Here is a 57,671-nt window from a genome sequence, read left to right on the forward strand (position 1 = left end):
GCGCCCTTGCGACAGCCCCATCGCGAGCGCCTTATGGCGGGCGACGGCTCCGCCGCCCGTTGAACGACGTTTGTCGTGTTCCTTCGCTGCGAACGCTCGCGTCTCCCATTTCCCCCCCCCCCGATCCCCCTTCCATTTCCGCGAGGAGAAACCTCATGAAGCACCGTCTGACTGCCGCCTTTGTGTTGACGCTTGCGCTTGCCGGGACCGGCTGGGCGCAGTTGGCGCCCTCGGCCCAAGGGGCTGCGCCGGCCCCAGCGGCGCAGGAACAAAAGGCTGTCACTGTCGCGCTGACGCAACAAAAGGTCGTCAAGGACGAGAAGGGTCGCGACAAGCTGGTCGAGGCCGAAACGGTCAAGCCCAACGACGTGCTGGAGTACCGCGCGGTCTACAAGAACGTGAGTACGCGGCCGGTCAAGCAACTGGCCGCCACCATCCCGCTGCCCGAGGGGCTGGAATACCTGCCCACCTCGGCCCAGCCACGCAAGGGCGTGCAGTTCGCACCCGCCTCGGGCGCCTACGCCGCCGAGCCGCTCATGCGCAAGCTGCCCAATGGCCGTAGCGAGCCGCTGGCCTACAGCGACTACCGCAGCGTGCGCTGGTCCATCGACGAGCTCGCGCCGGGCGCCGAAGTCACGGTCGTTGCCCGCGCCAAGGTCGAAGCGGTCGAGCCGCCTGCGGCCACCGCCTCGGCGACCGCAGCCCCCAAACCCGCCGCCACGTCCCCCGCGGCCACCCCCGCCAAACCTTGATGCGTCCGGGGCGACCGACCGGGCGGACCCGGCGTCGTCACCCCTGTCGCGCCCCCAGTGCTGATCGGCAGACGCCCGTGGCCGTCCTGGCTGCTGGCGCCTGCTGATCTCACGGCCATGCACGAGTTCGGGCCCCGGGCTCGGCAGGGCAGCCCTTCGTCATTCCGACTTGCAAGTCAGCTCAGAGAGGAGAAATCACGTGAAATACAACAATCCACGAACCCCGGGGGCCTTCGGGCGCCCGGCGGCGTGGGGCAGCGCGCTGGCGCTGGCAGCCGTCTTCCTGATGGGAAGTTCGTCCGCTCTCGCAGCCGCCCCCGCCGCCAACTCGTCCATATCGAACCAGGCCTCGGCCTCGTACCTGGACACCAACGGCAATGCCCAGGTGGCCGCCTCCAACGTCGTGGTGACGACGGTGCAGCAGGTGGGCTCCTTCACCCTGGACGCCAAGGCGACCACGGGCGGACCGCTGGACATCGTCAACACCAAGAGCGGCGCGGCCGGTGCGGTCATCTACGCCCCGCACGTGCTGATCAACACCGGCAATGGCGCGGACAGCTTCAACATCTCGGTGGCCGGCTCGACCAAGTTCAACAAGGTCGAGATCTACAGCGACACCAACTCCGACGGCCTGCCCGACAGCGCGACGCCGCTGTGCTCGGGCACGACGGGCTGTACCGTTTCGACGGCACAGACGGTCGCAGGCAGCAACGGCAAGCTCAGCTTCGTCGTGGCCTACTCCATTCCGGCGACCGCCACCGGCAGCGGTGCCTATGACGTCGGCGACGTCACGGTCACGCCGATCACGGCCAGCACCTCCATGTACGCGACCTCGAACCAGAGCGTCAGCGTGCAGGACACCGTCTCGTTGACCACGACGGCGGCATTCAACGTGTCCAATGCCATCGGTCAGCCCGGCAGCGGGATCAACCCGCCCTCCGGCGCCTGGCCCACAGCCATCAACAACGGCAAGCGCTCCTCGTCCACATCGTGCGCGACGACCTGGAGCAGCACGCTCGCGTCGTCGGCCACCTGCACGTACACGACCTACACCATCACCTATAGCAACACGGGTGGTGCGGCAGGTCGCTTCAACATGCAGGACGTGATCGGCACCGGTGCCACGGCAGGCTTCACGTACGTGACGGGCTCGGCAGTCTGGAGCAACAACTCCGGCGCGGCGCTGGCCGAGACGGCGGGCTCCAACGGGGCCAACATCGACTTCGCCTACGACAGTGCCACCAAGAAGCTCACCTTCGTGGACAACGCGCTGCCGGTCAACACGACCCGTACGCTGAGCTTCGTGGTCTTGGTCAACAGCACGGCTGCGGTGAAGGACAGCACCACGACCAGCACGGTGACCTATAACCCGGCCGATGCTGGCGTCACCGCCACCGCTAGCGCGCCGATCGGCGTGGCGATCTCCTCGTCCAACCAGGCAGCCTTCACGGTCGCCGGCACCTACAGCATCGTGGTCGGTACGGCCGCTTCGGTCTCCGCCTCCGACGCGCTGGATAGCCCGGCCGGCACGCCCCGGTCTGATCCGACCGACACCCAGACCCTGGCCAAGGTGGCCGCCGGCAAGCCCGCGGTGTTCACGCACACGGTCTACAACCTGGGTAACGACACGGACACGGTCGAACTGACGTTGGCGACGGGCAACACCTTCGAGAGCGGCACGATCTTCCGTTACTACAAGGCGGATGGCACGACACAGCTGTCGGACACCAATGCCGATGGAACGATCGACACCGGTCCGATTCCTGCGGGTTCGTCGGTCAAGATCATCGTGACGGCCACCGTGCCCACCACGACGGCGGCCAACGCCTCGGCCAACTACAACGTTGTGATCGTGGGTACCTCCAAGGGTGATAGCACGGTCAAGGATGCTTCGTCCGACAAGCTGACGGCTGTCACGGGCCCGTTCGTCGACCTGACCAACAACAGCGCCGCGGGCGTCAGCTCCTCTGGCAGCAATGCCGACGTGGGCACGGGCCCGAGCGCTTTGCCGACCGTCTCCAACGCGAGCGTTCCGGCCGGCTCCTGGACCAAGTTCGACCTGTGGCTGACCAACAACGACAGCGCGGCCAACAGCTATGCGCTGTCGGCCAGCAGCACCACCGGCTTCCCCGGAACCCTGCCCTCGGGCTGGACGGTGAAGTTCGCCGCGGGTGCTGTTCCTGCCGACCAATGTAAGGATGCAACTGCCATCACCAGCACCGCTTCGGTCGCCGTTGGCGGCAACACCGAGGTCACAGCCTGCGTCTACGTGCCCGTCACGCAAGTGAAGGTCACCCAGGCCGTGTACTTCCAGGCCAAGGCGAACTCGGCTGCCTCCGATGGTTCCACGCCCGTGGACATCATCTACGACCAGGTGATCGTGACGTCCGCTGCCGACACCTTCGGCGCCTCGCTCACGCCCAACGGCGAGGGCCAAGTCGCTCCGGGCGGCTCGGTGGTCTATGCCCACCTGGTGCAGGCCACTGGTACGGCGACCTGCAAAGCTGGCGGCAAGGTCAGCGTCACTCTGGACCCGGCGGACGTGACTGCCGGCTGGACCTATGCGGTCTACATCGATACGAACGGCAACGGCCAACTGGACGCCGCCGACACGCTGGTCACCAGCGCCACGACGCTGCCGGACGTGGTACCTGGCACGCCGCAGTACCTGCTGGTCAAGGTGTTTGCACCCGGTGGTGCCGTTGCCGGCGCGACCGACATCGCCACCGTGAAGGTCGACTTCAGCGCAACCACCACCCCTGGCTGCGGCGCACCGACGGCAACTGACACGTCCAAGGTAGTGACTGGCCAGGTTCGTCTGTACGCCAGCCAGGCCAAGAACCCGAACGCCACCTGCGACAAGGCCGGCATCAACACCGCCCTGAACAGCCTGACCGCCAACGCGATCTCGGCCAAGCCCGGCGAGTGCATCGTCTATCAGCTCAAGGCGGTCAATGAAGGCACCTCGGTGCTGACCAACCTGAACCTGACGGACGTCGTGCCCGCGTACACGACGCTCACGACGGTGCAGCCGGACACGACCTGTGCGTCCACCAGCATCGCACCGCAGTTCACCAGCCCCACGGGCTGGACCTCGGCGACCACCTCGGTCACCTGCGGCAACGGCACCACGGCCACCACCGTGAACCCCGGCGGCACGGCGACGCTGACCTTCCAGGTTCAGATCAACAACCAGTAAGCAAGCCTGAGCGCGAACAGCTGCTGCCCGCCTGCCCTGCCGTGAAGCAGGGCAGGGCAGGGCGGCAGCCCGCCTCCAACGAAGGCTAAGCCGCCGGCCCGTCCGGCCGGCTTAGCCCTTCTCTGCGTGCTTTGGCAGCTCTGCCAGAGCCCGCAGAAAAGAAGCAAAACGCCCACCAGAACAAGACCGTGACCACCTCTCGCATGCCCAACGCCAGGATCCAGGACTGCCAGGCCCGTCCCGACAGCCATGCCCGACCCGACCGGCCCCGCCCTGGCTCGCCACGCCTTGCCGCGCTGGCGCTGATGTGGCTGCTGGCCCTCGGGGCCGGCCTGCTGTCGCTGGCACCCGGGTCCGCGCACGCCGCACAGCCCGCCGGCGGCACCGTGCTGCGGGTGATCGCCACGGCCACCTACATCCCCACAGGCCTCACGCAGACCGAGACCGTCTCCTCCAACCTGCTCACCGTGAGCGTCGCCTCGGTCGAATCGCTCACGCTCACGCAGGACCAGGCGCTCACCATGCCGCCCGGCGCGCAGCTCACCCTGAGTCACCAGCTCACCAACACCGGCAACGTCAGCTCCAGCTACAAGCTCGCCTGGGGCAACGGCGGCGGCACCTGCCCGAGCTCGGCCGCGCTGGCCCTGTCGGGCCTGAAGCTGGTGCGCGACACCAACGCCAACGGCGTGGCCGACGGCAGCGAGCCCGTGCTCGCCCTCAACACGGCCAACGCGCTGACCCTCGCCCCTGGTGAATCCGTCACCCTGCTGGCCGTGGGCACCGTGCCCATGACCGCCACGGGCAGCCTGTGCGCCACCCTCACCGCCACCACCGCCACGCAGGGCGTGAGCGCGAGCAACCGCGACAGCATCGACATCGGCAACGTGGCCGTGCTGGCCATCAACAAGTCGGCCGTCTACACCTCGCCGCTGCAGGCCGGGCTCTCGCGCATCGACTACACCGTGCGCGGCAGCAACATCGGTTCGCAGACCGCGCAGCCCACGGCCAGCACCGCCGCCACCGGCGGCACCGCCATCACGATCGACGGCGCCGCCACCAGCGTGCTGCTGCTGCGCGACGTCATCCCCACCGGCACCCGGTACGTCGCCGGCAGCCTGCAGTCGAGCCTGCCGGGCGCCTTGAGGCTGTTCCGCCTGCCGGGCGACGCCCCTTTCGCCTACCGCAGCAACGCCGACGACGCCGCGGCCATCGAGGTCGCCGTGGCACTGCCCGCCGGGCAGAGCATCGGCGTCAACGTCTCCTTCCAGATGCAGTTCGGCGTCACCGTCACCAGCAGCGCGACGGCCGCCAACATCGCCAACACCGCGCAGGCCTACTTCAACAACGGCACGCAGATCGCCAGCAGCGACTCCAACACGGTGGCCATCCCGCTGCCGTCCACGCGCATCGGCGTGGCCGAAGCCGCCAGCATCCCCCTGGCCAACGGCGACGGCACCAGCGACGTCACGCTCACCGTGCGCGTCAAGAACTACGGCAACGCGCCGTTGTACGACGTGCAGCTGAGCAACGTGCTCGAAGGCGCCGCGGCCAGCACCCTGGGCACCTACACCAGCGCCGCCTCGCCCGCCACCGGCCAGTACACCGTGCGTGCCGGCACCCTCAAGATCTACCAGCCCAACGGCAGCGTGGGCGGGCAGGTGGCCAGCGTCAACAGCGCCTTCACCGGCACCGCCGCGCAGTCCGGCCTGCTCGCCGCGGGCGCCGTGCTGCCTGTGGGCGGCGACCTCACGCTGCAGTTCACCGTGCGCTTCAACACCAGCGGGCGCACCGGCACCCTCTACACCAGCACCACCGCCACGGCGGCCACCGTGCCGGGTGCCACCGCCACCGTCAGCGACGCTTCCGTCGACGGCAGCGACCCCGACCCCGACCGCGACGGCGACCCCGGCAACAACAGCGCGCCCACGCCCATCGGCAGCACGCAGCCGCTGCTGTCCCTGGTCAAGACCGTCTCGCTGCCGCGCGTGGTCTCCACGGGTGTCTACGACGTCGACTTCAACTTCAAGATCACCAACAACGGCACGGCCGCGGCGCCCAATGTGCGCATCGTGGACAACCTCAACTGCGCCTTCTCCATGGACAAGGCCGACACGCCCGTGGCCAGCTGGGCGCTGCAGGGCGGCGTGCACACCGGCAGCGGCATCCTGGCGCCTTCCAGGAGCTTCACCGGCAACGCCATCTGCGACCGCACCAAGTGGGACGGCACCGACCCCACGCAGTTTCCGACCGAGTTCGCGCTCAGCGTGGTCGACGGCTCGCGCGCCCTGGGCGCCGGCCAGAGCGAGCAGGCCGGCTTCACCGTGCGCGTGACCCTCAAGAGCGCCGCCGTGGGCAACCGCGTGAGCTTCACCAACAAGGCCTGGGCCGTCGCGCTGTCGGACAACACCATCAACGTCACCGGCGCCATGGTGGCCGGCGCCTCCACCACCACCGCCCAGGGCGTGCTGATCGACCCGCAGGGCACCGTGTACGACGCCGTCAACCGCAACCCCATTGCCGGCGCGGTGGTCACCGTGCGGCGCCAGTCGTGCGACGGCGGCACCTCCGGCGCCATCACGGCCGACCAGGTGCTCGGCGGCAACTCCGGTGTCTACACCTACAACGCCGACGGCACCCTGTCCATGACCACCGGCGCGGACGGCACCTGGCAGTTCTACTGGGTCTCGCCGCCCATCTCGGGCAAGTGCACCTACACCGTCTCCGTCACCCCGCCGGCCACCGGTGGCTACCTCTATCCCTCGCAGCGCATTCCGGCACAGAGCGGCAGCTTCACCAGCTGCGGCGCCATCGGCCCCGCCAGCACGCCTCCCCAGGAAGGGCAGAGCACCACCTGGTACACCAGCTTCGCCAGCGGCTTCAACAGCGACGGCAGCGCCTGCGACGTCGTGCACGACCACATCCCGCTGGACCCGGGCCTGGCCAACGGCCTGCTGCTGCGCAAGAGTGCGAGCAAGCAGCAGGTGGAGTTCGGCGATTTCCTCGACTACGCGCTCACCGTCACCAACAAGACCGGTGCCAGCGTCACGGGCCTGAACTTCAGCGACGTGCTGCCCGCCGGCTTTGCCTACGTGGCCGGCAGCAGCAAGTTCAACGGTGCAGCCGTGGCCAACCCCACCGGCGGCGCCGGCCCCACGCTGGTATGGCAGTTCCCCAGCTTCGTGCTGGCGCCCGACCAGGTCGCCCTGGTGCGCTACCGCGTACGCGTCGGTGTCGGCGCGCGCATCGCCGGCGACGCCACCAACCGCGCCCAGGCCACCAGCAAGGGCTACACCTCCAACGAGGCCAGCCAGACCGTGCGCGTCAACGGGGGCGTGTTCTCCGACGAGGCCTTCGCCTTCGGCAAGGTCTACATGGACTGCAAGCGCGACAGCCAGCAGCAGGGCGAGGACGAGCCCGGCGTGCCCGGCGTGCGCCTGTGGCTGGAAGACGGCACCAACGTCGTCACCGACGGCGAGGGCCGCTGGAGCCTGTACGGCCTCAAACCCGTCACCCACGTGCTGCGCCTGGACGAGACCACGCTGCCTGCGGGCGCCAAGGTGCTCATCCAGGACAACCGCAACGCCGGCACCCCCAGCAGCCGCTTCCTCGACCTCAAGAAGGGCGAGTTCCAGAAGGGCAACTTCCCGCTCGAAGGCTGCGACAACGCCGACACCCAGAAGGACGTCGAAGCGCGCCGCAAGGCCGCCGCCAAGAACCTCGACGCCGAGATGGCTGCCGCACTGCGCACCCGGCTGGACCCCAAGGGCACCGTCACCACCAGCTCGGACACGCGCGGCATGCCCGCCTCGGGCCAGATCAACGGCGGCGGTGGCAATGGCGCCGGCAGCCTCTCGGCCAACAGCGGCCCGCTGATCGCCATGCCCTCGGGCCCCGGTGCGGCCGGCGGCTCCGCCAGCCTGGGCGGCGGCAGCTTCCTCGATGGCTCCGGCTCCGTGGGCGGCACCGGCACCCTCAGCGCCGCCCAGCAGGCGGCCAAGGGCTCGGGCCAGGTGCCCATGGCCGGCACCGCCACCCAGCCGGCCAGCGCCGCCACCGGCGGCCCCACCGCCGGCCTGGTGCCCCAGCCCGTCGCCCCCAGCGGCATCGACCTCGAAAAACTCCTGCCCACCCTGGAGCGTGGCGCCGGCTTCGTGGAGCTGCGCGACAAGGACACCGTGCCCGGCCAGGTCGTGAACGTGCGCGTCAAGGGCCCCGCCGGTGCCCAACTGCAGCTGGCCGTCAACGGCGAGGTGCTCGATGGCCGCCGCGTCGGCAAGAAGGCCACGCTGCCCTCGACCAACATGACCGCCTGGGAATACATCGGCGTGCAGCTCCAGCCAGGGGCCAACGCGCTGCGCCTGCAGGTGCTCGACGACGCCGGCATCCCGCGCGAGGCGCCGGTGCAGATCACCGTCACCGCGCCCGACAAGCTGGGCATCGTTCGCATCGTGCTGCCCAAGGACGCCCGCGCCGACCTGCGCACGCCCGTGCCGGTCGAAGTGCTGCTGACCGACGCCGCCGGCGTGCCCGTCACCGCCCGCAGCCAGATCACCCTGGAGAGCGACGCCGGCCGCTGGCAGGAGGAAGACCTCAACCCGCAGGAGCCCGGCCTGCAGGCCTTCATCGAAGGCGGCAAGGCCACCTTCCACCTCATTCCCCCGGGCACCCCGGGCGAGCTGCGCATCCGTGCCACCGTCAACGCCCTGGTGCAGGAGGCGCGCCTGACCTTGCTGCCCGACCTGCGCCCCATGATCGCCCTGGGCATCGTGGAAGGCACGCTCGACCTGACCAAGCGCGGCAAGCTGGGCGTGGACCAACTGCCCGCCGGCGCCGCCTTCGAGCAGGAACTGTCCTCGCTCGGCAGCAACGGCGACAGCGGCAACGCCCGCGCGGGTGGCCGCGCCGCGTTCTTCCTCAAGGGCGCCATCAAGGGCGACTACCTGCTCACCGCCGCGCTCGACACCGGCAAGTCCAGCAAGGACCGCCTCTTCCGCGACATCCGCCCCGACGAGTTCTACCCCGTCTACGGCGACAGCTCCGAGCGCGGCTACGACGCGCAGAGCTCGCAGAAGCTGTACGTGCGCATCGACAAGAACCGCTCCTACCTGCTCTACGGCGACTTCACCACCGCCAGCAGCACCGAGGTGCGCAAGCTCAGCCAGACCAGCCGCACCCTCACCGGCATGAAGGGCGTGTACGACGACAACGGCATGCGCGTCACCGCCTATGCCTCGCGCACCTCGCAGACGCAGCAGATCGAGGAATTCGCCGGCCGCGGCATCTCCGGCCCCTACTACCTGGCCGGCAACCTGGGCGAGATGGTGGAGAACAGCGAAACGGTGGAAATCGTCTCGCGCGACCGCAACCAGGCCAACGTGATCGTGAAGGCCACCACGCTGCAGCGCTACGTGGACTACACCCTGGAGCCCACCACGCGCCGGCTGATGTTCGTGAGCCCGGTCTCGGCCGTGGACGGCAGCCTCAACCCGCAGTCCATCCGCGTCACCTACGAAGTGGACGCAGGTGGCCCCAAGTACACCGTGGCCGGTGTGGACGCGCAGGTCAAGCTGGGCGAGCGCGTGCAGGCCGGCGTGGTCGCCCATGTGGACGACAACCCCGAGAACCGCCGGCGCATGACCGCGCTCACCGGCCTGGCCCGCCTGGACGAGAACACCAGCATGGCCACCGAGGCCGTGCGCACCCACAGCGACGACAAGGGCGCGGGCTCGGCCGGGCGCATCGAGCTGCGCCACCAGACCGAGAACCTGGGCGTGTCGGTGCAGGCCGCGCGCGCCTCCACCGGCTTCGACAACCCGGCCGCCGGCTTCGGCGCCGGCAACACCGAGGCCAGCGCCCGCGCCGAGTACCGCATCGACTCCACGATGGCCGCGCGCGCCGAGGCCATCTACAGCAAGAGCGCCACCAGCGACACCGACGCCGCCCGCGGCCAGGCCGTGTCGCTGCTCAAGCGCTTCAACAACTACTTCGCCGGTGAAGTGGGCCTGCGCCACGGCGCCACGGCCAGCAGCAGCTCGTCGATGTTCAGCTATGACCAGGTCTCCAGCTTCGGCAGCAGCAACGGCGCCAGCTCGGTCACCAGCCTGGGCAGCCTGGCCAGCACCGCCAGCAGCAGCGCTCTGGCGGCCAGCCAGAACGACCTGACCACCGTGCGCGGCCGCCTCACCGCCACCGTGCCCGGCCTGCCCCAGGCCCAGGTCTTTGTCGAAGCCGAGCAGGCCACCAACGACAGCGGCAAGCGCATGGCCGCCGTCGGCGGCAACTACGCCATCACCGACAAGACCCGCGTCTACGGCCGCTACGAACTGACCTCCACCCTCTACGAGGACAGCAGCACCACCAGCACCAGCCGCAACGTTGGCATCCTGGGCGTCGAGAGCGCCTACATGGAAGGCGGGCGCGTCTACAACGAGTACCGCCTGGCCGATGCGGACAGCACCCGCACCGCGCAGATCGCCAACGGCATCCGCAACACCATCAAGCTGGGCGAGCACTGGTCCGTCACCGGCGGCATCGAGCGCGCGCGCGCCCTGGGCACCGTCTCCAGCGACAGCCTGGCCTCGGGCCTGGGCAGCTCCACCGCCGTGACCAGCGGTGTGGAATACACCAACGGCCGCTTCCGTGCCAGCGGCATCCTCGAAGGGCGCCGCGCCTCCGACGCCAACACCGCACTCAGCAGCATCGGCTTCGGCTACCGCCTGAGCGACGAATGGAGCCTGCTCGCACGCAGCGTCTACAACAGCAGCAAGGGCGTGGGCAGCAACGAAGGCAACGAGCGCACCCTGTCGCGCCAGCAGGTGGGTGTGGCCTACCGCCCCACCAACGACGACACCTGGAACGCCCTGGCCCGCTACGAGCACAAGAGCGAGCGCATCCGGGGCAGCGACACCACCACCGCCACCATGAGCGGCAACGCCTTCGGCTCGGACAACAGCCTGCCGGGCGACTACGACGCGCACATCGTGTCGATGCACGTCAACTACAACCCCTCGGCCGGCAACACCGTCACCGGCCGCCTGGCGGCCAAGTACTCCACCTACGACGACCTCAGCCTCAAGAGCAGCTACACGGCCCAGTTGCTGTACGCGCGCTACACCCGCGACCTCAACGCCAAGTGGGACCTGAGCGTGCAGGGTGGCCTGCTGCACGGCTCGGGCGGCGCGCTGCAGAAGTCGCTGGGCCTGGAGCTGGGCTACCAGGTCATGAAGGACCTGTGGTTCTCGGTGGGCTACAACGCCATCGGCCTCTCGGACCGCGACCTCACGGCGGGCGAGTACACGAGCAAGGGCGCGTACTTCCGGCTGCGCTTCAAGTTCGACGAGACCGGCCTGGGCTTCGAGCGCACGGGCAGCAAGGGCGGTTCCGCGCCCGCTGGCAGCGTGGGCATGGCGTCCTCGGGCCCGGGCAGCGCGCCCAGCAACCCCATCGAAGCGCCGCCGCGCATCGCCGCCGATGCCGCTGCACCGGCAGACGCGCCATCGACATCGGCATCGGTGCCGGCTGCAGCTCCGGGCTTGGCACCGGCTGCCGGCGCAACGTCTTCTTCTTCAACGAGCAACAACGGCCAGCGCGCCAGCGCGAGCCCAGCCAGCGGAGGGCAGTGACATGACAGCTTCGGTGCTGATGGCCTGGGTGGGTGGGCTGCTGGTGGGCGGGGCCTTCGGGGCTCTGGTGATGGCGCTGTGCGTGGTCGCGGGACGGGCAGACCGCGAGGAGCCGCGCGCGGTGGATTGGCCCGAGGCCGAGGGATCGTTGCGGTCTTAGATCAGCAGTTCGATACGTCCCCTCGGCGAGAGACGGCCGCGATGGGTTTCGAGTCGTTGCCCATTCCCGCAGGGCTACGTGCATGGCATCGCTCCGAAGGTGGCGGTCAATCTAACGAAGCGAATAGCACGAGATGCAGTACCGCATTAGCTACGAGAACGCGACGCCCACGAGCACAAGCTTCGGGAGCGCAGGGGTGAAGGTCACGCCGAAACGGCTAGGCGCGTGCACGAAAAAAGCACCGGCGAATGCGTTGCCAGCAGCAGGTGCGGACTGCGCGACGGTGCAGGCGGCTGGGGGAACCGGAGCGATGAGTTGGGGGGTAGCTGCCTGCTGCCGGGCGGCACCTCGGGGGGCGGTGAATTATCGGGTGAAGGTGGATTGATGCCGGCGGAGAAAAGCAAAAAACGCAGTCAATCCGTTTAATCTTAAAAATTAAATCCCAATGCTTTATATTTTATTCGAATTAGCTCAAAAAATTCAAAGGATTTATTCCGTCTGTGGCAGGTTGTGCATCAGGAATTTTTTAGCCGTGAAGCTAAATCTATTCCGTGTGGTATTCGCATCAGCTACCTGCCTTGCGTTCAGCGCGGGTGCTCAAACTGCCTATTGGAACGGACCAAACACCAGTCCGGTAGGCTCTCCGGCAGGCGGAACAGGAAACTGGAATTCGACCCGTCTTAACTGGACCAATTCTTCCGGGTCCAGCAGCTTCGCATGGCCGACGGGATCCACCGCCATTTTCTCTGGTTCATTGGGTACAGCCACGCTGCAAGAGGTTTTATCGGTTGGGGGCTTCGAATTTCAGACTTCTGGTTATCTGCTTTCTAGCGACGATTATGTGAATCATTATTTGAATCTATCCAAGGATGCAAATCTCATCACGCCATTGGGAGGAACGGCGACAATCGAGTTGAGAATTTTTGGCAGCTACGGACTGACGTTCTCAGGTGGCACCGCAATTTTGACCAGGGGCAACGGATACACAGGTCCAACCTATATATCGTCTGGAAAATTGCAATTGGGTAACGGGGGCGGGACCGGAAATCTGGATTCTACTTCCAGCATCACGGTCGATTCTGGCGCCGTATTCTCGTTCAATCACAACAACGACACTGAAAACTACGCCATGCCCATCAAAGGGCAGGGCGAAGTGAGAAACGAAGGAAATTCCAACATCACGCTGAGCGGGCAAAACCTCTATACCGGGCCGACAAATGTTCTGGCAGGAACTTTTACCGCCGGATCCAGCAATGGTGCCTTCGGTGTCAATTCCGCAGTCAATATCGCAGGCAGCGCGATACTCGCCCTGAATGGCTACAACGCGGCAGTCGGCTCGTTGACGGGCACAGGCAGCGTAACCGGACCGGGGACGTTCACCGTGGGCGGCGACGGCACATCCAAGGTGTTCGGTGGCGTCATCGGAGGCGCCACCGCAGTGGTCAAGACGGGTGCAGGGACACAAACCCTGTCGGGGAGCAACACCTATACCGGCGCCACCACCATCAGCGCCGGCACGCTGTTGGCGGCGAGTGCCAATGCCCTGGGGGGTACGGGCACGGGTACCACCGTACAGACCAACGGCAGCCTCGGCCTGTCGGGTGGCATCACGCTGGCAGCTGAGCCGCTCAATCTCAGTGGCACAGGCAACAGTGGCGCCGGGGCGCTCTACAACGCCAGCGGAAACAACACCGTCACCGGCGCGATCACACTCGGCGCGGCCAGCACCATCGCCAACAACACGGGGGGGAGTGCGCTGACACTGACCTCCGGCGCCACCATCGCCACCGGCTCGCCCACGGGCTACACGCTCACGCTCGACGGCACCGATGCCCTGACGCTCAACGGCGTGATCAGCGGGGCGGGTGGCCTCACCAAGACCGGCAGCGGCACCGCCACCCTGGGCGCCACCAACACCTTCACCGGCGCCGTGTCGGTCACCGCCGGCACGCTGCGCTACGGCGCGGCCAGCGGCGTCCCGTCGGGTGCGAGCATCACCGTCACCGGCGGCACGCTCGACCTGGGCGGGCAGTCGGTCGCGCGCTCGGCCAACACCGATGTGTCGGCCGGCACGCTCACGCTGGGCGGCAGCAGCGTCACGCTCAGCGGCGGCAACTTCTCGGTCAGTGCGCTCTCGTCGAGCGGGGGCACCATCACCGTCAACACCGGTGCCACGCTCACCCTCAGCGGCACGATCAGCAACAACCTGCTCAACATCACACTGGCCGGCGGCACGCTGCAACTGGCCAGCGGCGCCAACGTGAGCATGGGCACGCTGACGCAGACGGCCAGCAGCGCCATCGACTTCGGCGGCACCGGCGCCGCCACGCTGAGCGTGAGCACCATGACGCTGAGCGCGGGCACCTTGACTGCCTCGAATTGGGACGCGACCGGGCAGAGCGACCACTTCTACGTCAACAACATCTCGCCCACTTCGCCCAACAAGAACCGGACGAACGTCACGCCGCTGAACCAGGTGGTGCTCGGCACCAACGACAAGACGCAGACCTACTGGGCCAGCTCTACCGAATTACTGGCTGGTCCAGTGACTTCGGCGTTCACCTACTGGGATGGCGGCAACCAGACGGCCAACAACAACGCGGATGGCGGGGCGGGCACGTGGGACAGCACGACGCCCAATTGGACGACCTCGAATGGCTCGTTCAATGGGCCGTGGGCCGGCGGCACAGCGATCGCTGTATTTCAAGGCTCCGGGGGTGCGGTCAACGTCAGTGGTACCCAGAACATCGGTGGACTAACCTTCTCGGCACCCAATTACACGGTCAGCGGGGGCGTTGCCCTTAATTTGATGCAGGACAGCACGATCACTGCACCGTCTGGTGGAAGCGTCACCATTTCCACACCCATTCAAGGCTCGTTCAAACTGAAGACCGAGGGCGGCACCACCATCCTATCGAATGCCACATACACGGGTGCAACTACCGTCAACAGCGGCGTATTGCAGTACAACAGTGCCAGCTCGGAGCCGTCCATAACGACGTCGGCTATTTCCGTGGCACTGGGTTCGACCTTTGTTATCAACCCATTGAACACATTGAGCTATTCAGGCCCCATCACAGGCGCCGGTGGCTTTTCGCTGATCGGCACCGCAGCGCCCAACAGGACCGTGTTGCTTAACGCGACGAGCGGCTATACCGGACCAACGTTGATTTCAGGTGGAACACTACAGGCCAAGGCGGTTGATGCGCTGGGTAGCAATTCCGCAACCACGATCCAGTCGCCCGGCACGCTCTACCTTTTCAGTAACGTGGGAATCGGCTCACTTTCGGGCAGCGGCAATGTAGCTGCAGGTGGAGCTTTCACGCTGACAACCGGGGGCGACAACACCTCCACCGAATTTACGGGTGTAATCGACGGAGTCATTCTGTCTAAAGTAGGTATCGGGGTTCAAATTCTCTCCGGCGCAAATACCTATAACAGGGCCACCAGCATCACCGGCGGAACTCTGCAAGTAGGAAATGGTGGAACCAGTGGAGACATCTCAACCACCTCCGGCGTAACAGTCAGCACAGGCGCCAAGCTGTCCTTCAACCGCAGCAATGCCTATGCCTTCAGTCCCGCGATCAGCGGCGCAGGCGTCGTCAGCCAAGACGGCACCGGCACCACCACCCTCAGCGGCAGCAACAGCTTCACCGGCGACACGCTCCTGAACGCCGGCACGCTCGTCTACGGCAGCAACACCGGCATTCCCGCCGCCAGCAAGATCACGGGCCAGACCGGCACGCAGCTCAGCCTGGGTGGCATGACCGGCATCACCCGCTCGGCCGACACCTCCCTGGCTGGCGGCACGCTGGTCATGGCCGGCGGCACCATCGAGCTGACTGCGGGCTCGCACAGCTTCGGCAACATCACCGGCACCGGCACCATCAAGGTCACGGACGGCACGTTGACGCTGCCCAACGGCTTCACCAACACCGGCCTGACCATCACGCTCAACGGCGGCACGTTGGCCCTGGGCGCGGGCCAGAGCGTGACCATCGGCACGCTCAACAGCACGGCCGCGAACAGCACTCTCAGCTTCGACGTTGCGGCCGGCGGCACGCTGAGCGTGAGCACGTTGACGCTGTCGGCCAGCACCATGCTGAACGCGCTGAACTGGGCGCAGCCCAATGCCCACCTCAAGGCTGCCCTGGTCACCGGCTCGACGCAGACCAATGTGGCCAACGTGTCGCCGTTCAACCTGCTCAAGCTGGGCACGAACGCGGCAGCGCAGACGTACTGGGCGACGTCCACCGAACTGCTGGTGGCGCCGACCACGGCCAGCTACACCTACTGGGACGGCAGCAATACCGCGGGCAACGGCACGGTCGACGGCGGCAACGGCACGTGGGGCACGACCACCAACTGGACGACCATCGACGGCTCGCTCAACGGCAGTTGGCCCGGCTCAACCAACACGGCGGTCTTCTCTGGCACGCTGGGCACGGTCACCGTCAGCGGTACGCAGAGCATCGGTGGGTTGTGGTTCAAGACCACGGGCTATCAGATCACCGGCGGCATGGCGTTGAGCCTGACGCAGGCCAGCACGATCACAAATGACTCCGGCGTGACGTCGACCATCGCGACGCCGATCAGCGGTAGCTACGGCCTCACCCTCTCCGGGGGAACCACCATTCTCAGCGGCGCCAGCAGCAGCTTCACGGGGCCGATCACGATCAACAGCGGAAGCACTCTGGTCTCCAGCAGCAGTGGGTCCGCGCTCGGGACGGCCGCTGGCGCCATTACGGTGAACGACGGCGGAAGCCTTGGGCTATCTACCACTACCTCTTCGTTGCCTGGGAAGCCACTCACTCTGAACGGCACAGGTGCGAACTCGGCAGGCGCGCTTTACAACTATTCGGGCAACACTGGCTATACCGGGGCGATCACGCTTCACTCGCCCTCGACCATTGCCAACAATGTCGCCAACACCCAGCTCTATCTTTCTTCAACTGTCGCAAATTCCGGATACACGCTTACCGTCGACTCGACGAGCGGCACCCAACTCATGCTCGCCGGCGTCATAAGCGGTAGCGGCGGGGTAACCAAGACGGGCACCGGCAGCATTGATTCGATCGCAGCCCATTCATACACCGGGCCCACCAACATCAACGGTGGTACTTGGCAGGTCGGAGGTCCAACGTACGCCCTGGGCCAGAACTCTGCGGTCACCGTGGCCAGCAACGCCAGGCTCCACATGCCCAGTGGCTGGAGCGAAACGATTGGGTCGCTGGCAGGTGCGGGCAGCATCACCTCTGACTTAAGCGACAGCGTACTGACCACCGGTACCGACGGCACGTCCACCACCTTCAGCGGCGTGATCAGCGGACCAGTCAAGCTCACCAAGACCGGCGCGGGCACGCAGACGCTCTCCGGCGGCAACACCTACACGGGCGCCACCACCATCAGCGCCGGCACGCTGCAGATCGGCGGCAGCGGCTCGCTGGGCACCAGCGGCGGCAGCGGCAGCTATGCGGGGGCGATCACCAACAACGGCATCTTCCAGTACAGCAGCAGCGCCAATCAGACGCTGTCGGGTGGCATCTCCGGTACGGGGTCATTGCTCAAGGACACGGCCGCGTCGACGCTGACACTGAGCAATTCCAGCTCCTACGGCGGATCGACGACCGTCAAGGCAGGAACCTTGCAGTACGGTGTGGCGGGTGCTGTGCCCTCGACCAGCAGCGTCACGGTGGACCCGGGTGCCAAGCTCGACCTGAACGGCTTCAGCCTTTCGCGTACCGCTGACGCCACCGTCAACGGCACCCTTGCAATGGGCTCGGCAGGCGGCAATGCGCTGACCCTGACGAACAACACCACGCAGGTGGCCGCCGTGACCGGCAAGGGCACCATCATCGTCTCCACCGGCGCGACGCTGGTGCTCACCGGCACCTTCACCAACACGGATCTGAACATCCGCATGAACGGGGGCTCCCTGAAGGTCACTGCAGGCGCTGCGCCTTCGGTGGGAGAGCTGTCACTGACAGGCAACGCAGCCACTCTGGACATGGATGTGCTGGGCGCAGCCCAACTCACTGTTGCGTACCTGACGCTCAACGGCAACACGCTCACGGTAAGTAACTGGACCAGCGGCAGCGACCATCTGTATGTCTCCGGCTTCATCAGTTCGCCGCCTGCCCGCAACACACCCAACGTCTCGCCGCTCAATCTGGTCAAGCTGGGCAGCAACGCGGCCAGCCAGACTTACTGGAGCAATGCTGCTACCACCAACAATGAACTGCTCGCTGGACCCACCGGCGGCAGCTACACCTACTGGGACGGCACCAATGCCGCTGGCTTCGGCACCATCGACGGTGGCAACGGTACCTGGGACGTGTCCACCACGGCCAACTGGACGACTTCGGACGGCAGCTTCAACAGCACCTGGGCGGGCGGCACGGCCATCGCCAACTTCGGGGGCACGCTGGGCACGGTCACGGTCAGCGGCAGCCCGAGCATCGGCGGGCTGAACTTCACCACCTCGGGCTACCAGATCACGGGCGGCACTTCGCTGACGCTGGCGCAGTCCACCGGCAATCCGATCACCACGCCGAGCGGCGGCAACGCCACCATCGCCACGCCGATTAGCGGCTCCTACCCCATGAGCTTCTCGGGTGGGACTTCGACCTTGAGCGGATCGAGCACCGGCTACACCGGTGCAATCACCGTCAACGCGGGGGCGACGTTGATCACGGCCCACGCCAATGCTCTGGGGACGAACTCGGGTTCGGTGACGGTCAGTAGCGGCTCCAGCCTGGGTTTGTCGGGCGGCATCGCGACAGCGGCCAAACCTCTCACGCTCAGCGGCACCGGCGCAGGCTCGGCCGGAGCGCTGTACAACGCGGCGGGCAGCAACAACTACGCTGGGCCGATCACGCTGAACGCGGCCTCGACTATCACCAACAACGTGGCCAGCACCACGTTGACTGTGAGCGCGAACGTGACCAACGGCGGAAGCGACCTTACGCTGGATGGCAGCTCGGCGATCATCGTGTCGGGCGCGGTCACTGGCACGGGCGGACTCGCCAAGACTGGTTCGGGCATTGCCAAGCTGACGAGTACCAGCAATGGCTACGCAGGAGACACAAAGGTTAGTGGCGGCACGCTGCAGTACGGCAGCAACAGCGCCATCCCCGCAGCGAGCGCCGTTTCCGTCTCTGCCGGGGCTACGCTCGACCTGAATGCCACTGTTGTGGGTAGCCCGCGCACCGCAAATACCTTGATCGACGGGACATTGGCACTAGGTGCCAATGGAAGCATCTATTTGGGAGCGGGCACGCAGAACAGGATCGCCAACATCACAGGCAGCGGCACTATCAGCATTGGCTCGGGTGCGACCCTGACCTTGACTGGGAGCATCTCCAATCAGGGTGTCAACTTCGTTCCCAATGGCGGAACGCTGGTAATCGCGCCCGGCACCATCAGCAGCGTTGGCTACATCTCGCTGACATCGGCGAGCACCATCGATTTCGTGGGCGGCAATGGTCAATTGACGACCACGTCGCTGGGTCTGAATTCGAACGCGTTGAACGTCGCCAACTGGACCAGCGGGACTTCTCGCTTCTTCGCCACCGCCGTGGCGGGCCCACCGGCCAAGAACACGCCCAACATCGCGCCGCTGAACAAGATAACGATGGGTGCGAACGCCCCGAGCCAGACCTACTGGGCCACCAGCACCGAACTGCTGGCCGGTCCTGCAACTGGCAACTACACCTACTGGGACGGCCCCAACACCACGGCCAACAACAACCCCGACGGCGGCAACGGCACCTGGGACGCGTCCAGCACCACCAACTGGACGACCTCGGACGGCAGCTTCAACAGTACCTGGGCGGGCGGCACGGCCATTGCCAACTTCGGGGGCACGCTGGGCACGGTCACGGTCAGCGGCAGCCCGAGCATCGGCGGGCTGAACTTCACCACCAGCGGCTACAGGCTCAGCGGCGGCGGGCTGACGCTGGCCCAGCTGGGCGCCATCACCACGCCCACGAGCGGCACGGCCACCGTCGGCTCACCCCTGTCCGGCGGCTTCGGCATCAAGACCGACGGCGGCACGCTGGTGCTGACGGCCACGCCCACCTACACCGGCACCACCGCCGTCAACACCGGCACGCTGCAGGTCGGCGACGGCAGCACGGCGCCCAACCTCAATGCGTCCAGCGACATCGTGGTCAACACCGGTGCCAAGCTGGCGTTCAACGTCAACGCCAACGTGGCGGTCAACAACGTCATCAGTGGCGCAGGCGGGCTGCAGCACACCAGTGCGAACGGCTCGTCGCTCACGCTGAACAAGGCCAACCTCTACACCGGCGCCACCACCGTCTCCAGCGGTCAGATCACCGCGGGCATCGTCAACGCACTGGGCACCAACTCGGCCGTGACGGTGTCGGGCACGCTGGCATTGGGCAGCTACAGCCAGGCCATCGGTTCGCTGGCCGGCGGGGGCAGCCTCACCGCCACGGCGTCCGTCGTGCTCACCACCGGCGGCGACAACACCAGCACGACGTTCAGCGGCGCCATCGGCAATGCCATCGCGCTGGTCAAGAACGGCACCGGCACGCAGACCCTCTCAGGCGCCAACACCTACAGCGGCGGCACCACCATCAACGCCGGCACGCTGGCCGTGGGCGCGAACAACGCGCTGCCCGCAGCCGGGGGCGTCACCGTCAAGACCGGCGGCACGCTCAGCCTGGGCACCTATAGCCAGACGCTCTCGGGCGGCCTCACGGTCGAGTCGGGCGGCACGCTGGACCTGGGCACAGGCGGCAGCCTCACGCTCAGTGGCGGAGCGAGCAGCATCGACGCCATCACCGGCAGCGGCACCATCACCCTCAGCGGCGGCGCGTCTCTGTCGTTGCCCACCAGCTTCAGCAACAACGGTGTCAATATCACCCTGAGCACGGGCACCGTGATGTACGTGCGTGCCGGTGCGACCGTCACCATGGGCACGCTGACCATCGGCGCGCCCGCGCAGACAGGCGTCGTCGTGGTCGACCTCGCCAGCAGCGGCACGGCCGTGCTCACCGCCACCAAACTCACGGTCACCGCCGGCAACCTGGTGGTGAGCAGCTGGACGGCCGGCACGGACCACTTCTACGCGCTGGACATCACCGGAAGCCCGGCGCGCAACAGCGCCAACGTGGTGCCGCTGAGCAGCATCACGCTCAACCCGAACCCGGCCATCCGCACCTACTGGACGAGCGCGGCCAGCGGCAGCGAACTGCTGGCCGGCGGCACGCCGGGCGCCAGCTACACCTACTGGGACACGGTGCCCGGCAATGGACAGGTCGACGGCGGCAACGGCACCTGGGACACCAGCAGCGTGTTCTGGACCAACAGCGCCGCGGGCAGCGCCAATGCCACCTGGGCGGCGGGCAACATCGCACGCTTTGCCGGCACGGCCGGCACCGTCACGGTCATCGGCACGCAGTACATCACGGGCCTGAGCTTCGAGACCGACGGCTACCTGATCACGGGCGGCACGCAGCTGTCCATGAACGCGGACAGCACCTTCGGCGTGACCTCCAGCACCGCCAAGGCCACCATCGCCACGCCGATCGAGGGCCTGTACGGCATGAGCTTCTCGACCGGCACCATCATCATCACCGGCACCACCAAGGCCACCGGCACGGCCACCGTCATGAGCGGCGGAACGCTGCAGGTGGGCAACGGCGGCACCGAGGGCGACATCGGCACCGTGCAGAAGGTCACGCTCAACAGCGGCACGACGCTGCGCTTCAACCGCAGCGACACGTACACCTTCAGCAAGCAGATCGCGCAGGGCACGTCCGGCGCCAACACGGTGGCGCAGGACGGCAGCGGCACCACCGTGCTGAGCAACGCCACCAACGGCTACACCGGCCCGACGCTGGTCAACGCCGGCACGCTGCGCTACGGTGTGGACGCGGCCATCCCGGCCACCAGCGTCGTGACGGGCCAGAGTGGCGCCAGGCTGGACGTGGCCAACCAGAACGTCACGCGCAGCGCCACCACCACGCTGGCCGGCACCCTCAACCTGGGCGACGGCGTGGGCGGCTCGGGCAGCCTGACCCTGTCGGCCAGCAGCGGCACCCACAGCATCGCTGCCATCACCGGCAAGGGCACCATCATGGTCAACACGGGCGCCATCCTGTCGCTGCCGGCGAGCTTCAGCGCCCCCAACGTCACCATCGTGCTGGCGGGCGGGCAACTGAGCATCGGCGCCGGGGCCAGCGTCAGCATCGGCACGCTGCAGCAGAGCAGCAGCAGCACCGTGGACTTCGGCGGCAGCGGCAACGCCACGCTGACGGTGGGCACCCTTACCGTGAGCAGCGGCACCCTGAGTGCCAGCAACTGGACGTCGGGCAGCGACCACTTCTACGCCAGCGCCGTCACCGGCAGCCCCACGCCGGCACGCAACACCACCGGCGTGGCGCCGCTGAGCAGCATCAGCCTGGGTGGCAACCCAGTGAGCCAGACCTACTGGGCCAGCGGCACCGACGAACTGCTGGTGGGCGCGGCCGGCAGCTACACGTACTGGGACACCACCGCCGGCAATAGCCAGGTGGACGGCGGCGCCGGCACCTGGAACACCAGCAACACCAACTGGACCACCAGCACCGGCAGCTTCAACGGCGCCTGGGCGGGTGGGAGCAACACGGCCGTCTTTGCGGGCACGGCCGGCACTGTGACGGTGGACACCACTGGTGGCGTCCCCAGCATCGGTGGGCTGAACTTCAGCACCACCAACTACGTCGTCAGCGGTGGGGCCTTGAGCCTGGCGCAGTCGGCCACCGTCACCACGCCCAGTGGTGGCACCGCCACCGTCAACACCCCGATCAGCGGCACTGGCTACGGCCTGAGCGTCACTGGGGGCGGCACGCTCGTTCTGGGCGGGACCAACACCTACAGCGGCAGCACCGCCATCAACGCCGGCACGCTGGTGGTCAACGGCAGCACTGCCGCTGGCTCGGCCGTCAGCGTGGGCAACACGACCACCCTGGGTGGCAGCGGCACCGTGAGTGGACCGGTCAACGTCGTGGGCACCCTGAGCCCCGGCGCCAGCGCAGCGGCAGGCACGGCCGGCACCCTGAGCACCGGCGCACTGACCTTCACCAGCAACGCCACGCTGGCGATGGACCTGGGCGCCAGCGGCACCACCGGAGGCGGCGTCAACGACCTGGTGCAAGTCAACGGCGACCTCAACCTCAGCGGTGCCAGCCTGAGCATCAACAAGCTCAGCGGCTTCAACACCGCCGGCGGCTACGTGCTCATGACCTACACCGGCACGCTCACGGGCACCTTCAGCAGCAACAACCTGGCGGCCATCGGCTACCTGGGCCTGATCCAGTACGACACGGTCAACAAGCAGATCAAGCTGGTGTCCATCCCGCGGGTGCGCATCGCGCAGACCAGCAACGGCGGCATCGGCACCTTCGGTTTCGTCATGAGCGGGCTGGACACCACGAGCGTGCAGTTGACCACCGCCAGCACCGGCACGCCCGTGACCAGCGCGACCTACTCAGGCAGCATCGGCACGGCGGTGAGCATCGCGCAGACGCCGCCGTTGGGCTGGCCGGCCACGCCGGTGAGCATCAGCTGCGTGGACGCCAGCGGCGCGAGCAACGGCAACGGCACGGGCAGCCTGGGCACCGTCTCGGGCAGTACGGTGAGCCTGACGTCCGCGCAGATGCGTGCGGGCGCGGACATCACCTGTACGTTCACCAACGCCAACAACGGCATCAGTGGCGTGGTGTTCAATGACGGCGGCGCGCCGAGCGGCGGCAGCAACACGGGCACGCCCAACGACGGCATCCGCAACGGAGCAGAGCAGGGCATCAGCGGCGCCACGGTGAGCCTGACCAATTGCGCAGGCACCACCTACGCGAGCAGCACCACGGACGGCGGCGGGGCCTACAGCCTGGCCGTGCCCACGGCGCAGAACGGGCAGGGCGTGTGCGTGGTGCTGAGCATGCCCAGCAGCGGCAATACCGGCAGCAGCAACTACATCGCCACCGGCGCCAACGTGGGCGGCACGGTGCTGACCGATGGCAGCAGCACCAGCACGGGAGGCACCAGCTACAGCTACAGCCGAGCCAGCCGGCAGGTGAGCTTCACCGCGGCCACCAATGGCCAGGCGGCCATCAACTTCGGGGAAGTGCCGGCCAGCACTCTGACGCCCACCACCAGCAGCCGCAGCGCGGGGGCAGGGGTGAACGCCGTTCACGCGCACAGCTTCACCGCCGGCACCGGCGGCAGCCTGAACGTAACGATAGGCGCGGGCACCGCCACCCCCAGCACGGTGACTGGCTGGAGCGAGATCGCTTACCTGGACCCGGGTTGCACGGGCACGGTGCAGCAAAGCGCCACCCGCCTGTACCCCACGGGCACGGCGCAGGTGGTGACGCAAGGGCAGGTGCTGTGCTTCGTGGTGCAGGAGCGGGTGCCGGCGATTGCGGGCAGCGGCAACAGCAACGCCGTGCCGGTGACGGCCACGCTGACGCTGACGAACGCCACACCTGCCCTGAGCGCCACCTACACGGCCACGGACACCACCACGGCCAGTTCGACGGCGGTGGTGCTGAACAAGACCGTGCGCAACGTGACGCAGGGCGTGAGCAGCTTCACCACGGCCAACCAGGCCAAGCCGGGGGACGTACTGGAGTACCGCATCAGCTACGAGAACACGACGCCCTCGCCGGTGAACACGCTGGTGATCAACGACGCCACGCCCACGAGCACGACGTTCGTGAGCGCGGGGGTGGAGACGACCCCCACGCCGCTGGGCACGTGCCAGAAGAACACGCCAGCGAATGCGGCGCCCGCCGCAGGAGTGGACTGCGCTACGGCGCAGACAACAGGCGGCACGGGGGCGGTGAGCTGGAAGTTCAGCGGATCGTTGCCCGGCGGCACCTCGGGGGCGGTGATCTATCGGGTGCAGGTGGATTGATGCCCAGAGAGAGAAGCCAGGAAGACGAAATGAGTGAGCAAATGAACAAGGACATCGAAGCTGGTCTCCGCGAGGCGCTGCGCCGCGCCATCGGGCTTGTCGTGCTGATCCTTGCGATCTTCGGCACCAATGCGGCATGGGCGACGGGGCAGACCTGTAGCTCCAGTTCGGTGAGCTTCAGTCCGGCGTTGCCAGCCACGTTTGTGGGCAATACGGTGGGCACACCTGCCGGGACAGTGCTCTGGAGCGGCAACATGATCGTGGCCGCTTCAGGTTGCCAAAATGCCCCTACCTCGTCGCCATGGTTCATGGTGCCTTTCACTTCGACGGGCAGTTCCATCGTTACAACGACCGGTACCGCCACAGGGTTGCAGATCAAGACCAACGGCACGCCAAGCCTAACGTCCTCCGGGGGATCCTGCGGCTCCGCCGGATCGGCAGGCACCTGGGGCAGCTGGACGTATTTCCCGCCATGCACGAGCATGGGCACCAACTTCTCGGCGACCGTGTCATTCCCGGCGCAGATCGTCGTCTCGGACTCTTCTGCGGGGAGTTCGTCACTATCGTCCACAAGGCTGACGGCAGCCAGCTCGACGACATCAAGTACGACCGGTTGGGCAGCGATCTGGATGTCCGTCACCTTCAGTGATGTGGACATCACCTACGGCTCTGCGCCGACTGTTCAATTAACGGCGGCAGGCACCTACTGGGATGGGCCCGCCAGCGACACGACAGCGGTGGAAGGCGGATCCGGCAACTGGACGGCGTCCGGTACCAACTGGGCTACCAGTAGCGCAGGCACGACCAACGGGGTGTGGGCCGGAGGTCCGTCCATCGCCTATTTCCCGGTTGGTACGGGCACGGTTACGCTGGACTCCGGCTACACCGCCAGCATCGGCGGCCTCAACTTCAGCACCTCGGGCTACACCATCGCTGCAAACAGCGGCGGCGCATTGAGTCTTGCGCAGGACTCGACCATCACCACGCCGACGAGTGGCAATGCCAGCATCAGTGCTCCGTTGACCGGCGGCTTTGGCATTACCGCGGCGGGGGGCACCACCATCCTGACCGGCACCAACACCTATAGCGGAAGCACGACCATCAGCAACGGCAGCACGCTGCAGATCGGTGGCAGCGGTTCGCTGGGCAGCGGCAGTTACAGCGGCGCCATCAGCAACGGCGGGACCCTGCAACACAGCAGTAGCGCGGCGCAGACGCTGTCGGGTGTCATTAGCGGGGCAGGGGCATTGACGAAGAACACGGGCACCGCGGCCCTGACCCTCTCTGGCAATAACAGCTACACCGGCACCACCACGGTCAGCGCTGGCACGCTGGTGGCGGCCAGTGCCAACGCCCTTGGAGCGACGACCACCGGCACCACCGTGAGCAGCGGGGCCAGCCTGGCCTTGTCTGGCGGCATCACGCTGGCGGCAGAGCCACTCAACCTCAGCGGCACGGGCAATGGCGGAGCCGGTGCGCTCTACAACGCCAGCGGCAACAACACGGTCACCGGTGCGATCACCCTCGGCGCGGCAAGCACCATCGCCAACAACGCCGGCGGCAGTTCACTGACGCTGGGCTCGGGCGCCACTATCGACACCGGCTCCTCCACGGGCTACACGCTCACGCTTGCCGGCACTGATGCTGTGACACTCAACGGCGTCATCAGCGGCGCGGGCGGTGTCACCAAGACCGGCAGCGGCACGACGACTCTGGGGGCCACCAATACCTACGGCGGCGCCACTTCGGTCAGTGGTGGCACAGTGACCTATGGCGTGCCCAGCGGCGTGCCTCCTGCCAGTGCCTTGACGGTCGATGCCGGCGCCACGCTGAACACCGGTGGCTTCAGCGTGAGCCGCACGGCCAATACGACCGTGAATGGCACCCTGGCGTTGGGGTCGGGCGGCATCTTGGCCCTGAACGGTGGCGTGCACAGCATCGCCAACATCACCGGCAGCGGCACCATCGTTGTGTACAGCAACACCACCCTTACCCTGAGCGGCAGCTTTACCAACACCGGCGTCAACATCACGCTCGCTGGAGGAACGCTGTTTGTCGCGGGTGGTACCACCACCAAGATTGGCACGCTGGCCCTGGGCGGCTCAGACGGCACCGTGGACTTCAGCAATGCTGGCAACGCCAATCTGACCGTCACTACGCTGACACCCAACACCTTTGTGTTGACGGCCAGCAACTGGACAAGCGGGCAGGACCACTTCTATGCCAACAACATCTCTGGCCCGCCCGCGAAGGACACGCCCAACATCGCCCCGCTGAACCAGATCAAGCTTGGCAGCAATACTGTTGCCCAGACTTACTGGAGCAGTGCAACCGCCACCAGCAACGAACTGCTGGCGGCGCCCCCTGCCGGCAGCGTCACTTACTGGGACGGGCCGAACACCACGTCCAACAACAATCCCGATGGTGGCAACGGCACCTGGGATGCGTCCAGCACCAAGAATTGGACGACCTCGGACGGCAGCTTCAACAGCACCTGGGCGGGCGGCACGGCCATCGCCAACTTCGGGGGCACGCTGGGCACGGTCACCGTCAGCGGCAGCCCGAGCATCGGCGGGCTGAACTTCACCACCTCGGGCTACCAGATCACGGGCGGCACGTCGCTCGCCCTGGCGAAGGACAGCACCATCAGCGTGCTGAGCGGTGGCACGGCCACCATTGACTCCCCCATCAGTGGCAGCTACGGCCTCACCATCAGTGGCGGCACGCTGACGCTCAGCACCGTCTACAGCGCTAGCACCAGCTACACCGGCAACATTACGATAAGTTCAGGCACCCTGATCGCCGCCAGCTACTATGCCTTGGGCAACATCACCGGCACCACCACGGTGAGCGATGGTGCCAGTCTGGCCTTGTCAGCCACCACCAAAGCCGAACCGCTCACGTTGAACGGCAACGGCGTCAGCTCCGCGGGTGCGCTGTACAACGCTTCAGGCAGCAACACCGTTGCCGGTGCCATTACCCTGGGCTCCGCCTCCACCATCGCCAACAACGTCAGCGGCACCACGCTGACCGTCAGTGGCGCCGTGACAAACAGCGGATATGGCCTCACGCTGGACAACAGCGGCACCATGGCCCTGTCAGGCGTGATCAGCGGCACCGGCAGTCTCACCAAAACCGGCTCAGGCACCACCACCCTCAGCGGCAGCAACAGCTACACCGGTGCCACCATCGTCAACGCCGGCACGCTGCAGGCGGGCGTGGCCACCACGGCCTTCGGCAGCAATTCGGCGGTGACGGTCTATGGTAGCGGCACGCTCGACCTGTCCACCTATGACGAGACCATCGGGTCGCTATCGGGCAGTGGAAATGTCATCTCTAGCTCGAGCAGCGCGTTCCTGACCGTGGGTGGTAACAACGCCTCCACCACCTTCACAGGCACGATCACCGGCAACGCGCTGGCCTTGGCCAAGCAGGGCACAGGCACTCTTACCCTGTCGGGCACCAACAACTTCCGCGGCGTCATCAATATCAACGGTGGCACCTTGCAGTTCGGCGGTGCCAGCTCCATGGGCAGTATGAACGGTGGCTCGGGCATGACCAACAACGGCACATTGCAGTACAGCAGCAGTGCCGACCAACTCTGGATTGGCGCCATCATCGGCTCCGGTTCGGTGATCAAGGACACCGCCAGTTCGAGCCTTACGCTGACCAACGCCTCGAGCAGCTACACCGGTCCGACCACCATCAGCGCCGGCACCCTGTACATCAACGCCCCGCTGTCTGCGGTGACAGGCCAGGTCACCGTCAACGGCAGCGGTACCCTGGGCGGCAGCGGCACGGTGGGCGGGGCGACGACGGTGTACAGCGGCGGCACGCTGAGTCCCGGTGGTGGTGCTGTGGGCACCACGGCGGGCATCGGCACGCTCAGCTTCACCAATGGCCTGACATTGCAGTCTGGCTCGTTCACCAACATCGAGCTGGGGCAGGTAGGTACTGGCAGCTTGAACGATGTGGTCGCAGTGACCGGCAACCTCGCGCTTGGCGGCACGCTGACCGTCACAAAGTCCAATGGCGGCACGATCGGCCCCGGTACCTACCGGCTGTTCACTTACACCGGCGGGAGCTTGACGGGCAGCTTCGCGACAGTCGTGCCCCCTGCGGGATACACCGCCACCGTCGACACGAGCACGGCCGGCCAGGTGAACCTGGTGGTGGTGGCCATTCCCCGCAATTACTGGGATGGCAGCAACACGTCGCCCAACAGCAGCGTAGACGGCGGCAATGGCACCTGGGATGGGACGACGACCAACTGGACGACGGTGGACGGCTCTTTCAACGGAACGTGGCTGGGCGGCACGGCCATCGCCAACTTTGGGGGCACGCTGGGCACGGTCACCGTCAGCGGCAGCCCGAGCATCGGCGGGCTGAACTTCATCACCTCGGGCTACCAGATCACGGGCGGCACGTCGCTGACGCTGGCGCAGTCCACCGGCAACCCGATCACCACGCCGACGGGTGGCAACGCCACCATCGCCACGCCGATCAGCGGCTCGTACCCCTTGAGCTTCTCGGGTGGCACAGCGACCTTGAGCGGATCCAGCACCAGCTACACCGGTGCCATCACCGTCAACGCGGGCGCGACGCTGATCGCGGGCAATGCCAACGCTCTGGGCACGACCTCGGCCTCGGTCACGGTCAGCAGCGGGGCAGGGCTGGGTCTGTCGGGTGGCATCACAACGGCGGCTACGCCCCTGACGCTGAGCGGTACGGGCGTGGGCACTGTGGGGGCGCTGTACAACGTCTCGGGCAACAACTACTACAGCGGCAACATCACGCTCGGATCTGCCGCCACGATTGCCAACAACTCGACGAGCACCACGTTGCGCGTCGACGGTGCGGTGAACACGGCAGGGTACGTCCTCACGCTGGACAACAGCGGCACGCTCATCCTGGGGGGCAGCATCGGCGGGACCGGCAGTGTCACCAAGACCGGCACTGGAACCCTCTCACTGAACAGCCCGAGCAGTTACGCGGGCAGCTTCTGGGTCAAGTCGGGCGCCGTGCAGCAAGGGTCTGTCAACGGACTGTCTCCAACTGCTTCGGTCAAGGTCGATTCAGGTGCCACGCTTTACGTCAACTCCGGCAGCGTCACCTACATGACACGCTCGGCCGACACCACGGTCGATGGCACTCTGGCCATGGGCGCTGGTGGCAACCTGTACTTGAATGGGGGCACAGCCAGCATTGCGGCCATCAGCGGCAGCGGCACGATCTATGTAAATAGCAACGCCACGCTTGTCTTGAGGAGCGGCATCACCAACACCGGCGTGAACATCACGCTGGCGGGGGGAATCTTGAAGATTCCCGCTGGTGCGACCAGCAGCATTGGCACGCTCAGCCAGACGGCCGCCAGCACGGTCGACTTCAGCGACAGCGGTGATGCCAATCTGACGATCGCGAAGTTGACCAACAACTACCCGTTGACGGTGAGTAACTGGACCAGTGGCAGCGATCACTTCTACGCCTCTGATGTGAGTGGCAGCCCCGCAAAGAACTCCCCTGGCGTCAATCCTCTGTACTGGGTCGCGCTGGGAAGTAATGTTGGCAGCCAGACCTATTGGGCCACGAGCACCGAGCTGCTGGCAGCCCCAGCAGCGGGCAACTACACCTACTGGGACGGCCCCAACACCACGGGCAACAATAACCCCGACGGCGGCAACGGCACCTGGGACGCATCGAGCACCACCAACTGGACGACCTCGGATGGCAGCTTCAACAGCACCTGGGCGGGCGGCACGTCCATTGCTAACTTCGGGGGCACGCTGGGCACGGTCACGGTCAGCGGCAGCCCGAGCATCGGCGGGCTGAACTTCACCACCTCGGGCTACCAGATCACCGGCGGCACGCAGCTGACGCTGGCGCAGGCCAGCACGGTCACGACGCCGGCCGGGGGCAGCGCCACCATCGCTACGCCGATCGTGGGCTCGTATGCCCTGAGCTTCGCGGGCGGCACGACCACCCTCAGCGGCACCAACTCGTACACCGGAACCACCACCGTCAACTCGGGCACCTTGCGCTACGGCGTCGCCGGGGGCATCCCGTCGTCCAGCGTCATCACCGTGGATCCGAGCGGCACGCTCGACATCAATGGCCTGAGCTTTGCGCGCGCGGCCGACGCCACCATCAATGGCACCCTGGCGATGGGCACCGCGGGCGGAAATGCGCTGACGCTGAACGCCAACACCACCACCAAGGTGGCCGCCATCACCGGCAAGGGCACCATCATCGTGTCGACCAACGCCACGCTGGTGCTGACGGGCACCTTCAATAACCCGGACCTCACGATCCGGCTGAACGGCGGCACCCTCAAGATCGCCACCGGCGCCCAGCCTACGGTGGGCGAACTGCTGGTGACCTCCGCCACCGGCACGCTGGACATGGACAGCACCGGCGCGGCGCAGGTCACCTTCAACACCGTCACGCTCAGCACCAACGCGCTGGTCGTCAACAACTGGACCAGCGGCAGCGACCATGTGTACGTCACCGCCTTCACCAGCGCCACGCCTGCGCGCAACCAGTTCAACATCGCCCCGCTGAACCAGATCACCCTGGGCAGCAACGGCGCCAACCGCACGTTCTGGAGCAGCGCGGGTACAGGCGGCAGCGAACTGCTGGTGGGCGCCACGGCCAGCGCCCTGTACACCTACTGGGACACGGTCCCCGGCAACAACCAGGTCGACGGCGGCAGTGGCACCTGGGACACCGGCAGCGTCTTCTGGACCAACGTTGGCGGCAGCCCCAACGCCCCCTGGTACGCGGGCAACATCGCACGCTTCGCTGGCACGGCCGGCACCGTCACCGTCAGCGGCACGCAGTACATCACCGGCCTGAGCTTCGAAGTCGACGGCTACACCATCACGGGCGGCACGCAGCTGTCCCTGAACTCCGCCAGCGCCTTCAGCACCACGGGCAGCAGCATGAAGGCCGTCATCGCCACACCGCTGGAAGGTCTGTACAACACGACCTTCTCGACCGGCACCATCGTCATCGCCGGCACCGCCAAGTCCACCTTCACCGGCACAGCCACCGTCATGACCGGCGGCACCCTGCAGATCGGCAACGGCGGCACCGACGGCGACCTCAACACCGTCAACCAGATCAAGCTGGACACGGGCACCAAGCTGAGCTTCAAGCGCAGCGACACCTACACCTTCAGCCGGCCGATCGCCCAGGGCACCGCCGGCACCAGCACCGTGTCGCAGGACGGCAGCGGCATCACCGTGCTGAGCAACGCCACCAACGGCTACACCGGCCCCACGCTGGTCAACGCCGGCACGCTGCGCTACGGCGCGGACACGGCCATCCCGGCCACCAGCCAGATCACCGTGGCCAGCACCGGCGGCGCCACGCTGGACGTGGCCAACCGCAGCGTCACGCGCAGCGCCAACACCACCATCAACGGCACGCTCAACCTGGGCGACGGTCTCGGCGGCTCCGGCAGCATGACCCTGAGCGCCGGCAGCCACAGCATCGCCAACCTCACCGGCAAGGGCACCATCACCGTCAACGGCAGCGCCACACTCACCCTGGCCTCGGGCGTGAACGCCCCCAACGTCACCATCGTGCTGGCCGGCGGCACGCTCAGCGTCGGCGTCGGCAGCACCGGCGTGAGCATCGGCACCCTGCAGCAAAGCAGCAGCAGCACCGTGGACTTCGCCAGCGGCGGCAACGCCACCCTCACGGTGGGCACGCTGACCATCACCAGCGGCCAACTCGCGGCCAACAACTGGACATCGGGCAGCGACCACTTCTACGCCACGTCCGTCACCGGCACCCCCACCCCGGCCCGCAACACCACCGGCATCGCGCCGCTCAACCAGATCAGCCTGGGCGGCAACCCCGTGAGCCAGACCTACTGGGCCAGCGGCACCAATGAACTGCTGGTGGGCGCCGCCGGCAGCTACACGTACTGGGACACCACCAGCGGCAACAGCCAGGTCGACGGCGGCGCCGGCACCTGGAACACCAGCAACAGCAACTGGAGCACCAGCACCGGCAGCTTCAACGGCCCCTGGGCGGGCGGCAGCAACACCGCCAGCTTCGGCGGCACTGCGGGTGCCGTCACCGTGGACACCACTTCGGGCGTGCCCAGCATCGGCGGCCTGAGCTTCACCGTCAGCGGCTACACCCTTAGCGGCGGCAGCCTCGCCCTGGCGCAGTCGGCCACGGTCACCACCCCCAGCAGCGGCACCACCACCATCAACACGCCCATCAGCGGGACCGGCTACGGCCTGAGCCTGACCGGCGGCGGCACGCTGGTGCTGGGTGGCACCAACACCTACACGGGCAACACCAGCATCAACGCCGGCACGCTGGTGGTCAACGGCAGCACCGCTGCCGGCTCGACCGTGAACGTCAACGCCAGCACCACCCTGGGCGGCAGCGGCACCGCCTCCGGCAGCGTCAACGTGGCCGGCACCCTCAGCCCCGGCGCCAGCGCCACCGTGGGCACTGCCGGCACCCTGAGCACCGGCACGCTCACCTTCACCGGCGGCAGCAGCGCCACGCTGGCGATGGACCTGGGCACCAGCGGCACCACCGGTGGCGGCGTCAACGACCTGGTGCAGGTCAACGGCGACCTCAACCTCAGCGGTGCCAGCCTGAGCATCAACAAGCTCAGCGGCTTCAACACCGCCGGCAGCTACGTGCTCATGACCTACACCGGCACGCGCACCGGCACCTTCGGCAGCAACAACCTCGCAGCCATCGGCTACCTGGGCCTGATCCAGTACGACGACGCCAACAAGCAGGTCAAGCTGGTCTCCATCCCGCGGGTGCGCATCGCGCAGACCAGCAACGGCGGCATCGGCACCTTCGGCTTCGTCATGAGCGGGCTGGACACCGCCAGTGTGCAACTGACCACCGAGACCGCCGGCACGGCGGTGACCAGCGCCGTCTACTCGGGCAGCATCGGCACGGCGGTGAGCATCGCGCAGACGCCGCCGCTGGGCTGGCCGTCCACCCCGGCGAGCATCAGCTGCGTGGACGCCAGCGGCACGAGCAACGGCAACGGCACGGGCAGCCTGGGTACGGTGACGGGCTCGACCGTCAGCCTGAGCAGCACCCAGATGCGTGCAGGGGCAGACATCACCTGTACCTTCACCAACGCCAACAACGGCATCAGCGGGGTGGTGTTCAACGACGGCGGCGCACCGAGCGGCGGCAGCAACACGGGCACCCCGAACGACGGCATCCGCAACGGCAGTGAGCAGGGCATCAGCGGCGCGACGGTGAGCCTGACCAACTGCGCGGGCACCACCTATGCGAGCGCCACCACGGATGGCGGCGGCGCCTACAGCCTGGCCGTGCCCACGGCGCAGAACGGGCAGGGGGTGTGCGTGGTGCTGAGCAAGCCCAGCAGCGGCAATACCGGCAGCAGCAACTACATCGCGACAGGCGCGAACGTGGGTGGCACGGTGCTGGCCGATGGCAGCAGCACCAGCGCCGGGGGCACGGCCTACACCTACAGCCGGGCCAACCGCCGGGTGAGCTTCACGGCAGCCACCAACGGCCAGGCGGCGATCAACTTCGGGGAAGTGCCGGCCAGCGTGCTCACGCCCACCACCAGCAGCCGCAGCGCAGCAGCAGGCGTGAACGCGGTGCATGCCCACAGCTTCACCGCCGGCACCGGCGGCAACCTGAGCCTGACCTTGGGCGCAGGCACCGCCAACCCCAGCACCGTGACGGGCTGGAGCGAGATCGCCTACCTGGATCCGGGCTGCACGGGCACGGTGCAGCAAGGCGCCACGCGGCTGTACCCCACGGGCACGGCGCAGGTGGTGACCCAAGGGCAGGTGCTGTGCTTCGTGGTGCAGGAGCGGGTGCCGGCCATTGCGGCCAACGGCAACAGCAATGCGGTGCCGGTGACGGCCACGCTGACGCTGACCAACGCCTCACCCGCGCTGAGTGCCACCTACACCGCCACGGACACCACCACGGCCAGTTCGACGGCGGTGGTGCTGAACAAGACGGTGCGCAACGTGACGCAGGGGGTGAGCAGCTTTGCCACGGCCAACCAGGCCAAGCCGGGGGACGTGCTGGAGTACCGCATCAGCTACGAGAACACGACGCCCTCGCCGGTGAACACGCTGGTGATCAACGACGCGACGCCTACGAGCACGACGTTCGTGAGCGCGGGGGTGGAGACGACGCCCACGCAGTTGGGTACGTGCCAGAAGAACACGCCGGCGAATGCGGCGCCTGCGGCAGGGGTGGAATGCGCGACGGCGCAGACGGCCGGAGGAACGGGTGCGGTGAGCTGGAAGTTCAGCGGTTCGCTGCCGGGCGGCACCTCGGGGGCGGTGATCTATCGGGTGCAGGTGGATTGATGGCGCCCTGACGCCTTTCGACGTTGCTTCGGCTGGACCTCCCTCCGGCCGCGGCGGTGCGTGGATCCTTGTCTTCCTGTTCCCCCGGGAAGGCCATGCATCGCCTTTTCGGCCCCTTCGGGGGCTGTTTTTTTGGGCAAATCGAATTCCAGATGAATTGCGGAAATTGGAGTTTCTCGTCCCCGATTTTGAATTCTCCGGGCAATGAGTCAGGTACGGAAAATGAAAAAACACAGGATGTACATCAGATGAAAATGGTGCCTGCAAGACTCAGGTATTACTCTATTCTTGCGTGAACTTATTCACAGAACTTTTTTAGTACACGGCGATAGACTTCGCCCCGCTTCGTGAACCGCATGGCGCGGTCGCGCGGAGGAGGCGGGCTGGCAGCGATTGCCACTTGCATGTCTAAAAATCTCAGGGACCAGCAATGAAATCCAGAAATTCCAACCTCGCCCTGCGGCGAGCCCAGCAGGGCTTTACGCTGGTGGAAATGGCCGTGGTGCTCATCGTGATCGGCGTGATCATTTCGGCCGTCATGATCGGGCGGGACGTCCAGCGCAATGCCGAATACGTGCGCGTGCGCCAGACCTTCATCAATCAATGGGCCGAGGCGTACAACGCGTACCGGCAGCGCTACGGCATTCCCATCGGCGACGACGCGGCTAAGCCTCGGCAAATGGTCAATGGCCGCGCCTTTGCCGGCAATGGCAATCAGCTTTCTGGCGGTGACATGTCCACAGTGACGGCGCCCAAGGCGGTATGCAGCAATGGCGCGGGCCCCAACATGGCGCGCACTGCTGACAGCGATCTGGACCTGATCACCCTGATGCGCGAAGCAGGCATTGAACTGCCCCCCGGCCGCGGGGCCGGCCTGGAGGATCGTTACGTTTATCAGGACAGCAATGGCAATCCGCAGGAAATCCAGGTCTGCTTCCAGTGGAACCCTCCCGGCACCGCCTCGGGCTCGGGCAACGTGATGGTGATCACGGGCCTCACGCCTGACTTGGCCCGCTCTCTCTCCACCGGCATCAAAGGCTCGGTGGACGCCAACAGCGGGACCTTCCGTCAGGAAGGAATCTCGCGAGGCGTGATGGCGAACGGCCAGCCCACCGGCACGCTCGACTGGACCGTGAACAACACCTTCGCCATCAACGGCGCCGAAGCGCAGACGCGGGAAGACCAGGTCGCGACCCTGGTCGCCAATTACAAGATGAACCAGTAAACCGGACGCGCCCTGTCTTTTTGCTCGCGAATAAAAATGGCATCGAAATTTCGTGCGCTCGGGACGGGGCGCCCGCCGATCAATTCGGCTCTTCCAATGCGGTTGGCAGGCAGTGCCTGCATTGCATTGTTCATATCGACCGGTCTGCTCTGGCATGCGGTCGATTCGTGGAATTCGGCAAGAAGCAACCTGCAGATTCAGCAGGGCCGCCTCAAGCAGGCGCAGACCCGGGATCGCGCTTCTCTGCAGAAAGTGGAAATGGCTGATTACGCCAAGAATTTCATGGAACAGGCCCGTGAAAAGCGCCTGACGGCGGGCCAATGGGTCGGCCGCGGGGTGGAAATCCGCGAGGCGCGGGCCAAGCGAAAGGCTGCGGTGGAATTCCTCTACCAGGCCCAGTCCTACCGCGGGCAGATCTTCAGTGCCGAGGAATTCGATGTGGCGGCGACCGATGCGGGCGCCGGCTTGTTCGGCGACGTGCCGCAGGACTTCCAGGTGCTGCTCAAGGGCCGCGCCATGTTCAGGGTGTCGCAATGAGCGCGGCGATGCGACTGGCGTGCCTGTTGGGCACCCGCTGCGAGGTCCACCGGCCGGACGGCGTGGTGAACCTGCCGGGCGAGTTCGACGCCGAGGAAGACACCCTGCTCATCGTGGACGCCGACGAGGCCATCACGCAGATCGTGCGCTTGGCAGGCGACCCCAAGCATGCGCCGGCCCTGGCGGCGCGCCATGTCCGCCAGCAGGGGCTGATGGAGGGCGAGGCCTCGGTCGTAGCGCATGCCTCGTTCCGGCGCGGCGGCGAATACGAGCTGCTGTTCACGGCCTATCCCGCAGCGCGGTGGAAGGCACTGCAGGCCTGGGCTTCGGCGCAGCCGCATGCGGTGGCGGTGGTGCCGGTCATGTCGTTGCTCTGGCATTCGCTGACGCCGGGCACGGGGCTCATCTATCGCAGCGGCAGCCGCTTCACCTTCGTGGCCAATCTGGGCGGCGCGCCGGTGCTTTTCGCGACCCAGGCGTTCAGCGAAGAGGTGTCCGACCTGAGTGCCACGGCGGGCATCCTGGCGGACGGCATCCTGGCCCAACTCGGGCAGTCGTCCGCGGGCGCAGGCGGCATTGCAGCCCTGAGCCGCATCGATTGGGTCAGCCGGCTGGCGTCGGGGCAGGTGGCGGCAGAGGTGGACAAGGAGGTCATCGCACGCGTGGAGGCGCAGTTGCAGGCGAAGGTCAGCCTGCAGGCGCATCAGGCGCTTCGCGGAACGTCGGCGGGTTCGATGTCGGGCCTGGGCTATCTGGCCCAGGCCTACCGGCCGGCCCTGGCCGTGTGCTCTTCCGGCACCCGGGCGGCGCTGCTGGCGCGGCATCACATGCGGGCGGCGGCCTGGGTGTCGATGGCCGCCGCGGTGTTGGCTTCGGTCGGCGTGGCCGGCTTCTGGGCGTCGACCCTGTCGCTGCGTTCCACCGCAAGTCAGACGGCAGACGAAGCCGCCCGGATCGAGGCCCTCGTCCAGCAGCGCGCAGCGTCCGAGGCGATGCCGCCTCTCTTCGACGAGACGCGGGCGCTGGTGGAGCGGCTGGGCAGCTTTGCCGGCTCGCCCGACCTCACGCAGATCCTCGGTGCGCTGCGGGCCGCCGGCGGCTCCGGCGTGCGCGTGCTGCGGGTGTACACGGTGGCGGACAAGTCCGCGGGCGGCCGTGCGACCCCGGCCGGCGGCGCAGGCGCCGCGCCCGCTTCGGTGACCGCGCCCCGCATCCAGATCGATGCCACGGTCGACGCCACGGCGCAGCGCAGCGAGGCCGAGTCGCTGTCGGACTTCGTGGCGCTGCTGCGCAAGCAGGGCTTCGTGGTGGCAGAGGTGGAGGGGCAGACCCGGGGCGCCCTGTCGAACGGTCGCACCGTGTTCTCTTACCAATTGAAGTCGATGCGCAACGAGGCGCAAGGTCGGGTGCCGCGATGAAGGCCAAATGGATTCCCCTGGCGTACGCCGTGCTGATGGCAGCGGGCGTGGCTGCGGCGGTGGGTGTGGGCTTGTCGTCCATGGCGGGCATGCGCGCCATGGGGGCGTCGGGCAAGAGCCTGCCTTCCAAGCCCGCCGCGCGCAACGGCGCGGGCGCGGGTGCGACGGGCGTGGCCGTGCTCACGCCCGAAGTGCGACAGGAGCTTCTGCGCACGCTCAAGGAGGTGGCGGCCTTCGACGCCATCGAGCCGGTGAGCATGAGCAGTTATCCGATCAGCCCGCTGTCTTCGGCCGATCGCGCCGATGACAACCCGGCGCCGCCGCCTGCGTCCGATCACAAGGTGAGCGGCGTGGTGATGTCCGTCAAGGGACGGGGCACCGCCCTGATCGATGACCGTGTGCAACAGGAGGGCGATGTGCTGCCCGACGGAAGCCGGGTGCAGAGCATCCGCCCCGGCAAGGTCGTGCTGGTGGGGCCTTCGGGTGTGGTGAGCCGCTATGCGGTCACCCAGGGCTTCACGCCCTCCAAGCCTGCCCAACCCGGAAAGGAACAACCATGAAGCGCGCCACCCTGTGGCTGATGGTGGCCGTGCTGGCCGTCGCCGCGGCCATTGCCGCATTGTTCACGCGCGGGAATGAGGGGGCCGATCGCAAGGCGGCCGCCGCGCCCGATGCCTCGTTGCCCGCTGTTGCCGCGCCGCCTGTGGTCTCGGCTCCTGTTGCCGCAGCGCCCGCGGCGCCGCCGGTGCCGGCACCCTGGGAGCGTCCCGCTGGCACCGACGCCGGTCCGGCGACCGCGCGTGCGGCTGGCACGGCATCGGCGTCCACCGACAAGGAGGCGGCGGCCCGCGACGAGCGGATGCGTGCCCTCGAAAAGGTCTCGGCCCGGCTGCAGGCCCTGCGGGCGAGCAACCGTGCCGATCCGGCCGAGGTGGACAAGGCCCTCGGCGACCTTGAGCGCATCCAGGGCTCCAGCGTGGTGGGCGGCGTGGACCTGTCCGTGGTGCGCGCCAGCCTGCGTGCGGCCACGCGGATGCAGGAGCTCCAGAAGGAGATCGAGCAGCTGCGTCCGGCCACGGGCGAGCCCACCGAGGCCAACAAGGCCAAGCTGGCGGAGAAGTACAAGGAGATGCAGGCGGTCATCGCGCAGATGCAGGCCAGCACGGGCGCGGTGCAGGCCACGCGCCCACCCTTCACCAAGGACGCGCCATGAGGCCGGCACTGGACGTGCGGCGCGCTCGCCCTGGCGCGGGCTTCTCGTTGCTGGAGTGCGCCATCGTGCTGGCGGTGGCCTCGACGATGACGGTGGCCGGCTTTCATTGGGTGTCCACGGCGCACATGAGCGGCGCATCCATCGCCGCCCAGGCGACCGCGGATGCGGCGCGCGAGGCGCTGTACTCCTTCGCGCGGACCAACCACCGGTTGCCCTGCCCGGACTTCACCGGCAACGGCCTCGAGGGTGACTGCGCCGATGCGGGCAGCCGGGTCGGCTGGCTGCCGGTCGTCACGCTGAACATGAGTGATCGCAACCTGAGCACCGACCTGCTCAAGCGACCGCGCTACGCGGTCTATCGCGCGCCGGGCGCAGACCTGGTGAAGCCCACCAGCGCGTTGGACGTGTCGCCGGGGGAGCGGTTGTCCTTCTCCCTGATGGCGGCGGCCTCGGCGGCTTCCGATATGGGGCAGCCCCGGGTGGTGCGTAGCGCGGACGACTGCGGATCTGCGCCGGGCAATGCGGCTTTCGTGGTGCAGGTGCCGGTCGATCCGGGCACCTGGACACCGGTCCAGACGGCCTCGGCCTCGTGCTTCCTTTCTTCCAGACCTACAGCAAGCGAAATGGCAGCCCAGCTGCTCGCGGAGGTAACTCGCTCATGATCGATTCGAAACGTCGCCCCGTGCGGCAACTGGCCGCCGGGTGTGCGGTGTCTGTGTTGCTGGCCGGCTGCGTGGCACCACGGGCCGCATTCAACGGCAAGGAAGAGGCGCCCGGCACCGACCGCGCCATGATGGCGTCGGCCGCCGAGCAACTGCCCCAGGTGGCGGCCGATGTGGTGCCACCGTCCGAGGCGATGCGTTCGGGACTGGAGCGCGTGCAGACGGTGCAGCCCCAGTTGCCGCTGGCGATCGCGGCCGAGCGCGATCCGCTGGAAGAGCGGATCGTGAGCTTCGACATGTACGAGGCCAAGGCCGACCAGTTCCTGTGGGCCATCGCCAAGGACATGGGTTTCAACCTGATCGTGGAGCCCAAGATCCTCAAGTCGGACAACCGGGCCAGCCTGTTCCTGAACAAGGTCTCGGCGCGCGAGGCGCTCACCGCCGTGACGCAGCTCTTCGACCTGAGCGCGACGCGCTCGGGCAACACCATCAGCGTGTCGTCGCTGGAGCAGAAGGTATTTCCGGTCGATCTGCTGGCCAGCAACGTCAAGCTCAACGCCGACTCGGGCGGCGATGTGCTGGGCGGCGCCAGCGGTGACAAGGGCGTGCAGGGCTCGGTCAAGCTGGCGGGTGAGATCGGCCAGAAGACCGACGCCTTCGATTCGGTGCTCAAGGCGGTCGAGACCATCGTGAAGGACCCGGAGGGCGCCAAGTCCGACGACGACTCGCTCAAGCCGGTGCTCACGCTCGACCGGCGCAGCCAGACGCTGTTCGTGCGGGCCAAGCCATCGCGTGTGCGGCAGGTGGCCGACTTCCTGGCCCAGGTGCGCGCCGTGCGCGGGCGCCAGCTGCAGATCGACATGCAGATCATCGACGTGGCGTTGAGCGAGACGCACAAGCTGGGCATCGACTGGAGCGTGCTGAGCAACCGCGTCGTGGCGGCCGGCGGCAGCACCACGGGCACGCTGTCGCAGATGACGTCCACGCTTGCATCGGGCAGTTCGCTGCCCACACGCTCGCTGGTGATTCCCGAGCAGACGGTGGGGTCCACGTCCGGCGGCGCAGGGGTGGCGCTTTCCTCGGGGCGGGTGTCTGCGGTGGTGAACGCGCTGCGTACCTTCGGCAACGTCAAGCTCGTGTCCAACCCCACCTTGCGCGCCCGCAGCGGCGAGCCCGCCTTCGTGAGCGTGGGCACGACCTACCGCTACGTCTCCAAGATCACGGCGACGACGACGGTCGTACAGGGCGTGAGCCAGACCAGCTACAGCACCGAGACGAACTCGCTGTTCTCGGGCCTCATGGTCGGGCTGACGCCGGCCATCCGGGAGGACGGCTCCATCGAGCTGTTCGTGCATCCGCTGCAGTCGATCGTGCGCTCGGGGTCGCTGAACCTGGTGGCGCTGGGCGGGGGCAATTCGGTGACGCTGCCCGTCGTCGATTCCAAGAGCGTGGCGACCACGCTGTCGGTGCGCAGCGGCGACCTGGTGGTGCTGGGCGGCCTGGCGGACCAGTCGTCCAACGTCAACAACACGGGCGTGCCCGGCCTGAGCGATGTGCCGGCCCTGGGCCAGGCCCTCGACACCAATTCCAACGGACAGACCAGCCGCGAGCTGGTGATCCTTCTGAAGGCGAACCTGCTATGAAACCGAACCACCGCCGCATTCCCCTTGGGGCGCTGGGCCGCCTCGGGTCTTTGGGCGCTGCCGGCATGCTCGCCGGGCTCGCCCTGGCCGCGGAGCCCCCGGCGATGCCGGCCGCGCCGGCGCCCGTCGAGGCCAAGGCCCTGCCGACACCGGCAAAGCTCCCTGCCGCCGCGCCGGCGCGCAAGGGCGCGCCGGACAAGGCCACGCGCGAGAAGGAGGCCATTGCCGCGCGTGAGGCCGAGACCTCGCGCCTGCTCGACACCTTCGCCGCTGCGCAGCGCAAGGGCGACATCGAGGCGGCCGCGCAGGCGGTCGCCCGGCTGCAGCCGCTGCTGCCGACCGACAGCGTGGCCCTCTCGCGGCGTGCCGCGTGGGTGGAGCAGATGCGCGGCAATCGCGAGGCGGCGCGCCGCCTGCTCGGACAGGTCATCGCCAAGCTGCCGGACGACCTGAACGCGAACATGAACCTGGCGCTGGTGGATGCACACGATGGTCGTACCCGGGAGGCCATCACGCGGCTGCGCAAGCTCAAGCTGGTCTATCCGGAAGCCATCGAGCTCGATGCACTGCTGGCCGAGCTGGAAGGCCGTTCGCTGGTGGTGACGCGGTCGGCGCCGGGTGGTTGAGACGCGAGCCTGCCCATGGAGTATTCCGTCGAGCGCCTGAGCGCGCTCATGGCCCGGCAACTGCAGGAGCGCGACATCCTCTCGCGGGCGGAGGCCGACTATGCGCTGCAGAAGCAGCGCGTGGAGGCCAAGCCGCTGTGGCGGGTGCTGGTGGACACCGGCCTGGTGCGCGAGCGCGTGGTGTGCGAGCTGCTGAGCGAACTGTTCGACATCGACTTCGTCGACCTCGACCGGGTCGAGCGACCGGGGGAGGAACTGCTTGCGCTGTTCAACCGCGAGCTGTGCCAGAAGGGCGAGTTCCTGCCGCTGCGGCGCGAGAGTGACCATCTGTTGGTGGTGCTGGGTGACGCCAATCCGATCGAGGTGGGCCAGCTGGTGCTGCGGCGCTGTGGCCTGCGCAGCCGCTTCGTGCTCGGCGAGTTCTCGCGGGTGCGCACGCTCATCCGGCACAGCTTCTTCTTTGCGCAGAACCCGGTGTCGGACCTGATCAACGCCGAGATCCGCAACCTCATGGCCGACCAGGACGGCACCCGCAGCCCGGCGGCCTTCGTGCAGCATCTGCTGCATCTGGCGGTGCAGGAGCGGGCGACCGACATCCACATCGCGCCCACGGCGTCGAGCATCCATGTGCTGCTGCGGGTGGATGGCGTGCTGCACCCGGCCTTCGCGCTGCCGCTGGAGCTGACGCGCATCGGCAGCTACATCAAGCTGATCGCCGAGATCGACATCTCGGAGAAGCGCAAGCCGCAGGACGGCAGCTTTCGCACGCGCATCCTGGACGTGCCGTATTCCGTGCGCCTGTCGACCATCGTCACCGACGTCGGCGAGCGCATGGTGATGCGGCTGCTGCCCGAAAGCCACGACCTCAAGGGCCTGCGCGAGATGGGCTACTACGAAGAGGATGCGCTGCTGCTGGAGGAAGGCCTTGGCCGGCCCGCCGGCCTGGTGGTCATCACCGGCCCCACCGGCTCCGGCAAGAGCAGCACGCTGCATGCGGCGCTGCGGATGCAGAACCTGATCGAGCGCAACGTGCTGACGGTGGAAGACCCGGTGGAATACCGCGTGCCCGGCGCCGGCCAGACCGAGGTCAACCGCAAGGCGGGCTATGACTTCCAGTCGGCGCTGCGGCACTTCCTGCGCCACGACCCGGACGTGATCCTGGTGGGTGAAATGCGCGACTCCGAGACGGTGGTGGCAGCGCTCGATGCCGCGACCACGGGCCACCTGGTGCTGTCGACCCTGCACGTGACTTCGGTCTTCGGGGCGGTGCCGCGCCTGGCACTGCTCGGCGGGCAGGCGCCCATCGTGGCCGAAAACCTGCTGCTGGTGGTGAACCAGCGCCTCGTGCGCCGCAACTGCTCGGCCTGTGCCGAGCCGGTGGAACTGGGCGAGCGGGAATGCCGTTGGCTCGGCAAGCCCGCAGGCTTCAAGGGCATACGAGGCCGGGGCTGCCCACGGTGCCGTGGTACCGGCTTTCATGGCCGGGTGCCGGTGTACGAGATCCTGTCGATCAACGACGAGCTGGCCGACCTGATCGCCAGCGATGCGCGCCGGGCCGAGCTGCGCAAGGCGGCCGAGCGCAACGGCTTCCGCGACATCGAGTTCTGTGCCAGGCGCCGCGTTGCCGACGGCATGACGACGAGCGACGAGATCGTGCGATCCCTGGGAGTTGGACCTTGACCTGGTATTTCTATCGCGTGGTGGACGCGGCTGGCGCCGTGCGCTCGGGCACGCGCGCCTTCGAGCTGGGCGACCCGCAGTCGGTGCGCGAGGCCCTGGAGCAGGAGTACGAAGACGGCGCCGTCCTGTCGGTGCGGCAGATCCCGGCCGTGCTGGTGCAGTCGGTGCGCTCGGCCGGCAGCCTGTTCGGCAAGAAGCTCAAGGACCAGGACCTGGTGGTTCTGCTTCGCGACCTCGCCGTGCTGGCCAAGGCGGGCGTGCCGATCATCGATGCCGTGCGCACGCTCGCCGAAGACGCCGAATCCGTCGGGCCCGCCTGCGCGGCCGTGGCGTCTCGGATGCTCGCCGACCTGCGTGCCGGCGCCACGCTGGGCGAGGCCTTCGACCGCCAGCCCAGCGTATTTCCGGAGCCGGTGCGCAACCTGATCCGCCTGGGCGATGCGACCGGCGCGATGGACCGCATGCTGCACGAGGCCGCCGATCACGTCGAGCGTCTGACGGCGCTGAAGGCCGACTCCAAGCAGGCGCTGATCTACCCGGCCTTCGTGTTCACAGCCATCTTCGGCGCGGCGGGCTTCTGGCTCTATTACGTGGTGCCCAACCTGGCGTCGCTGTTCAAGCAGTTCAGCATCAAGCTGCCGGCGCTCACGGTGGCGGTGATCGGTACTTCCGAATGGGTGTCGTCCAACGGCCTGCTGGTGTTGATGGGACTGGTGGCGGCGGTGGCGCTGGTGATGTTTGCCTGGTACACGAGCCAAAAGTTCCGCCTGCAGGTCTACCGGGCGCTGCATGTGCTGCCGGTGGCCAAGCGGCTGATGTCGGCCGCCGGCATGGCCTTCTTCGCCGAGTACTTCTCGCTGCTGCTGAGGGCGGGGGTGGACATCGTGCGCAGCCTGACCGTGCTGGAGAACATCACGGGCGACCTGTACTACCGCGAAAAGCTCACGCTCGTGCGTATGTACGTGGAGCGTGGCGAGCGAGTGTCTGCCGCCATGCGGCGGGTGGGCGGGTTTCCGCCGCTGATGCTGCGGGTGATCGCGGTGGGCGAGGACTCGGGCACGCTGGACGACCAACTGCAGTACCTGGCCGGCGAATACCGCACGCGCCTGGGCCGCGTGGTGGCCACGCTCTCGGAGATCCTCAAGCCGGTGGTGATCTTCATCGCGGGCGGACTGATGGCGGTGTTCGTGGTGGCGCTGGTGCTGCCGGTGTATGACCTGATCGGGCAGGCGATGGCGGTGCGGCGATGAACCGGGTGCTTCTTTCAGGGCCCCGCGTGGGCGCGCGCCGCCGGCCGACGGCAGGCCGGTGGCGACAGTCGGGCTTTTCGCTGCTGGCGGCCGCGGCGCTGGCGGCGCTGCTGGGCCTGCTGGCCTTCGTGGTGTACAGCCGATGGCAGGTGAACCAACTGGCCGCGGATCGGCTTGCGCAGGACCAGTTGCTCGACAAGGCCGATGCGGTCACCCGCGGCTTTGCAGCGCTGCGGGGCCGGCTGCCTTGCCCGGCCGCCACCTATGGCGGCCCGGAGCAGTGCGACGGGACCTTGGCCAAGGGCTGGTTCCCGGCCGAAGCGGCCACGCTGTTCGCCCCCACCGATGTGGCCGAGCGGCTCAAGGGGCTGCGCTACTACGCCGATGCCCGGCTGACGAATGTCAGGGACGTGTTTCCCCCCGACCCGCATGACGCCGCAATCGTCAATGGCCATGATTTCTGCCGGACGCTGGTCCTGATCGATCCCGGTCTTGGCGGCGTGGACGGCGGCCTGCCGGGATCGGCGGGTGAGCGAACGCCGGTCTATGGATTTGCCGCTCCGGGGCCGGCGGGTTTCACGGGCAATAACCTGAATGCCGCATCGCGACTCGAGGACGAAGACCGCGAGCAGAACGCCATCTACCGCGAACGCGTGCGCGCGGGCAGCGCCCGCTCGCTCGCCATGGCGAGCAACTGCGGGGCCATCATCGCCTCGCTGAACATGCTCACCATCGCGGCGCAATGGAACAGCGCCATGCCCGATGCACGCACGGTCGCCAGCTTCGACTACAACCGCTACACGATCTGGCCGATGGCCAATGCATTGGCCATGAGCCAGATCATGGCGGTGGATGAGGTGGCGTCCTTCGCGACCGAGACGGCGGCGCTGATCGGCGGCCTTGCGGCGTCGGAAGCGAAGGATGACTCCGCGTGCGCTGCAAGCTTCGGACTCTACTGGCCGGCGTGCGCCGCTGGCATCGTCCAGGGCATTCAGCTGGGCCTGGTCGCCATTCAAAGTGTCACGCTGGCGCTGGACGTCCTGGCGCTGGAGGCACGCGTGGTGGGCGCCATCATCGAGCTGACCAAGAACGGCAGCATCCATCGGGACTACGACACGCTGGACATCTGGAAGGGGCAGAACGACGTGCTCTTGAAGGTGGACCAACTCGGTCCCCTGATCTGGGAGGAAGGACCATGATGTCCACGCGTGGAGCCCGCGCCCCGGGCCGCTGCCGTTCAGGCCTGCGAAGCCATGTTCAGGGCCTGAGCCTGATCGAGATGGTGGTCGTGCTCATGATCACCGGCGTGGTGGTCGTGGTGGCGGGCCGGCTGATCGCGCTCAGCACCGCCACCGTCAACGCGGACAAGGAGAACATGGGGCTGCGCAGCGCCTACGGCGCACTCGTCGGTTTTGCCGGTGCCAATGCCCGGCTGCCGGCCTCGGACAACGGTTGGCTGCCCGGCGTGCTCACCGGCAATGCGCGGGGCAACCGGCTGCGCTACCACGTGGCATCCGTCGTGACGAAGGCGCCCACCGTGGTGTTCAGCCCTTCGGCCAACTATCCGATCAATTCGCCCGGGCTCAACTTCTGCCTGTCGCTGACGCGGCTATCTGCGGGCGACCTGATTGCCGCGGGCCAGGGTGGCACCACAGTGCCGGTCCTCGCGCTGATGGAATATTCCTCGTCTGGTCCTACGGCAACTGCACCGACGGATGTAGCGCTGCCGGGGTCGGCGGCGGCCCTGCAGCGGACGGCGCAGGGTCGCTTCGTCCGGGCGATTTCGGCGCAGGAGCTGTTCTCGGCCCTGGGTTGCGGCGACAGGCTGTCGCGCGTCGCCGCTGCGGCCAAGTACGTGGACGTCGCCACCGATCTGCTGAACCTGGCCAGGCTCAATACCCAACATTGGCGCAATGCGATCACGGCGGGCAACGCGCGGCAGGCCCGCGTCCTCTACTCCGGGGGCCGGCTCAACCAGTGGTGGGAGCTGCTGGTCTTCGATGCGGCCAATCTCACGGCCATGCACGTGGGCAAGCTGCCCTGGTCGGCCGTGAACGTGGTGACCTTTCCCTTCGTCCTGGGTGCCTATGCGTCCACGATCGCACAGGTGCTGCTGCAGGGCGACCTGGTCCGCGAGGAGGTGAAGCGATGGACCAACACCGATCTGCCCGCCCTGAATACATCCCTGGATGCGGCGCAGGCGCAGGAGGCCAACTTCGCGGCCGTGCTCGCCGATGCGCAGCGCGAACTGGCGCGGCTGGCCGCATTGGGGCTGGTGCAATGAGTCGCGGCGCTTCCCGCCGGGGCCAGTCCGGCATCTCGATCCTGGAAGTGGTCATCGCCCTTCTTGTCCTGGGTCTTCTGACGGTGGCCGCCTGGAAGCTGCAGAGCGGCGTGGTGGTGGAAGCCCGGCAGGACGCCGATGGCGAACTCGTCACGCGCGCCGATCAGGCGTTGCGGACCTTCATCGCACGCAACTCCCGCCTGCCGTGCCCGGCCGCCGACAACACCGGCGTGGAGCGCTGCGTCACCGGCATGGCGGCCAGCCCGGGCTTCGTGCCCTGGGTCACCATCGGTTTGCCGGACGCCGGTGCCGGCAGCCTCCGCTACGCGATCGACACGGATGCCCTGGCCCAGTCGCCGCCGGGGCTGGGCGTGCTCAGCCTGGATGTGGCCAATGGAACGAGCGTGGTGGGGTTCAGCCAGGATTCGACCGACCGCACCATCCATTGGTGCAACCTGGTCGGCAAGCGCATGAAGGCCGCCCCGACGGGCCGCGTCCCCCGCGCGTACCAGGTGTTCAGCGCGGGGGTGGACCCGCAGGCCAGCGCGACCAGCCGTCCCATGGACGCCGCCGGCGCACAGATCACCCGCACGCTGCCGGAGCTGTGGAACGAGCTCAATTGCGGCGCCCTGGTCGCGGGGGCCGCACGGGCCTACATCAATGCCGCGCTTGCCGCCCGAATGATGGCGCTGGCGGCGCAGGAGCAGCTCAAGCTCTCGACCATGAACCTGGACACGTCCCACTCGAACTACAACTACGACCTGATCGATCTCATCGCCGAGGCGGCACGACAGCCCTCCAAGGTGGCCAATGCGCTGATGAACTGCGCGAATGCGGCCAGCCTGGCTGCCGACGCGATTGCCTTGACAGCCACACCCCCGCAGTGGGCCGCGTTGCCGGTTTCCGGCCCGCTGTGCGTTTCCTCGGTGGCCGATCTGGCCGTGCACATCGCCTCCCTCATCCAGAAGATCCAGGACCTGGGAAACGCCGGCAAGGAACTGGGCGACGCTGCGCAGTTGGACCAGACGGCACGCAACGACGAGGCCACGCAGGCCGCCGCACTGGCCGATGCCATCGCCGCCCGCGCGCGGGCCGCCATTGCCGAGGGGATGGACCTCGAATGACCGCTTCTGAACAAAGGACGACCATGAGACAGCGACTGCATGACGTGCCCGCGCCGCGTGCGCGAGCCGGTGGATTCACATTGGTCGAGCTCTCGCTGGTGCTGGTGGTGATCTCGATCCTGATCGGCGCCGTGATGGGCGGCATGAACGTGTATCGCCAGGCCCAGGTGCAGCGCATGTACAGCGACTTCGTGCTGGGCTGGCGGGCGGCGTACCTGTCCTTCATCGCCGACAGCTATGGCGTCCAGCCCGGCGACTCCACGACCAGCCCGACCTACGCCATCGGTGGCAGTGTGGGCACGGCGCTGTGCGGCACGCCGCTGATCACGGCCATGCTCCAGCGGGGCATCACCTTGCCGCATGGCCGCGCGGCAGGCATGCCGGACCGCTACGTCTACATCGACAAGAGCGGCAACCCCCATGAACTCCAGGTCTGCCTCATGACGGTGCAGTGGACCTTGCCCGGTACCACGGCCGGCGCCTTCCAGAATGCACCGCGCCATGTGCTGCGCCTGGCGGGGCTGACGCCCTCAACGGCCATCGCGTTCGACGCCATGACGGACGGCCGCATCGATGCGGGCCTGGGCGAGTTCCGTGAGGCGGGCTCGGAGGCGGCGCTGGGCACCGCCTCTACCGATTGGAGCAGGGACGAGAACGCCTCCATGAACAACATCGACGAGGGTCAGTCGGTGGACCTCACGGCCTACCTGCTCGTCGGTCGCTGAGCGGGCAGGCCGTCGTTGCCGGTTGCGGCAGCGACGCGCGGCGTCGCTGCATCGCTTCATCAGCTGAAGGCGGTGGTGTCGAGGGCCTGCTTGATGGACTGGGTGGTGCAGGGTTCGAGCGCGGCGATCTGCCGCGCGAGCGTGCCGACATAGCCTTCGAAGGCATCGGGACGGACCACGCCCTCGAAGACACCCCGTGCCTTCAGCTCTTCCGTGGTGATGGCGCTGCCCGAGAGAAAAGCGCGCTTGGCGCCGTCGATGCCCAGGTGCCGCACCGTCCGGGCATAGAAGGCGTCGCTGTGCAGTGGGCTCATTTCCATGGGCAGGTGGATGGCCGTGCCGCTGGCGGCGACCCGCAGGTCGCAGGCCAGCACCAGATCGAGGGCCGGGCCGTAGACGCTGCCGCTCAGCGCGCACAGGGTGACGGGACGCATCTGTGCCAGTGCGGCCGCGGTCGAGGTGAAGAGCGCGTCGTCGGCGCGTGGATTCGCCTCGGTGATTTCGTAGCCGCCGCAGAACACGGGCCGACCCTGTCCAGCGGTGTTCGCCGTCAGCACCACCACCTTGACCGAGGGATCGGCATCGAGCACGAGGAAGGTGCTGAGCATCCATCGCAGGTCCTCGTCCCGGACCCAGTTGCTGAAGGCCGGCCGGTTGAGGCGGATGGTGGCGACGCCACTGGCGTAGGTGAGAAGAGGAAGGTCGGGTGAGGCGATGTCCACGGTCATGGTGTGAGAGTCCCTGGGTTCGATTGCACGTCCGCTGCCGCCTGCACGGAGGCCGTCACAGCCACTTGGTGGCAAGCAGAAAGCCTGCCCATGTACGAGTGGTGTTGCCAAGCCCTGCCGGGTGCGGGGAAGGCCCTGGGGTGTCAATCGGTGAGAAGAATTCGACGGCGATCGTGCGATGGAATGGTGCGTCGCAGGGTGCGTGAATGGCGCATGGCGGCCTGCCAGCGTGCGGGGCCACCGCGCTGCAAGGCCAATGGAGAGTGACTTCCGCGCGAACTCGGCCGTCTGTGGATGGATCGTCGTGAACTTGTTCGCGGTCTTGGCGATTCAATGTCCACCACCCCGTCCGACGGCATGTCCCTTGCATGCCCGGATGCGACGTTGGAGACCGTTGGCGTCACGGGAACGCACGAACAAAAGCAATCAGGGAGCGTGCATGTCATCGGCAACGGACTCCGCGGCGCGCTGCGCGCGCCTCAGCGCTTCTTTCGTTTCCCTCCACAAGCTCCAAGAGCAAGACCATGCAAACTGCTGTCACACCCCCAACCACGGCGCCGCGCCGGGTTCATCCCGTCGATGAGGTGCTGCCCATTCCCCAACTCGCGGCCTATGGCTTCCAGCATGTGCTGGCCTTCTATGCGGGCGCAGTGCTGGTGCCGATCATCCTGGCCGGCGCGCTGGGCCTGAGCAGCGAGCAGCTGATCCACCTCATCAACGCGGACCTCTTCACCTGTGGCATCGCCTCCATCCTCCAGGCCTGGGGGCTCGGCAAGGTGGGCGTGCGGCTGCCGCTGCTGCAGGGCGTCACCTTCACGGCCGTGAGTCCCATGATCGCCATCGGCCTGGCCGCGGGCGGTGGCGTCACCGGCCTGCTGCAGATCTATGGCGCCGTGCTGGTGGCCGGGTTGTTCACCTTCTTCGCGGCGCCTTACTTCGCGCGGCTGATCCGCTTCTTTCCGCCCATCGTCACGGGCTCGGTGATCCTGATCATCGGCATCGCCCTGCTGCCGGTGGCCGCCAACGACATCGTGGTGGGCAAGGGTCCCAATGCGATCCAGAACCCGGTGTTGCTCAAGAACTGTCTCTATGCCTTCGGCACGCTGGCGTTGATCGTGCTGATCCAGCGCGTGTTCCGCGGCTTCATGGCCACGGTCGCGGTGCTGCTGGGCCTGGTGGTGGGCACGCTGGTGGCCTGGGCGCTGGGCGATGCGCACTTCGACAAGGTGGCCGGCTCGGCCTGGTTCGGCTACACCTCGCCGTTCTACTTCGGCATGCCGACCTTCAGCATCACGGCCATCCTGTCGATGCTGATCGTGATGTGCATCACCATGGTGGAGACGACCGGCGATGTCTACGCCACCGGCGAGATCGTGCGCAAGCGCATCGGCAGCGAGGACATCGCCCGGGCGATCCGTGCCGACGGCGCGGCCACCTTTCTGGGCGGCGTGTTCAATTCCTTTCCCTACACCTGCTTCGCCGAGAACGTGGGCCTGGTGCGGCTCACGCAGGTCAAGAGCCGCTGGGTGGTGGTGGCGGCGGGCTTCATCATGATCGTGCTGGGCTCCCTGCCCAAGGCCGCGGCCATCGTCGAAGGCATTCCGCACCCGGTGCTCGGCGGCGCGGCGCTGGCGATGTTCGCGGCCGTGGCCGTGGTGGGCGTGCAGACGCTGTCGAAGGTGGACTTCAACGACCATCGCAACATCGTGATCCTGGGTACCAGCCTGGGCCTGGGCATGCTGGTGACGGCTCAGCCCTTCGTCACCACGGCATTCCCGAGCTGGGCCGAGATCGTGTTCGGCAGCGGCATCACGCTGGGCGCGCTCACGGCCATCCTGCTGAACATCGTGTTCAACCACCTGGGCGGCAGCGCCCACACCGCCGTGGCCGGCCGGCCCGGAAGCCTGGTGAGCCTCGACCAGGTCAACAGCATGAGCCGCAAGGAGTTCGACGCCACCTTCGGTCCCCTGGTGCAGAACATGGACTGGGTGCTGGCGCGTGCATTCGCCCTGCGGCCTTTCGAGAACACGCATGCGCTGCGTACCGCCTTCCAGAACACCCTGCTGACGGGCACCGTCGACGAGCAGGCGGCGCTGATGAAGGCCTTTCCCGACCTGGGCAGCGACGGCGATGGCGCCAATGCGTACCTGCTCGACCACGAGAAGGCCGGCATGACCGCCACCTCGCAGGAAGACGTGGCGGCCATGGCCCGCGCCTACCGCGCGCAGTTCGGCTTTCCGCTGATCATCAGCGCCCGCGACGCGCATTACGAGCGCATGGTGAGCCAGGGGTGGCAGCGACTGGGCAATGCGCCCGCGGTCGAGCGCGCGGCGGCGCTGGTCGAGATGGCCCGCATCGCCAACTACCGCTTCGACGACCTGGTGGCCGATGCGAATCCCATCGTGGCCGCGCGGCTGCGGGCCTTCGACGCCAGCCCGGCCACGGCCCACTGACGCACGCCTGGGGGCGCGGCCCCATTGATGATCGATGACATCGCCTCGCGCGTAGGCAGGAAAGATGTGCCATGGTCCGTCGACCGACTGGCGCATCCTGTTGCGGACGCCGGGGCTTCTCCATGTATTGCGTGGTGCCCGTGCCAGTCTCTCCATCCTCCCCACCTGCAGAACGCCGCGTCGGCGGCGATGCCATCTTTCTGGTCCTCGCTGCGGCCGCCATGGTTTGCATGGTGGTGGCGGCGCAACGGACCTGGTCCAGCGCCGTGCGCACCGAGCAGAGCCGGGCGCAGGCACGCGCCCTTCACCAATGGATGGTGCAGGCCGTGCACCGTGCCGACGACCCGGTGGCGCAGGCCTGCGCGCTGGCGCCGTCCGGGTCTCGCGAGGTGCCGCACTGGGGCGACTGTGCCCGGGCGCTGGTGGCCGAGGGCGGTCCGCTGGCGGGCGTGCGCAACGCCTTCAGCGGTGCCCCGTTGCAGGTGATCGAGCGATGCCAGCACGGAGCGCACGCCACCTTCGGCCAGATCGTTGTCGGCCGGCGGGTGCCGCCCGCGTCCGACGCCGCAGCCGGCCACGGCACTGCGGCCGGACTGGCGCCGGGTGACGCCCTGACCCATCCCCTGGCGCTGCGGCTGCAGGTCTGCGACAGCGCCGGCTATGCGCTCGACGTGGCGGATCTGGCGCTCTGAGCGTCACTCAACGCGCGACGCCCCGCACGCTCTCCATCCATGTCCGCCATGCCCGCCATGACCGACGAGCCCAAGACGCCCGAGCCGCGTTCCTACCGCCATGCGGGCCGAGGCCCGGTGCCCGCCATCGTGGGCGACCGGGCGCGGCAGGAGGCCTCTGCCCTGAACCCGCGCCAGCGGCTGCGCCGGCTCCTGTGGGCCTGGCTGCTGGACCCGGGCAATGCCAGCAACCATCAGCGCCGCTTCGACCGCGCCATCGCATGGCTCATCGGCGCCAACCTGTTGGTGACCGTGTTCGAAGCGACGGCGGGCGTGCCGGATGCGGCCCGGCGCTGGCTGCACCTGTTCGACGCGATCTCGGTGGCGGTGTTCGCGATCGAGTACGCCCTGCGGCTCTACACGGCGCCGGAGGATCCCGCCTTCGCCGGGGCGGCGCGTCCGCGGCTGGCCTTCATGCGCAACCCCTATGCGGTCCTGGACCTCGTCGCCATCCTGCCCAGCGTGCTGCATGCCGTGGTGCCCATCGACCTGCGTGTCCTGCGGGTCTTCCGGCTCTTGCGCATCCTCAAGCTCTTCCGCTTCCTGGTGCCGGCCGTCCAGGAGTTCCGGCAGTTGAACGCGGGGCGCAGCCTGCGGCAGAAGGCCCACGCCCTGGTGTTTGCCAGCCCCTATGGCGGCCGGTTGCACAGCGCCTTCGATTTCGTCATCGCCGGCTGCGTGCTCGTCTCGGTGGTGGCGGTCATCCTGGAGTCCGTCCAGTGGGTCCATGACCGATTCCACCTCGAACTGGTGGCGGTGGACATCGCGGTGGTGGCGATCTTCACGCTCGAGTTCTGCCTGCGGCTGTATGCCTGCGTCGAGGAGGAGGGCCACGAAGGGCCGCTGCTCGGCCGGCTGCGGCAGGCACGCAGCCCGGGCATGCTGGTCGACCTGCTGGCGATCCTGCCCTTCTTTGCGGAGGCCTTCCTCAACTACGTGCTGGACCTGCGCTTCCTGCGCATCTTCCGGCTGCTGCGCCTGCTGAAGCTGACGCGCTACACCGACGCCACGCGCACGCTGGCCAAGGTGATCGGGCGGGAATGGCCGGTGATGGCGGCGGCGGCCTTCATCATGGTGCTGCTCGTCGTGCTGACGGCGAGCCTGGGCTATGTGTTCGAGCACGACGCGCAGCCCGACAAGTTCGAGAACATTCCGCAGTCCATCTACTGGGCGGTGATCACGCTGGCGTCGGTGGGCTACGGCGACATCACGCCGGTCACGCCAGCGGGCCGTGCCGTGACCATCGTGCTGGCCCTGATCGGCATCGGCATCTTCGCGATCCCGGCGGCGCTGCTGTCGTCGGCCTTCTCCGACCAGCTGCACAAGGAGCGCGATGCCCTGCGCCAGGAACTCTTCGAGATGCTGGGCGACGGCGTGCTTTCGGAGGAGGAGGCGGAAATCCTCAACCGCGAGGCCAAGCGGCTGCACCTGTCGGCCGAAGACGTGGAGGTGCTGATGCAGGAGGCCCGGCGCGCCCGGGAGATGGCCGCCGACCTGTCCAAGCTGCCGCTGCACATCATCGCGGCCGACCCGGCGCATGCGATCGAGCATTTCAAGTCGCTCGTGTGCGACATCCGAAAGCTCGGCCTCATGGCCGACCACGCGCGGTTCGCCGCCCTGGCACGGGCCGATGGCCGGCTCACCGAGGCCGAATGGCGGGCCTGGGCGTGCATCTGCGGCACGCCCGCCGACGGCGGCGGCCCGGCCGCGTAGCCGGCCGGACCACGGCCCGCTCAGGCTCTCAGGCCAGCAGCCCCCGCAGGTAGTCCTTCTCCATGTCCGACAGGCGGGACAGGAGGAAGGGATAGTTGTCCTGGAAGGCGGTGACGAAGAAGTGGGCGTAGTCGGCAAAGCCCGCGTCGTGCACGATCAGCAGCGCGGCCGCTTCGTCGATGCCCAGATCGCTGCGCGTCGCGCCCTCCATGACCGCCGCAACGCCCAGGACGCTGAACAGGTACTGCCGGAGTCGGGCCGGAAGCGGGACCGCCCTGGCGCGTGCATCGTCCAGTGCAATCTGGCCGACCCCCGAGCCCGCGAAGTCGAGCGCCCGGCCGATCGCGGCCTGGAAGCCCTCGAGGTAGTTCGTCGTGGGGGAGAGAAGGCGCCTGACGGCATCGCTGACAAAAAGCATGGGTGCTCCTGGAAGGTGTGGGCGCCCGGCCCCGCCGCGGCAGCTGCCGCCCGTCCCACGGAGCCTGGACTGCACGCCGACCAAGCAGGACACATGCGCGTTGACGCCTGCTTCTTCTGAGGCATCACGGCGCCAATGGCGATACGGATGTCGATGGACGGCACCGCGTTGGTGAGCACCGCGAGGCATTTCGGTGCCGGGCCGGCTCCCGCGCGGTGGCGGCCTTCGCAGGGATGCTCTTCACGAATGCGCGCGCCGTGGGCATCGCAGCGCCCACTTGCCGCTCGATTCGTGAAGAGCATCCCTAGCGGACCTTCACGCCCGGCAGCAGGTCCAGGTTGAGCCACTGCTGGAAGGCGGCATAGCTCAGCGGCTTGTTGACCTTGGCATCGGGCCGGTTCTGCTGCCAATGCGCCCAGGCCCGGCCGGTGGCTGGGTCGTAGACCAGCTTGAACAGGTGCGAGGGCACGCGCACACCATTGCGGCCGATGGCCCGCTGGTCCGCGAACACGGGGCCCGTGATCACATGCACGTCCCCCTGCGCACGCATGACGTACTTGCGCGTGTCTTCTTCCACGCGGGCCCAGGGGCCGCTGTTCTGGCGCGGGTCCTGCGGGACCATGTTGGCCAGGCTGAAGGACTGCGCCATCGCCTGGTCCGTGGGCATGTCCGCGGCGGGTGCCATGTGGCCGCGTGCGAAGCCGGAACCTCGGTAGTCGTCCAGGTCGGCGCGCTCGCCCGAGGGCAGGCGGGCATCTGCGAAGAAGCGGTCGTGGCGCTGCACCGTCTTCGCCTTCATCAGGATCTCCCGGTTCAGCCGCTCGGCCACGTAGACCGGCGTGCGCGTCTCCCCGGAATGAAGGACGGCGAAGTTGTCGAAGCACAGGGCGCGAAGGCGTCCGCCGATGGCCACGGCAGGCGCCCGGCCACCGGCGAAGAACTGGGGGCAGCGGCCGAAATCCTGGTTGAGCGCCGCGGTGGCGGGTGCCGGCCGTGCGGCGGCAGCCGAGGCGCGGGCGCCGCGCGCGTGGGGCTCCAAGGGCCCGCAGCCGAGGAGCAGCACGGCCGCGGCCAGGGTGACGACAGTTTGTGAAAAGGTTGTGAGGACTTGGAAACGTTTGTTCAGATTCGCCATGAAGGCGGCGAGTCTACTGAGCGGCCCCCACCGGCTGCAGTGCCCTGATGTCAGCGCCGGGCGCGTGCGTGTCGATGGGGAAGGACCAGTCGACTCGGCTGCGCTTGGCTGGCACCCCCTCAAGTCTTCAGGACGCTAAGTAGTAACCCTATCGCATCAAACCGCCGCGGCGCCAAGCCAGCCAGTGCCGGCTTGGACGTGCCCGAAGCGCAACCGCCTCTGGCCGCCGCCCGGAGCCGCGAAGCGGCATGGGGGTTGTTTTCACTTCACTGCATCAGCATGGCCGCAACGGCCAACGTGGCCGCCACGAGCCAAAGAGCCAGAACGGTGGCCCGCAGCGAGGCCTTGTGGGCGAAGTCTTCCTTGCGTGCCATGGCCGCCACGTTAGTGGTTGTCACTGACTGTGTACTGAGCGGCACCGCCCTCGTCGCGCCGGGGGCCAACGCGGCGGGCTTCGTTGCGCTTCTGTGCAAAAGCGCACGACTCAGCGTTTTTTCCTATGCCCTTCATAGGGCGTTTTCAAGGGGGTCGGGTCAACGTCAGTTGCGGACCGTACGTTTCGAGGTGTAACGTTTTGACGTAATTTTTCAGGTGCTGCCATGTGGGTTTTCATCGTTGTCTCGCTCATCGCCGTGGAAGTGGCGTGCGGCCTCTTCTTCTTCAGCCTGATCTGGGCCAGCCATCAGGCGGCGGAATGGGAGGAACGCGATCTGAACGGGGCGATGCCCGGCGCCGCCGCCTTCGCGTCCTCCGTCTTCGGCATCCTGGCGCCGGGCGCCGCGGATCGCGCCCGGCACGGCTGATCGGCCGTGCGGCCGAGGCCTCCAGCGGGCGGCCTTGCCGCCTGGGAGCGGCTGCCGCTTCCCAGGACCGGCTGGCGCTGGCCTCGATCCCCGGGGGGCGCCAGGCCCACTTCAATCAATGGACAGGCTCAACAACGTCGCCCCAGCCCTGGGGCTTTTTTTCGCCCCGGCGTCGGCTGGAACAGGAGCCCGTCCCTGCTTCATCCGGGAAAGCCCGCGCCCACGCGAGCTTCCAGCGGTCCCATCCCGGCCGCCGCGGCGGCCCCTGAATAAGCTTTCTCGATAAAAGTATT

General features: G+C 67.5%; 29 protein-coding genes (1 of these 29 running past the window's edge). 25 read left to right on the top strand and 4 right to left on the bottom strand.

All coding sequences use genetic code 11. The features are described from left to right. The 6 genes from ACT54X_RS24725 to ACT54X_RS24750 all read left to right on the top strand — a co-directional run. Nucleotides 1-63, top strand: the end of a protein-coding gene (locus ACT54X_RS24725) for a hypothetical protein (protein WP_294369071.1). The gene continues 627 nt to the left of window position 1, outside the view; 63 of the gene's 690 nt are visible here — the last part of the coding sequence; its start codon lies beyond the left edge, outside the window; the stop codon is at nucleotides 61-63. 92 nt (nucleotides 64-155) lie between these two features. Next, entirely contained in the window at nucleotides 156-752 is a 597-nt protein-coding gene (locus ACT54X_RS24730; RefSeq protein ID WP_294369068.1) for a hypothetical protein, read from the top strand. 199 nt (nucleotides 753-951) lie between these two features. Further along, complete coding sequence (locus ACT54X_RS24735) at nucleotides 952-3,951, top strand: beta strand repeat-containing protein (RefSeq protein WP_476349181.1); 3,000 nt, start codon at nucleotides 952-954, stop codon at nucleotides 3,949-3,951. Nucleotides 3,952-4,139: 188 nt separating this feature from the next. Beyond that, nucleotides 4,140-11,573, top strand: a complete 7,434-nt coding sequence (locus tag ACT54X_RS24740; protein WP_476349183.1) for a hypothetical protein — start codon at nucleotides 4,140-4,142, stop codon at nucleotides 11,571-11,573. Nucleotide 11,574: 1 nt separating this feature from the next. After that, on the top strand, nucleotides 11,575-11,733 hold the full coding sequence (locus ACT54X_RS24745) for a hypothetical protein (RefSeq protein WP_476349185.1): 159 nt from the start codon (nucleotides 11,575-11,577) through the stop codon (nucleotides 11,731-11,733). Between the two features lie 1,381 nt (nucleotides 11,734-13,114). Further along, the gene (locus tag ACT54X_RS24750) at nucleotides 13,115-24,661 is read left to right on the top strand and encodes an autotransporter-associated beta strand repeat-containing protein (protein WP_476349187.1); all 11,547 of its coding nucleotides are present in this window, start codon (nucleotides 13,115-13,117) and stop codon (nucleotides 24,659-24,661) included. On the opposite strand, the gene ACT54X_RS24755 is transcribed toward ACT54X_RS24750, so the two are convergent. Next, nucleotides 24,600-25,319: a hypothetical protein gene (locus ACT54X_RS24755; protein ID WP_476349189.1), complete on the bottom strand. Its 720-nt coding sequence runs from the start codon at nucleotides 25,317-25,319 to the stop codon at nucleotides 24,600-24,602. The two genes, ACT54X_RS24750 and ACT54X_RS24755, sit on opposite strands and share 62 nt — an antisense overlap. Between ACT54X_RS24755 and ACT54X_RS24760 the strand changes: the two genes are divergently transcribed. The 15 genes from ACT54X_RS24760 (at nucleotide 25,291) to ACT54X_RS24830 (ending at nucleotide 49,397) form a co-directional block, all read left to right on the top strand. Further along, the gene (locus tag ACT54X_RS24760) at nucleotides 25,291-35,010 is read left to right on the top strand and encodes a beta strand repeat-containing protein (protein ID WP_476349191.1); all 9,720 of its coding nucleotides are present in this window, start codon (nucleotides 25,291-25,293) and stop codon (nucleotides 35,008-35,010) included. The two genes, ACT54X_RS24755 and ACT54X_RS24760, sit on opposite strands and share 29 nt — an antisense overlap. Before the next feature lie 430 nt (nucleotides 35,011-35,440). Then, a complete protein-coding gene (locus ACT54X_RS24765; protein ID WP_476349193.1) occupies nucleotides 35,441-36,235 on the top strand; it encodes a prepilin-type N-terminal cleavage/methylation domain-containing protein in 795 nt (264 codons plus the stop codon). Between the two features lie 36 nt (nucleotides 36,236-36,271). Continuing rightward, complete coding sequence (locus tag ACT54X_RS24770) at nucleotides 36,272-36,772, top strand: hypothetical protein (protein WP_476349195.1); 501 nt, start codon at nucleotides 36,272-36,274, stop codon at nucleotides 36,770-36,772. An 8-nt stretch (nucleotides 36,773-36,780) separates the two neighbouring features. Beyond that, a complete protein-coding gene (locus tag ACT54X_RS24775) occupies nucleotides 36,781-38,190 on the top strand; it encodes a hypothetical protein (protein ID WP_476349197.1) in 1,410 nt (469 codons plus the stop codon). After that, the gene (locus tag ACT54X_RS24780; protein WP_354319798.1) at nucleotides 38,187-38,750 is read left to right on the top strand and encodes a hypothetical protein; all 564 of its coding nucleotides are present in this window, start codon (nucleotides 38,187-38,189) and stop codon (nucleotides 38,748-38,750) included. The genes ACT54X_RS24775 and ACT54X_RS24780 overlap by 4 nt, the downstream gene beginning before the upstream one ends. Further along, entirely contained in the window at nucleotides 38,747-39,403 is a 657-nt protein-coding gene (locus tag ACT54X_RS24785; RefSeq protein WP_476349199.1) for a hypothetical protein, read from the top strand. Before ACT54X_RS24780 ends, ACT54X_RS24785 begins: the two co-directional genes overlap by 4 nt. Further along, nucleotides 39,400-40,065: a hypothetical protein gene (locus tag ACT54X_RS24790; protein WP_476349201.1), complete on the top strand. Its 666-nt coding sequence runs from the start codon at nucleotides 39,400-39,402 to the stop codon at nucleotides 40,063-40,065. The genes ACT54X_RS24785 and ACT54X_RS24790 overlap by 4 nt, the downstream gene beginning before the upstream one ends. Further along, nucleotides 40,062-41,708: a pilus (MSHA type) biogenesis protein MshL gene (locus ACT54X_RS24795; protein ID WP_476349203.1), complete on the top strand. Its 1,647-nt coding sequence runs from the start codon at nucleotides 40,062-40,064 to the stop codon at nucleotides 41,706-41,708. Before ACT54X_RS24790 ends, ACT54X_RS24795 begins: the two co-directional genes overlap by 4 nt. Further along, nucleotides 41,705-42,334, top strand: a complete 630-nt coding sequence (locus ACT54X_RS24800; protein ID WP_476349205.1) for a tetratricopeptide repeat protein — start codon at nucleotides 41,705-41,707, stop codon at nucleotides 42,332-42,334. Before ACT54X_RS24795 ends, ACT54X_RS24800 begins: the two co-directional genes overlap by 4 nt. 15 nt (nucleotides 42,335-42,349) lie before the next feature. Beyond that, nucleotides 42,350-44,014 carry a GspE/PulE family protein gene (locus tag ACT54X_RS24805; protein WP_476349207.1) on the top strand — a complete coding sequence of 555 codons (1,665 nt, stop codon included), beginning with the start codon at nucleotides 42,350-42,352 and terminating at the stop codon, nucleotides 44,012-44,014. Next, nucleotides 44,011-45,264, top strand: coding sequence for a type II secretion system F family protein (locus tag ACT54X_RS24810; protein ID WP_476349209.1), 1,254 nt, complete (start codon nucleotides 44,011-44,013; stop codon nucleotides 45,262-45,264). The genes ACT54X_RS24805 and ACT54X_RS24810 overlap by 4 nt, the downstream gene beginning before the upstream one ends. Then, nucleotides 45,261-46,463, top strand: a complete 1,203-nt coding sequence (locus ACT54X_RS24815) for a hypothetical protein (RefSeq protein ID WP_476349211.1) — start codon at nucleotides 45,261-45,263, stop codon at nucleotides 46,461-46,463. Before ACT54X_RS24810 ends, ACT54X_RS24815 begins: the two co-directional genes overlap by 4 nt. After that, the gene (locus ACT54X_RS24820) at nucleotides 46,460-47,548 is read left to right on the top strand and encodes a type II secretion system protein (protein WP_476349213.1); all 1,089 of its coding nucleotides are present in this window, start codon (nucleotides 46,460-46,462) and stop codon (nucleotides 47,546-47,548) included. Before ACT54X_RS24815 ends, ACT54X_RS24820 begins: the two co-directional genes overlap by 4 nt. Next, nucleotides 47,545-48,672, top strand: coding sequence for a type II secretion system protein (locus ACT54X_RS24825; protein WP_476349215.1), 1,128 nt, complete (start codon nucleotides 47,545-47,547; stop codon nucleotides 48,670-48,672). The genes ACT54X_RS24820 and ACT54X_RS24825 overlap by 4 nt, the downstream gene beginning before the upstream one ends. A gap of 23 nt (nucleotides 48,673-48,695) precedes the next feature. Further along, on the top strand, nucleotides 48,696-49,397 hold the full coding sequence (locus ACT54X_RS24830) for a prepilin-type N-terminal cleavage/methylation domain-containing protein (protein WP_476349217.1): 702 nt from the start codon (nucleotides 48,696-48,698) through the stop codon (nucleotides 49,395-49,397). Between the two features lie 59 nt (nucleotides 49,398-49,456). Here the strand turns inward: ACT54X_RS24830 and ACT54X_RS24835 are convergent, their stop codons facing one another. Next, nucleotides 49,457-50,125, bottom strand: a complete 669-nt coding sequence (locus tag ACT54X_RS24835) for an enoyl-CoA hydratase/isomerase family protein (RefSeq protein WP_354319809.1) — start codon at nucleotides 50,123-50,125, stop codon at nucleotides 49,457-49,459. A gap of 524 nt (nucleotides 50,126-50,649) precedes the next feature. On the opposite strand from ACT54X_RS24835, the gene ACT54X_RS24840 reads away from it, so the two are divergent. From ACT54X_RS24840 to ACT54X_RS24850, 3 genes are all read left to right on the top strand, one after another. Continuing rightward, the gene (locus ACT54X_RS24840) at nucleotides 50,650-52,578 is read left to right on the top strand and encodes a solute carrier family 23 protein (protein WP_476349219.1); all 1,929 of its coding nucleotides are present in this window, start codon (nucleotides 50,650-50,652) and stop codon (nucleotides 52,576-52,578) included. A gap of 221 nt (nucleotides 52,579-52,799) precedes the next feature. Then, complete coding sequence (locus ACT54X_RS24845) at nucleotides 52,800-53,270, top strand: hypothetical protein (RefSeq protein WP_476349221.1); 471 nt, start codon at nucleotides 52,800-52,802, stop codon at nucleotides 53,268-53,270. Between the two features lie 39 nt (nucleotides 53,271-53,309). Beyond that, complete coding sequence (locus ACT54X_RS24850) at nucleotides 53,310-55,022, top strand: ion transporter (RefSeq protein ID WP_476349223.1); 1,713 nt, start codon at nucleotides 53,310-53,312, stop codon at nucleotides 55,020-55,022. Nucleotides 55,023-55,050: 28 nt separating this feature from the next. Here ACT54X_RS24850 and ACT54X_RS24855 read toward each other — a convergent pair whose 3' ends face one another. Both ACT54X_RS24855 and ACT54X_RS24860 read right to left on the bottom strand, forming a co-directional pair. After that, on the bottom strand, nucleotides 55,051-55,440 hold the full coding sequence (locus tag ACT54X_RS24855) for a hypothetical protein (RefSeq protein ID WP_294369048.1): 390 nt from the start codon (nucleotides 55,438-55,440) through the stop codon (nucleotides 55,051-55,053). Between the two features lie 304 nt (nucleotides 55,441-55,744). Next, nucleotides 55,745-56,479, bottom strand: a complete 735-nt coding sequence (locus tag ACT54X_RS24860; RefSeq protein WP_294369045.1) for a DNA/RNA non-specific endonuclease — start codon at nucleotides 56,477-56,479, stop codon at nucleotides 55,745-55,747. Between the two features lie 695 nt (nucleotides 56,480-57,174). Here ACT54X_RS24860 and ACT54X_RS24865 point away from each other — a divergent pair. Next, nucleotides 57,175-57,378: a hypothetical protein gene (locus ACT54X_RS24865; RefSeq protein ID WP_294369043.1), complete on the top strand. Its 204-nt coding sequence runs from the start codon at nucleotides 57,175-57,177 to the stop codon at nucleotides 57,376-57,378. Nucleotides 57,379-57,671 lie beyond the last annotated feature (293 nt).

The organism is Pseudacidovorax sp. DMC4 (assembly GCF_056314265.1).

Bases quoted from the DNA above. Each gene is read 5' to 3' on its own strand.
- ACT54X_RS24730 (WP_294369068.1), top strand. From the start codon at position 156: ATGAAGCACCGTCTGACTGCCGCCTTTGTGTTGACGCTTGCGCTTGCC.
- ACT54X_RS24745 (WP_476349185.1), top strand. From the start codon at position 11,575: ATGACAGCTTCGGTGCTGATGGCCTGGGTGGGTGGGCTGCTGGTGGGC.
- ACT54X_RS24760 (WP_476349191.1), top strand. From the start codon at position 25,291: ATGTCCGTCACCTTCAGTGATGTGGACATCACCTACGGCTCTGCGCCG.
- ACT54X_RS24755 (WP_476349189.1), bottom strand. From the start codon at position 25,319: ATGTCCACATCACTGAAGGTGACGGACATCCAGATCGCTGCCCAACCG.
- ACT54X_RS24765 (WP_476349193.1), top strand. From the start codon at position 35,441: ATGAAATCCAGAAATTCCAACCTCGCCCTGCGGCGAGCCCAGCAGGGC.
- ACT54X_RS24770 (WP_476349195.1), top strand. From the start codon at position 36,272: ATGGCATCGAAATTTCGTGCGCTCGGGACGGGGCGCCCGCCGATCAAT.
- ACT54X_RS24775 (WP_476349197.1), top strand. From the start codon at position 36,781: ATGCGACTGGCGTGCCTGTTGGGCACCCGCTGCGAGGTCCACCGGCCG.
- ACT54X_RS24780 (WP_354319798.1), top strand. From the start codon at position 38,187: ATGAAGGCCAAATGGATTCCCCTGGCGTACGCCGTGCTGATGGCAGCG.
- ACT54X_RS24785 (WP_476349199.1), top strand. From the start codon at position 38,747: ATGAAGCGCGCCACCCTGTGGCTGATGGTGGCCGTGCTGGCCGTCGCC.
- ACT54X_RS24790 (WP_476349201.1), top strand. From the start codon at position 39,400: ATGAGGCCGGCACTGGACGTGCGGCGCGCTCGCCCTGGCGCGGGCTTC.
- ACT54X_RS24795 (WP_476349203.1), top strand. From the start codon at position 40,062: ATGATCGATTCGAAACGTCGCCCCGTGCGGCAACTGGCCGCCGGGTGT.
- ACT54X_RS24800 (WP_476349205.1), top strand. From the start codon at position 41,705: ATGAAACCGAACCACCGCCGCATTCCCCTTGGGGCGCTGGGCCGCCTC.
- ACT54X_RS24805 (WP_476349207.1), top strand. From the start codon at position 42,350: ATGGAGTATTCCGTCGAGCGCCTGAGCGCGCTCATGGCCCGGCAACTG.
- ACT54X_RS24815 (WP_476349211.1), top strand. From the start codon at position 45,261: ATGAACCGGGTGCTTCTTTCAGGGCCCCGCGTGGGCGCGCGCCGCCGG.
- ACT54X_RS24820 (WP_476349213.1), top strand. From the start codon at position 46,460: ATGATGTCCACGCGTGGAGCCCGCGCCCCGGGCCGCTGCCGTTCAGGC.
- ACT54X_RS24825 (WP_476349215.1), top strand. From the start codon at position 47,545: ATGAGTCGCGGCGCTTCCCGCCGGGGCCAGTCCGGCATCTCGATCCTG.
- ACT54X_RS24830 (WP_476349217.1), top strand. From the start codon at position 48,696: ATGAGACAGCGACTGCATGACGTGCCCGCGCCGCGTGCGCGAGCCGGT.
- ACT54X_RS24835 (WP_354319809.1), bottom strand. From the start codon at position 50,125: ATGACCGTGGACATCGCCTCACCCGACCTTCCTCTTCTCACCTACGCC.
- ACT54X_RS24840 (WP_476349219.1), top strand. From the start codon at position 50,650: ATGCAAACTGCTGTCACACCCCCAACCACGGCGCCGCGCCGGGTTCAT.
- ACT54X_RS24845 (WP_476349221.1), top strand. From the start codon at position 52,800: ATGGTTTGCATGGTGGTGGCGGCGCAACGGACCTGGTCCAGCGCCGTG.
- ACT54X_RS24850 (WP_476349223.1), top strand. From the start codon at position 53,310: ATGTCCGCCATGCCCGCCATGACCGACGAGCCCAAGACGCCCGAGCCG.
- ACT54X_RS24855 (WP_294369048.1), bottom strand. From the start codon at position 55,440: ATGCTTTTTGTCAGCGATGCCGTCAGGCGCCTTCTCTCCCCCACGACG.
- ACT54X_RS24865 (WP_294369043.1), top strand. From the start codon at position 57,175: ATGTGGGTTTTCATCGTTGTCTCGCTCATCGCCGTGGAAGTGGCGTGC.